The sequence below is a fragment of the Terrabacter sp. AAH1 genome, assembly GCF_054456855.1.
The window spans coordinates 1-46,769 of the sequence record NZ_JBTJJV010000022.1; the positions used below are offsets into that span (position 1 = coordinate 1).

Genomic DNA, 46,769 nt, shown 5'->3' on the forward strand with positions numbered 1-46,769 from the left:
AAGCCCTCCGCTGCCTCAAACGACGCCTCGCACGAACCGTCTTCAACCTCCTGACCGCCGACCACCACAACCGTCAAGCCCCTTGCCTCACGGCAGCGGCTTGACATAGGAGAAACGCATGGGCTGGTTCAGCGACCTCGTCGGCGCCGTCCGCACCCGCCTGGGCGGCCGTCCCGAGCCGACGCCTGCCGGCCAGGCCGTGACGATCGACGAGGTGCTCGACCGGATGCGCGCGGCCGGTGCGACGCTGCCCGAGGGCGACGGGGTGCGAGCGTTCCACGAGATGTACGTGCACGTCACCGAGCTCGTGCGTGACCGCGTGGCGGGCGACGACTTCGCCGACGGGCGGTTCATGACGAGGCTCGACGTCGTGTTCGCCGGCCTCTACCTCGAGGCGCTCACCGCGGGTGACCCCCCACACGCCTGGGCGCCGCTCGTGGAGTGCCGTGCCACGCCCGGCATCCTCTCGATCCAGTTCGCGATCGCCGGCATGAACGCGCACATCAACCACGACCTGCCGCTCGCGCTCGTGCGCACGTGCCGGCAGCTCGGCACCGACCTCGACGCCGCCGGGGTCGAGGCCGACTACCAGCGCATCAGCGGCATCCTCGAGTCGGTGCAGGAGCAGGTGCGCCGCTCCTTCCTCGACGGCATCCACCTCGAGCTCGACGCGGTCGCGGCGCCGGTGACCAACCTCGTCGGCTCGTGGAGCATCGCCCGCGCGCGCGACGCCGCCTGGACCAACGCCCGAGTGCTGTGGGAGCTGCAGGGCGTCGAGCCGCTGCGCACCGAGCTCCTCGACCGGCTCGACCGGAGCGTCGGGCTCGCCGGTCGCTGCCTGCTCACCCCGGTGGCCGCCCCCGCCTGACAGTGCGGGTCAGGCGGGGGTGGCGACCGGCCGGGCGACGGGCTCGATGGCGGCCTCGACGGCAGGCGCCGGCTCGGCGACGGGGGCCGGCGGGGTCGCGCCCGTGCGCAGGGCGGCGCGCAGCCGCCAGGCGCCGTAGACGGCGACGAGGCTGATCACGAGGTGCAGCCCGAGGAACCCGTTCGCGAGGCCGAGGCCGAGCAGGGCGCCGGCGACGAGCGGGCCGACGGCCGAGAAGGTGGTCTGGATCGCGGTGAAGGTGCCGAGCGTCGTGCCGACGAGGCCCTTGGGGGCGAGGCTCGCGGTGAGCGGGTTCAGCACCGGCGCGTACATCGTCTCGCCGACGGCGAAGATGCCGAACGTCGTGACGAAGAGGGCGGCCGCGACGTCGGGGGTCAGCTGGGCGACCGAGAGGACGACCCACGACAGCGTCCACACGCCGCCGACGACCATGAGCAGGCTGGCGGCGTTGCGCCGCGCGGTGAGCCGCACCACGACGACCTGGAGCGCGACGATGACGATGCAGTTGACGGCCGCGGCCAGCCCGATGGCCGACTCGTCGACGTGGAGGACCGTCAACGCGTACGCGGGCAGGCCCGACTCGAACTGGGCGTAGAAGCCGAGGGCCAGGGCGACGGTGACGACGGCGGTCCAGCGCAGGGCGGGCACCGCGAAGATGCGGCGCAGCGCCTCGACGGTGCCGAGCCGCTGCTCCGCCTCACCCGCGGCGAGGTCGGACGCGACCTCGGTGGGGGCGCCGATGCCGGCCAGGTGGATGGTCACGGCAGACAGGGCGAAGCCCACTCCGGCGGCGACGAAGGCGGCCGTCATGCCGTCCGGGCGCGCGAGGTCGACGAACTGGCCGGCGACGAAGGCACCGACGGCCATGCCGATCGCCTCGCCCGTGAACTTGTACGCGAAGACCTTGCGGCGGTCGTCGCTGCCGGCCCAGCGCAGCACGAGCACCGACGCGGCAGGGCCGGACGCCGTCAGGCCGAAGCCGAAGACGAACATGCCGGCGAGGAAGGTGGCGGGCGCGTCGGCCCAGACCAGGCTGCCGACGCCAGCCGCGGCGACGAGCTTGGCGACGACGGCGACGACGACCGGGTCGAACCGGTCGCTCAGCCGCCCGGCGAACGGCGCCGCGACGAGCGCACCGACGGAGAAGAGGGTGCTGGCGAGGGCGGCCGCGAGGGCGCCCCAGCCGCGGGTGTTGGCCGCGTACGCGTACTGGTAGGGCAGGACGGTTCCCCATCCGAGCATGCCGACTGACGACGCGAGGACGAGGAGCTTGGTGCGCACGGGATTCACACCCTTCGGGGGTCTGGGTTTCGGGGACGCGTTCGACAACGCAGTTTCGACCTCGAATATTTCGTATTCGAAGTTCGATGTCGAACATTAGCAGTGCGCGCAGGGATGGAACAATGCGGTTCCATGGCAGCGAAGCGACGGCGGTCCGCCCAGCAGGAGCACGCGGCCGACGTCGCCACCTACGTCGCCGCCGGCGGCGAGGAGTCGGTCCAGCGCGTCATCACGGCCGTCTACGCCGTCACGAAGAAGCTCGACCAGTGGTACGTGCGGCAGTTCGCCGACCTCGACCTCACCCAGGGCGAGTGGTCGGTGCTGGCCGCCCTCGCCCGCGCCGGCGACACGTGCCTCACCCCGAGCCAGCTCGCCGACCTGTCCAACGTCGCGCCGTCGTCGATGACGCACCGCCTCGACAAGATGTCGGGCCGAGGCCTCGTGCAGCGACGCCCCGACGAGACCAACCGCACCCGCACGCTCGTGTCGCTGACGACCGACGGCTGGGCCCTCTTCAGCGCCGCGGTCCGCGAGTCGAACGTCGTCGAGAGCGACACCCTGCGCGGCCTGTCGACCCCCGAGCGCCACGAGCTCGCGCGCCTGCTCGAGATCGTCATCGAGGGCCTCGACGACGTCGACGCGTGACCGTCGCCCGGCGTAGCGTCGCGGCATGAGCGAGCAGCAGAGCCCGTCGACGGCCCGGGTCGCCCTCGTCACCGGCACCTCCTCCGGCATGGGCCTGCACACGGCCGTCGAGCTGGCGAGGCGCGGCCTCACCGTCGTCGCCACGATGCGCGACCCCTCCCGGGCAACGGCCCTGACCGATGCCGCGCGCGAGGCGGGCGTCGAGCTCGACGTGCGCGCCCTCGACGTCACCGACCACGAGGCCGCCCGTGCCTGCGTCGAGGGGGTGGTCGCCGACCACGGGCGCATCGACGTGCTCGTCAACAACGCCGGCCGCGGCGCCGTCGCCACCGCCGAACAGCTCTCGATCGCCGACGTGCGCGACCAGCTCGAGGTCAACTACCTCGGCCCGGTCGCCCTGACCAAGCTCGCGCTGCCACACATGCGCGAGGCGGGTGCGGGCACCGTGCTCACGGTGACGAGCGTCGGCGGCGCGGTCGGCCAGCCCTTCGCCGACGCCTACTGCGGCGCGAAGTTCGCCGTCGAGGGCTTCATGCAGTCGCTGGCCGTCGTCATGCTGCCGCACGGCGTACACGTCTCGGTCGTCGAGCCGGCTGCCGTCGCGAGCGACTTCGTCGGCAACGTGGCCCGGGCCGACGAGGTGCCCGACGACCCGTATGCCGCCCAGCTCTCCGCCTACCTCGCCCGCACCGCCGGGGCCTTCGCGGGCGCCCAGAGCTCGCGCGACGCGGCGATCGCGATCGCCGACGCCGCCCTGTCGAGCGAGTACCGGTTCCGCTGGCAGACCTCGGCGGGGGCGACCGCGTTCGTCGGACTGTCCCTCGCCGACACCGACGGGAGCCGAGTGCTCGGCGCGACCCGCGGGTGGGTCGAGACCGCCCCGAACTAGAGTCGCCGCGTGAGCTACCGGAGGCCCGTCCCGACCATCGGCGACGCGACGTCCGCGGCCGAGCGCGCCCAGGCGCCTGACGCGTGGGCGATGCCCGACGACCTCGCATCGCTGGAGAGGGTGGTCGGCGCCCGCCGCGACATCCGGCGCTACCGCCCCGACCCGGTGCCCGACGATGTGCTGACGGCCGTGCTCACCGCCGGCCACCGCGGGCCCTCGGTGGGGCACAGCCAGCCGTGGCGCTTCGTCGTCGTCACCGAGGCGCAGACCCGCGACACCGCGGCCCTCATGGCCGACCGCTGCCGGCTGCGCCAGGCCGCCGGCATGGCCGAGGAGTCGGCCCGCGGCCTGCTCGACCTGCGCCTCGAGGGCATCCGTGAGGCCCCGGTCGGCGTCGTCGTGGCGTGCGACCGCCGCACCCCGGCGGCCGGGGTGCTCGGTCGCGCCACCTTCCCCGACGCCGACCTCTGGTCGTGCGCGGCTGCCATCGAGAACATGTGGCTGACGGCCCGCGCCCACGGCCTCGGCCTCGGCTGGGTCACCCTCTTCGAGCCGGACGAGCTGAAGGAGCTGCTCGGGCTGCCCGACGGCGTCGAGACCCTCGGCTGGCTCTGCCTCGGCTGGCCCGACGAGCGCCCGCCCGAGCCGGGTCTCGAGCGGGCCGGCTGGAGCAGGCGCCTGCCGCTCGAGCAGGTCGTCATGCGCGAGCGGTGGACCGAGCGCGACGCCCCGACCTCGCACCTGCGGGCCCCCGACCAGGCGCACGTCGTCGGCGCTCGCGACCGGTCGGACGACCTCCTCACCGTGCCCGGCTCGCTCGGCGTCCTCGACTCGGTGCTCGACCGCGTCACCGCGCTGCCTGCCGTGGACGGCGGGGGCACCCTCGTCGTCGCGGCCGCCGACCACGCCGTGACGGCATACGGCGTCACGGCCTTCGACCCGTCGGTCACCGCCGACGTCGCCCGCGCCACTCGCGAGGGCACGTCGATGGGCGCCGTCGCGGCTGCCGCGGCTGGGCTCGACGTCGAGCTCATCGACGCCGGGATCGGCTGCAGCAGAGGTGATCTCGTCAACGAAGATGCACTCGACGAGACCACGTATGCCGGTCTGCTCGCTCTGGGTCGCGAGCGCGGTCGCGCACTCGCGCCGGGCGGTCCCGTTGCCCTCGGCGAGGTCGGCGTCGGCAACACGACGGTCGCGGCCGCGGTCGCCGCCGCGCTCCTCGACCTCTCGGCCGACGCGGTCGTCGGGCGCGGCTCGTCGGCGGACTCGGCGATGGTCGATCGCAAGCGCGACGTCGTGACCCGGGCTCTCGAACGAGTGGGCGCCGCCGCGCGCGCCGACGAGCCTCTCGACCCGCTCGAGGCGGTGCGGCGACTCGGCGGTGGCGAGCTCGCCGTGCTCACCGGCGTCGTGCTCGGTGCCGCCGAGGCCGGGGGAGTCGTCGTGCTCGACGGGCTCGCGACCTCGGTGTGCGCGCTGGCGGCCGTGCGGGCCGAGCCCGCCGTCGCGGCGCACCTCGTGGCGGGCCAGCGCTCACGTGAGAAGGCCCACGCCGCCGTGCTCCACGAGCTCGGTCTCGAGCCCCTGCTCGACCTGCGCATCCGTGCGGGGGAGGGCGTCGGGGCGGCCCTCGCGACCGGCCTGGTCAAGGACGCGCTCGCCCTGCGCCGAGGGGTCGCCCGCACGTCCACGGTTTGAGTCGGGCGAGGGGGCCCACCTAGTTTGGACGGGTTGTCCAACCGTCCGACTGCCCTCACGAGGGGCTGGGAGCGAAGCATGTCCACACAGACCTCAGACCGTCCGCCGACCCCGGAACGGGGCGCCGACCCCGGCGACCGCGCCTTCTTCGGCCACCTGCGGGGCCTGTCGACCCTCTTCTTCGTCGAGCTGTGGGAGCGCTTCTCCTACTACGGGATGCGCGCCATCCTGCTGTACTTCCTCGTCGACACGGCGGCCAACGGTGGTCTCGGCATCGACGAGACCACCGGCGCGGCCGTGGTCTCGATCTACGGCGCCTCGGTCTACCTGCTCTCGATCATCGGCGGCTTCACCGCCGACCGCGTCTTCGGCGCCCGCCGATCGACCCTCTACGGCGCGGTCGTCATCATGGCCGGTCACGTGTGCCTCGCCCTGCCGACCGCCGCGACGGCGTGGCTCGGCATCGCGCTCGTCGCGCTCGGCACCGGTCTGCTCAAGCCCAACGTCTCGGCGATGGTCGGCACGCTCTACCGTGCCGACGACGCCCGCCGTGACGGCGGCTTCTCGATCTTCTACATGTCGATCAACATCGGCTCGTTCTTCTCGCCGCTCGTCGTCGGCTGGCTGCGTGAGCACTACGGCTACCACGCGGGCTTCTCGGCCGCGGCCGTCGGCATGGCCATCGCGATCGCCTGGTTCGTCGTCGGGCGCCGCGCCCTCGGCAGCACCGTCGACGACGTGCCCAACCCGCTGGCCCCGGAGGAGCGCAGCCGTGTCGGCGCGCTCGCCGTCGGCATCCTCGTCGCGTTCGTCGCCGTCGTGGCCCTCGCCGGCCTGTGGCGCGACACCGTGCTCGACCAGGTCATCGACGCGATCTCGATCGTCGCGGTCGCCACGCCCATCGCGTACTTCACGATGATGTTCCGCAGCCCCAAGGTGGAGCGCGAGGAGAAGTCGCACCTCGCCGCGTACCTGCCGCTGTGGGTCGGCGCGATGCTCTTCTTCATGATCTTCGAGCAGGCCGCGGGCAAGATGGCGATCTTCGCGGCCGACAACACGGTCAAGGAGACGGCCGGCGTCGCGGTGAATCCCGAGTGGTTCCAGTCGATCAACCCGCTGGCCATCGTGCTCCTCGCGCCGGTCTTCGGCTGGATCTGGACGCGGCGTGCCGGGCGCTTCCCGTCCACGCCGATGAAGTTCACCCTCGGTGTGACGATCATCGGCCTGTCGGCGCTCGCCATGGCCTGGGCCTTCGCCGGCTACCAGGGCAACACCGCCCCGGTCTACGTGCTCGGTGGCGTCTTCGTCATGCAGACGGTCGCCGAGCTGTGCCTCTCGCCCGTGGGCCTGTCGGCCACGACGCGCCTCGCGCCGCGGGCCTTCGCGAGCCAGGCGATGGCGCTCTGGTTCCTCGCGAGCTCCGCCGGGCAGGCGATCGCGGCCCAGCTCATCCAGGCCATGGGCGGCCTCAGCGACGCGACGTTCTACGTCGTCAACGGCGTCATCACGCTCGTCGTCGCGGGCGTGCTGCTCGCGCTCGTGCCGTGGATCCGCCGCAAGATGTCGACGGCCGAGGTCCACGTCTCCGAGCGGTCCGCATCGTCCGAGCCGTCCGAGCCTGCCACCGTCTCGGCGCACTGACGCGGCGCCGCTGGGTCGAGGTGTGCCGTCGCGAGGGGGCGCGACGGCATACCTCGATCGCCAGAGGGCGCAGCGGGAACGTGCCTCAGCGCAGCAGCAGCACGGCCGCGACGACACCTGCGAGGACGACGAGCACGCGGAAGAGCGTGGGCGGCAGGCGCCGTCCGACGCGGGCGCCGACGTAGCCGCCGACGACCGACCCCGACGCCAGCAGCGCGATCGCGCGCCAGTCGAGGTCGGCCACGGCGACGAAGATGACCCCGGCCACGACGTTGCCCGCGAAGATCGCCAGCGTCTTGAGACCGTTGACGACGCGCAGGTCGATGTCGAGGCCGAGCCCGAGCACGGCGACCATCATGACGCCCGAGCCGGCGCCGAAGTAGCCGCCGTAGACGCCGGTCAACAGGGCGAAGGCCGTCGTGACCGGTCCCATCCGGGTGCGCGGCCCCGCGTCGTCGCCGCCACGGGTCCTCAGCCAGCGCGCGATCCACGGCTGCACGCCGACGAGCAGGCAGGTGAAGAGGATGAGCCACGGCACGACCGCCTCGAAGACGCTCGAGGGCAGGGCGAGCAGCAGGACGGCCCCGCCCACGGCGCCGAGGGCGCACGTGACGACGACGGTCCACGTGACGCGGGGGTGCTCGCGCAGCTCCTCGCGGTAGCCGAAGGTGCCGCTCACACCGGCGGGCACGAGACCGACCGTGTTGGACGCGTTGGCCACGACCGGTGGCAGCCCGACCGCGAGCAGCACCGGGAAGCTGAGGAGCGAGGCCACGCCCACCGTCGAGGTGAGGAGGCCGGCGCCGAGACCCGCGCCGAGCACGGCGAGCATCTCGAGCGGCGTCACGACCCGTCTCGCAGCACGGCGACGTCGCTGACCATGACGACGTGCGCGTGCATGGCGGCAGCGGCCGCCTCGGGGTTGCCGGACCGGATGGCCCTGGCGATGGCGCGGTGGTGGGCGAGGGAGTCTGCGGGACGGCCGGGCTGGCTCAGCGACTCGATGCGGGTCTCACGGACGAGGTCGCGGATCTCGTCCATGAGCCGGGCGAGCAGCAGCGAGTGGGCCGCGGCCGTGACAGCGCCGTGGAAGCGCTCGTCGCCCTCGACGCCGCGACCACCGGCCTCGACGTCGCGCTCCATGTCGTCGAGCGCCTCGTCGATGCGGGCGAGGTCGTCGGCGGTGTGGCGGGTCGCGGCGAGCGCGGCGATCTTCGTCTCGAGGGCGTCGCGGGTCTCGATGATCTCGGGGAGTCGGTGCGCGTGCGCGCGGATCGCCTCGACGATGCGGCGCGGCGCAGGGGCGTCGGCGATGAGCGTCCCGTCGCCGTGGCGCACCGTGACGACCCCGATGACCTCGAGGGCGACGAGGGCCTGGCTGAGTGTCGCGCGGCTCACGCCGAGGCGCTGGGCGAGCTCTCGCTCGGGGGGCAGCCGGTCGCCGGCCGTGAGACCGTTCTCGTCGATCCAAGCGGTGATCTGCTCGGCCACCTGCTCGTAGAGCCGGGTGCGCGTGAGGCGGGACATGCCAGATGTCGACATGGGGCCACTCTATTGACAGTCGGCCCATTGACCTATTGGCTAGGCCACTGAGCCAGCCATGAGCCTCGTCACAAGGGCGTGGAACCAGGCGCGCTGGCCGCGACCGACGGAGGACACCAATGGGACCGGAATGGGTCTCGATCATCGCGCTCGTCGCACTCTTCGTGATCGGCACGCTGCTGCCGATCAACATGGGAGCCCTGGCCTACGTGGCCGCCTGGCTCGTCGGCGTCTACTCACTCCAGCTCAGCGAGAAGGAGATCCTCGCCGGCGTCAGTGGCGACCTCGTCCTGACGCTCATCGGCGTCACCTACCTCTTCGCGATCGCCAAGAACAACGGCACGGTCGACCTCATCGTCAGATCGGCGGTCAGGGCCGTCGGCGGTCGCGTCGCCCTCATCCCGTGGGTGATGTTCTTCGTCACGGCGCTGCTCACCGCCATCGGCGCCGCGAGCCCCGCCGCGTGCGCCATCATCGGCCCGATCGCCCTCGGCTTCGCCGGCCGCTACAAGATCAACCCGCTGCTGATGGGCATGTTCGTCGTGCACGGCGCGCAGGGCGGCGGCTTCTCGCCGATCAGCATCTACGGCACGATCACCAACTCGGTGATGAAGGACAACGGCCTGCCGTCGAGCGAGATGACCGTCTTCCTCGCGAGCTTCTTCGTCAACCTCGCGATGGCCTTCATCCTCTTCCTCGTGCTCGGCGGGCGACGCCTGATGAACCTGCGCGCCGACGACATCGACGGCCCGATCACCGACGAGGAGATCACCGACGACCTGCACCACGGCGGCGTCGGGGTCGCCACCCGCGGCACCGGCACCATCACCGCGACCCGCACGCAGGCCCTCGGCGTCAAGCGCGACCAGGTGCTGACGCTCGTCGCCTTCACGCTCGTCGCCGTCATCGCGCTGGCGTTCGACAAGAACATCGGCTTCGTGTCGATCACGGCCGCCGTCATCCTCGCCATGCTCGCGCCGAACCAGCACAAGGACGCCATCAAGCAGGTCGCGTGGCCGACCGTCCTCCTCGTCGCCGGTGTGAGCACGTATGCCGCCGTGCTGACCGAGGCGAAGGCGCCCGAGTTCGTGGGCAACTGGGCCGCAGGCCTGGGCGCCGTCGTCATCGGCGCGCTCGTGCTCTGCTACGTCGGCGGTGTCGTCTCCGCCTTCGCGAGCTCGACCGCCCTGCTGCCGGTCATCATCCCGATCGCCGTCCCACTCATCAGCAGCGGCGGCATCGGGGCGGCCACGTTCGTCGCGGCCCTCGCGGTCGCCTCGACCATCGTCGACGTCAGCCCGTTCTCCACGAACGGGGCCCTGATGCTCGCGAACCGCCCCGACACGATCAGCGAGCCGGTGTACTACAAGCAGATCCTCACCTACAGCGTCATCGTGGTCCTCGCGGGGCCGCTGCTCGTGTGGGCCGCCCTGATCCTCCCCGGATGGTGAACGAATGACCCCAGGCAAACCCGGCCCCGGCCCCCTCTCCGACGTCGTCGTCGTCGACCTCTCGCGGGCCCTCGCCGGTCCGCACGCGACGATGATGCTCGCCGACCAGGGCGCCCGGGTCATCAAGGTCGAGGCGCCCAGCCGCGGGGACGACACCCGCGGCTGGGGCCCGCCCTTCGTGGGCGAGGAGGGGCGGCGCGAGTCGACGTACTTCCTCTCGGCCAACCGCAACAAGGAGTCGATCACCCTCGACCTCAAGGACGAGGCCGACCGCGACGTGCTGCTCGCCCTCGTGGACCGCGCCGACGTGGTCGTCGAGAACTTCCGCACCGGTGTGCTCGAGCGGCTCGGGCTCGGCATCGAGTCGCTGCTGCAGCGCAACCCGCGCCTCGTCGTCCTGTCGATCACCGGCTTCGGCCACGACGGGCCCGAGGGCGGCCGGGCCGGCTACGACCAGATCGCCCAGGGCGAGGCCGGCCTCATGTCGCTCACCGGCTCCGGGCCCGACGACCCCCAGCGTGTCGGGGTGCCGATCGCCGACCTGCTGTCGGGGATGTACGGCGCGTACGGCGTGGTCGCGGCTCTGAACGAGCGGCACCGCACGGGCAAGGGCAGCGTCGTGCGCACCTCGCTGCTCGCGTCGGTCGTCGGCGTGCACGCCTTCCAGGGCACCCGCTGGACCGTCGCCGGTGAGGTGGGCCGGTCGGCCGGCAACCACCACCCGTCGATCGTCCCCTACGGCCTCTTCCACTGCCGCGACGGCTCGGTGCAGATCGCCGTCGGCAGCGAAGGGCTGTGGCAGCGGCTCTGTGCGGCCTTCGGGCTCGACCCGGCGGCCGAGGGACTGGCGACGAACCCCGAGCGCGTGGCCAACCGGGCGCGCGTCATCGAGGTGCTCGAGGGCGTCTTCGCGGACTGGGATGCCGAGCCGCTGCTGGCGAGGCTCGCCGAGGTCGGCGTGCCTGCCGGGAAGGTGCGCACCCTCGACGAGGTGTACGCGTGGGACCAGACGGCGAGCCAGGGCCTGCTCGTCGAGGTCGAGCACCCGACCCTCGGAGCTCTCACCCTGCCCGGGCCGCCGCTGCGCTTCTTCGACGGCGACGGCACCGAGGTGACGCGTCGCGACCACGCCGCGCCGCCCACCCTCGACGAGGACGGCGCGGCGATCCGCGCCTGGCTGAAGGAGGAGTGATGGCGCGCCGACCGTGGACCGCGCACGAGCTGCTCGACCTCGTGCTGGACGCCGGATCCTTCGAGTCGTGGGACGAGCCCATCGACATCAGCGGCCAGCCCGAGGCGTACCGGCTCCAGCTCGAGGCAGCGGCAGAGCGGGCCGGCACCGACGAGTCGGTGCTGACCGGGCGCGGCCTCGTGCGCGGCCGACCGGTCGCCGTCGTGGTCAACGAGTTCCGCTTCCTCGCCGGGTCGATCGGCCGCGCTGCCGCGCACCGCATCACCTCGGCGGTGCGTCGGGCGACGACCGAGGGGCTGCCGGTGCTCGCGTCGACCGCCTCCGGCGGCACCCGCATGCAGGAGGGCACGCCCGCCTTCGTCGAGATGGTCGAGATCTCGCGGGCGCTCATGGCGCACCGGGCCGCGCGCCTGCCCTACCTCGTGCACCTGCGCCACCCCACCACCGGCGGCGTGTACGCCTCGTGGGGGTCGCTGGGGCACGTGACCGTCGGGGAGCCCGGGGCCCTCATCGGCTTCCTCGGGCCCAAGGTCTACGAGGCGCTCAACGGTGAGACGTTCCCGCGCGACGTGCAGACGGCCGAGAACCTCACGGCCAAGGGCGTGCTCGACGCGGTGGTGGCCGCGGAGGACCTGCCGATGCTCGTCGACCGGGCGCTCGGCGTGCTCGTCGACGGCCCGACCGTGCCGCGTCTCGAGCTGCGCGAGGGCGAGCCGAGCCGGCACCTCACCGCCTGGGAGTCGATCGAGCTGACGCGCAGCCCGAGCCGCCCCGGCGTGCGCGAGCTGCTGCGCCACGGCGCCAGCAGCACGATCCGGCTCAACGGCACCGATGAAGGTGAGCGTGACGCGACGATGCTCGTCGCCCTGACGCGCCTCGACGGTCAGCCGTGCGTCCTCGTCGGCCAGGACCGGTCGCGACAGACGCCGTCCACCCCGATGGGGCCGGGCGCGCTGCGCGAGGCGCGCCGGGCGATGCGTCTCGCCGAGGAGCTGGGACTGCCGCTCGTCACGGTCATCGACACCCCGGGTGCCGAGCTGTCACCGCACGCCGAGGAGGGCGCCATCGCCGGCGAGATCGCCCGCTGCATCGCGACCCTCACGACGATGACCGTGCCCACGGTGTCCGTCGTGCTCGGGCAAGGCTGCGGCGGCGGGGCCCTCGCGCTGCTTCCGGCCCGCGAGGTCATCGCGGCCGAGCACGCCTGGCTGTCGCCGCTGCCGCCGGAGGGTGCGAGCGTCATCGTCCACGGCGACGTCTCGCACGCCGCCGAGATGGCCGAGCTGCAGCAGGTCGGCGTGCTCGACCTGGCCGAGCGCGGCATCGTCAGCCACATCGTGCCCGAGCCGGTCGGCGACACGGCAGCAGGCCTCGCGACCGCCGTTGCGGCCGAGACGGCGGCTGCCCTGCGGCGGCAGACCCACGGGAAGGCGCACGTGCTCGCCAGCTGAGCCCGGGGTCCGGTGCCCGTCGGGGTGGCGCTTGTGCGGACCTTGCGCCATTCCTGCTGCTTCACGGCACGGTCCTTGCGGACCGGTCCGGAGAATGTGGACAGGCCCCCGCTCCCGGGGCCGCCGACGCTGGCGCGACGACCGGGGCCGGCGCGACGGGTGAGCTCACGGTCCAGGCCACTGCCAGCGGTGCGGTCGGGGACGTGTCCGGGCTGCGCCCGGTCAGTGGTGAGGTGGCGGCGCTCGTGCCGGGCGAGCAGTCGTGGGTGAAGATCCCGTGGACCTCGGACGCGGCCGTCTGCGCGGTGTCGGTCACGGTCGCCGCCGATGGGGCCACCGTCGCCTACCCCTGGACCACCAAGGCCTTCTCGTCCTTCTACCGCGAGGACCGGCTCGCCGCCGCGGCGACGGACTACACGGCCGTACGCGTACAGCTGCCTTCGTCGGTCACCGCCAGGTCCGTGCCGGCTGAGGTCACGGCTCGGTTCACGACCGCGGCCGGTGCTGCGGGCACGTGCACCGGCGTCGCGAGGACGCGCACCTATCGCGTCCTGCTGCCGGTGCGCGCCTGACGGGACCTGTCATGGCCTGTCAGGGGCCTGTCACGGGAGGTCGTACGGTTCGGGCATCGACTGAGCGGCCGCGCCCCTGGTGCCGGGAGGGTCGGTGACGCCGTAGCTGACGTCGTCACGGTCGGATCCCGTCGCGCCAAACCCGAGCTCGACGCCCGCGGGCAGCACGTCGCCGCCGACTGCCCGCTGCACACGTGCCTCGTCGATGGTCCGGTCCAGTGCGCGCCAGACCCGCGCCTCGCCGCGGTCCGGATTCTAGGGACGCATCTACGGCTACCGTCGGGTGATGAGTCAGGAACCCGAGAGAAGTGAACCCGAGCAGGACCGCATCGAGACCCGTGCCGAGCTCCTGCCGGAGGAGCAGGCGGCCGGCAGCGAAGACCCCGAGGCGCAGGCCCGGGCGATCCTCGAGGAGTCCGACGAGCGCACTGAGGACCCCGAGGGCACGCGACGCGCGTCCACCCAGACCCCCGATGAGCCGGACCCCGACCGCTCAGCGTGACGTTCGGGTCAGGTCGCGGCCGGAGGCGCCAGCCCGAGCGACGCTGCGATCCGCTGGACAGCTGCTCGATCCCCCGTGGCGGCTGCCGTGCGGAGTGCGAGCGTGGGCGCGTGGACCAGCCGGCCGGCCTGCGCGTTCGCCGCATGTTCAGCGGCCTCTGCGGACAGGTCCGGTCTGCGACGCAGGAGTGTGTCGCGGCACTGCCGCCTGACCTGCTCGTGCAGTGCCTCGATGAGCGGACCCACGGCCCGCGCGGCGAGGTCGTCCACCACGCGACCAGCCGCGGTGGCGACCAGCGCCTCGGCGTGCAGCACGGCGGCACGCGTCGCGGGGTCTCGGCGGGCGTCGTCATGAAGGGCCTCGAGCTCCACGAGCTGGACCCGTCCGGCCCTCGCCACTGCCGGATCGACATTTCGGGGGACCGACAGGTCGACGACGGTCAAGACGTCGGGCCGGCCGAGCAGCGCAGCGTCCACGTGGGCGGCGGTGACCACGGGCTGTGCTGCCGAGGTGGTGCAGATCAGCAGGTCTGTCCGGCTGATCTCGGTCACCAGGTCGTCGAGCGAGCAGACGGCGCCCCGGCCCGCCAGCTTGGCGGCGTAGAGCTCGTTGCGGGCGGCGACCCGGGCCGACAGGCCGAGCTCGGTCAGTCGGGCGAGAGCCGCGGCGGCCATCTGTCCCGAGCCGACGACCAACGTGCGAGGTGAAGCCGCGCCGGCGAGACGCTCCAACCCGATGTCGACCGCCCGCCGCGCGAGCGAGCGGTTCAGCTTCCCGAGCTCGGTCTGGGCATGCGCGTGTTTCGCGCTGCGCAGCGCGGCGGGAAAGAGTCGTTCGAGCAGTGGTCCTGCCGTGCCCGCGATCTGGGCTGCACGGAAGGCGCGCTGCACCTGGACCTGGACGTCGGCTTCGCCCACAACCCGTGACTCGAGACCCGCGGTCACCCTGAAGAGATGCCCGATGGCCTCGGACCCGGAGCGCACCTCGACGGCAGATTCGGCGGCGGCGCGGTCCGGACCCACGCGACCGAACAGCAGGTCGATCAGACCTGCCGGACCCGTCCGTCCGGCTCCGGTGACGGCGTACAGCTCGGTCCGGCTGCAGGTCGAGAGGGCGACCGTCTCCTCGTAGCCGGCGGCACGGAGCTCGTCCAGGAACGCCGGCGCGTCGGTAGGTCGAAGTGCCGTGCCCTCGAGGAGTGCCTGCTCCGAACGAACGTGAGAGACGCCGGCCATCACCAGCTGTCCAAGCACGCGGCCCCACCTCCACCCTCGCCGTCCATGCCACCACCACCGGCACGGGAACCGTAGGGGGGCGGCCTCAAGAAAACCTTTGGCCCCGGGCCGGGGTCTTTCTCGTCACGTGGGGGTGAGGTCGACGAGGTGCAGGTGGAGGGTGTCGCCGGTGGGGGCGGGGTAGCGCCGTCCGAGGCGTGGGCGTGGGCGTGGTTCTCGGCTCGGTCGGGGTCTGGGTCTCGGTGGTGGTTGGGGTGGGCCGATGTGCAGGCCGTGTGGGGTGGTGAAGGTCAGGCCGTCGGGTCGGGTGGGGTCGCCGGTGATGGTGAGCTCGCCGCGGTGGTGGCCGTCGTGGTGGAAGGGGCACAGGGCGAGCAGGTTGGCCAGGTCGGTGGGTCCGCCGTCGCGCCAGTGGGTGAGGTGGTGGATCTCGAGGTGGCCGGTGGTGGCGGTGGGGCAGCCGGGGAAGCGGCAGCCGCGGTCGCGGTCGAGGACGAGGGTGCGGGTGCGGTGGGGGACGACGCGGTGGGCGCGGCCGACGTTGACGGGGTGGCCCGCGGTTTCCCAGACGGGGGTGAGGGTGCCGTCGCAGGTGAGGCCGTCGATGATGTGCCGGGGCAGGCGGGGTCTGCCGGTCAGCCAGCCGCCGTCGGTGTCGAGGTGGACCTGGACGCGGTACCGGGCCCGTCGGCCGGCTGCGCCGGAGCCACTCGCACCTGTGCGGGCGGTGTCGAGGGAGCGGGTGGCGAGCAGGGTCAGGGCGTCGGCCCAGGTGATCCGGGGTGGGCCGCCGTCGGTGGTGTGGTGGTCGGGGTCGAGGACGTCACCGTCGTGCTTCGTGGCGGTGCTGCTGGTGGTGTGGAAGAGGTGGTCCTTGGCTTCGGCGAGGGCGGCCTCGACGAGGGCGCCGAGGTGGGCGGGGGCGTCGTAGCGCAGCCGGAACCGGCCGTCGGTGTAGCCGATCGTGAGGGTTGCCGGCTCGACGAGCTCGGGCTCGGGCTCGGTGCCGAGTTCCCGCTCGCCGGGCGGGACTTCTCCGGGGAGGGGGTTGCCGGTCTCGTCGACGGTGTCGGGCTGGAGGGTGAAGTCGTAGCGGGGGATGGTGCGTTGCAGCTGGGTGACGGTGGCGTGCTGGGCGAACTCGGCGGCGGTGGTGTCGAAGGCGGTGGGGGTGTGGCGGGCGACGACGGCGGCCTGGTCGAGGCTGATCCGGCCCTCGCGTAGGGCGGTGGTGGTGGCGGGCAGCTCGTCGGCGCGGCGGGCCAGCAGCAGGATCGCGGCGGCTTGTCCGCGGGAGAGCCCGGCGCGCAGCATCAGCCAGTGCTCGGGTGAGCGCAGTCCGGCGGCCTGCCAGGAGCCGTCGGTCAGGACGGTGGTGACGAAGTCGACGAGGCGGGCGTGGGCGTCGTGCAGGTCGGCGGCCAGGGATGCGACGTGGTCCCAGTCCTGTTCGATCTGTTGCGTGCTCCCCATGCCTCTATCGTACAGGTGTTCGAACAGGCAGAGAAGAGTTGTCCACGGCAAATCCCATGCGTAGCAATGGAATTGGTGAAGTCTCAGTGAGGAGATACCCCTGGGGCCAGCCCCGCGCCCTCGATGGCAGCCACGAGCTGGGCCACCGAGGGGGAGGGGGAGGGACCCTCCGGAGTGGGGTACAGCCGGCAGGCGAGCGCGGGTCGAGCGTCCGGGGGACGGAACGGGTCGACGCCGCCGAGCAAAATCGTGGGCGAGCCCACGAAGCCGAGTCGCTCTGCGTCCTCGACCGTCTCCACCTGCTGCTCGGAGAGGTCCAGCGTCACGCCGAGCTCACGGGCTGCGGCCGCGAGGTTGTCGCGAGCGACCGTCCAGCCCGGGCAGCCGTCGAAGTACTGGATGGTGACCCGAGTGCTCATGCCACCATCCTCGCGCGGCTCTGGACCCCTGCGACACAGGCGTGCTCGAATGTCGGGGTGCGGTTCGACGTCGAGACCAAGGCCACGCCCGAGCAGGTGCTGCGCGCCTTCACGGACTTCAGCGAACGCCGGCCCCAGATCTGGAGCACGCTCGACCCCAAGGCGTACGAGGTGCGCGGGCTGGGGGACACCTGGGCCGTCGCGCGGGAGAGCAGCCCGGGCTCACCGTTCTGGGTCGTGAGTCGTTACGACTGGTCGGATCCCTCGGTAGTCCGGTGGACGGTGGAGGAGAGCAGCTACGGCGGGGGCGGTAGCGGGACGCTGACGATTGAGCCGCGCCCGACCGGTGGGAGCCGTGCGCACGCCTGGTGGGAGAGCACCGGGGCGCGTCCGCTGCAGAAGCCGATGCTGTTCGTGCTGCACCACGGTCCGCTGGGCCGGCTGGTGTTCGCGCGCCTCTGGGCCGCTGCCTTCGACCGCTACGCCGACGGCGAGCACGCAGCAGCTCGTGAGTGAGTGCCCTTGCGCCTCAGCGGAACCGGGCCGCGAACTCGCCCGGCGTCAGACCGGTCGCCAGCCTGAAGTCACGGGTGAAGTGGGCCTGGTCGGCGTAGCCGAGCTCCGCTGCGATGCCGGCGAGCTCGGCGTCGGAGTCACGCAGCCGGTCGGCCGCCTCCTGGAGCCGGCGACGCCGGATGAGCCACTTGGGCCCGAGCCCGATCCGCTTGTGCAGCAGGCGTTGCAGTGTGCGCTCGCTGATGTCGAACCTCGCGCACAGGTCGTCCACGCGAAGCAGCTCGGGCGAGGTCTCGACGTCCTCGATGATGGCGTTGACGAGGAGACCCTCCTCGTCGACCGGTAGCAGTCGGGCCAGCGTCGCCTCGACGAGCTCGCGAGCCTCTGCCTGCGCCGCGGGCGATGACGGGTCGGGCGTCATGGCGTCCCGGATGCCGGCGGTCAGGCCCGCGCCGTCGACAGTCGAGAGTGTCGAGAGATCGACGAAGCGGTCGGTCATCTCGCGCACCGGCGCTCCGGTCAGCAGGTGGCCGGCGGCCGGCTGGAGCATGAGCCCGACCGCCCAGCCGCGGCCCGAGAGAGCGGTGCGCGACAGCCCTGACACGACTCCGTAGAAGCGCGCGTACGTGTCGGAGACGACGATGAGGCAGACGGGGTACTGCAGCACGTGCTGCTCGGAGTCGTGTCCCTCGGGCACGTCCCAGACCGGGATCCAGAAGCGCCGGGCGAGGTCGGCGAGAGCGGGTGACACGGAGGCGCGCGAGATCGACCACGTGCGGTCGGTGGGGTCGACGAGGTGGGCGCGCTCGATGTCGTCCCGCGCCGACGAGCGCCCCCCGGGAGCGCCCGCTGAGGTCGTCACGTGTCGGAAAGTATCAAGACCCACCGACGACGGGCTGCCTACCGTCGTCGGCATGACCTCCAACGACATCTTCGCCACGTACGCGCGCCGAGCCGCGCCCTTCACCGCCGTCGTCGACCGGCTGCCTGCAGCAGCGTGGAACGCCCCGAGTCCCTGCGAGGGCTGGACTGCGCGGGACGTGCTCGACCACGTCATGTCGTCCCAGCGCGGCTTCCTCGCCGAGCGCGGCATCGCGCTCGCGTCGACGGGTGCGGATCCGACGGTGGCGAGCGACCCGGTTGCGGCGTGGCACCAGCACGACGAGCGGGTGCAGCAGCTCCTCGCGAGACCCGAGGTGCGCGACCACGCGTACGACGGCGTCTTCGGCACCACGACGGTCGGTCGGTCGCTCGTCGACTTCCACGGCTTCGACCTGCTCGTCCACCGGTGGGACGTCGCCGCCGCGGCGGGCCTCGACGAACGCTTCACGGACGGTGAGCTCGACGTCGTCGAGCAGTCGGCCGACGGCTTCGGCGACCACCTCTACGACGAGGGCGTATGCCGTCCGGGCGTGTCGCCGACGCAGGGCGCCGACCGTCAGGAGCGGGTTCTCGCACGCCTCGGCCGACGGGTGCCGGTGCCCGACGGCGTCAGGGGGTGAAGCCGGGCAACGCCCCGCGCAGCCAGGCCAGCATCCCGGGCAGCACCGGGGGAATCGTGTCGACGCGGTGACCCCCGGTGCGCAGCACGACCGACGTCACCGACATCGGGGCCCGCACGCTCTTGAGGAACGCCACGAGCTGGGGGTAGGCCGTCGGGTCGTCCTTGCTCGCCATGAGCCACAGCGACACCGGCGGCGGGGCGGTGCGGGCCAGGTGGGCGAGGTCGTAGCTGCCGACGCCCCTGGTCAGCGGGTCGTAGGCGGGCCCGAACTCGGGTCGGAAGTAGCCCATGAGCGACATCGCGGCGCCGTAGGTCTCGGGGTGGTGCATGGCCAGCATCGCGGCGCACCAGCCGCCGTACGAGAAGCCCATCGCGGCCCACGACGTGCGCTGGACGGCCACCCTGAAATGGGCGGCGGTCCAGAGCGGCACGTCCTGCGCCAGCCACGTCTCGGTCTGCAGGCCCGTGCGCCCGGGCGCGTTGACGCACTCGGTGTCGAGCGAGTTGGGGGTGTTGATCTGGGGCATCACGATGATCGGGGCTCGCACCGTGTGCCGGTCGACGAGATCCTGGAACGTCGTGTCGAGTGCGAAGCCGTGGAAGTTGGAGCGCGGCGTGCCGGGGTAGCCCGACAGCGACTCGATGACGGGGTAGGTCGTGGCCTTCGCGAGGTCGTAGCCCTTGGGCAGCAGGACGATCACCTGCCCGGTCAGACCAGAGCGCCCGCCGGTCATCGTGTAGGTCTGTACGCGCTGTCCCGGGCTCGGCAGCGGTGGGAGGACCGCCGAGCCGTGGAGCGCCGCGCGTAGGCGCACGGTGCCGCCCGCGTGGGGGTCGCCGGCCGTGACGACGTGGCCCACCTGGTCGGCGCCCGATCCGAAGAGGTCGGCCCACGACACGTAGAAGAGGTACTGGTCGTTGAGGAGGACGCCGGCGAGCAGCAGCACGAGCGCGTTGAGCACCACGGTCTGCCCGGCCCGCACCGCGACCCGCACGGCCCTGCGGCGCGGGTGCGGCCAGTCCGCCGCGACGACGACGAAGACGATGACGGCGAGGACGCCGAGCAGGACCGGCAGCCCCTGGTCCGTCAGGCCCAACTCCATGACATCAGGAGACCAAGCGACGATGACGGCAGGCTGGTCGTCGGCTGCGACCTTCCTGCACGCTCACCGGCTCCTGCCCGAGGGGCTGCTGGACATTCCCTGTGAGCGCGGGAGCGTGTGACGTCAGCGCGCCCAGAGGTACTCGACCTCGGGACGGCCCGCCCCGGCATACCTCGACCGGCGCACAGCCACCTTGGTCTCGCAGAGGTGCTCGGCATAGCGGCGCGCCGTCACCCGGCTGACGCCGAGCGCCTCGGCGAGCTCGGTCGCAGAGCGCCCGCCGTCGGCGTCGCGCAGCGCCTGCGAGACCCGTGCGAGCAGCTCCTCGCCCATCCCCTTCGGCAGGCGCGTCTCGGTGGCGACGCGCGCTCCGGCGAAGACCTCGTCGACCTCGGCCTGCGTGCCGAGCTCCGAGCCGCTCGACACCTGCTCCCGGTAGGCCCGGTAGGCGAGCAGCCGGTCGCGCAGCGTCGCGAAGACGAAGGGCTTGAGCAGGTACTGGACGATGCCCAGCGACACGGCCGCCCGCACGACGCCGAGGTCGCGCGCCGACGTCACCGCGATGACGTCGGCCCGGTGGCCGGCTGCCCGCATCGCCCGCACGACGTCGAGGCCGTGTCGGTCGGGCAGGTTCATGTCGAGCAGCACGACGTCGATCGGCTTGTCCTGCAGTGCTTTCAGCGCCGCCTGCGATGTGCCCACAGTGGCGACGACCTCGAAACCGGGGACCCGTCCGACGTAGGCCGTGTGTGCCTCGGCCGCGATCGGCTCGTCCTCGACGACGAGCACGCGCAGCAGCTCGTCGTCACCCATCGTGGCCACCTCTGCCGTGGCCGTTCCCGTCGGAACGCGCGAGGGGCAGGCGCACCGTGAACGTGGCTCCCGGCGGCCCCTGCACCTCGAGGGCGCCACCGAGGCGCTCGACGGTCTGGCTCACCAGGGCGAGCCCGATGCCCCGTCGCCCGGCGCTGCCCTGGTCCTTCGTCGACCAGCCGCGCCGGAAGGCGTCCTCGACCCCGCCCGGCGGCAGGCCCGGCCCGTCGTCAGAGACCTCGAGGACGGCGTACGCGTCCTCGACCCACGAGTCGAACGTGACGTTCCGCTCGGGTCGCGGCGATCCCGTGTCGCCGCCCACCGCGTCGAGCGCGTTGTCGATGAGGTTGCCGACGATCGTCACGACGTCGCGCGTGGGTGCCACGTCTCGCGGCCAGTGCGCCCCGGGCTCGATGCCGAAGGCGATGCCGCGCTCGTGCGCCTCGGCCGCCTTGCCGAGCAGCACTGCAGTCAAGGCAGGTTCGTCCACGGCGCCGACGACGCGGTCGGTGAGCAGCTGTGACACCTGCAGCTCTTCGGTGGCGAAGGCGATGGCCCGGTCGGTGTGGCCGAGCTCGATGAGGCTGACGATGGTGTGCAGCCGGTTGGCCGACTCGTGCGCCTGCGAGCGCAGCGCCTCGGTGAGGCCGCGCGCCGAGTCGAGCTCGCCGGTGAGGGCCTCGAGGTCGGTGCGGTCGCGCAGCGTCGCGACGTGCCCGAGCAGGCGCCCCTTCCAGCGGGCGGGGCCGCGGTTGAGCACGAGCACGCTGGCCTGGGTGACGTGCAGCTCGTCCTCGTGGGGGGCGTCGTCGGTCAGCGCGGCCGCGAGCGGGGCGGCGAGACCGAGCTCGGAGACGGGGCGACCGACGGCGTCGGCCGGAAGCGACAGCAGTCTCGTGGCCTCGTCGTTGGCCAGTCGGAGACGTCCGTCGAGGTCGGTGATGATGAGCCCCTCCGTGACGGCATGGAGCACGGCGTCGTAGTACTCGTACATCTCGCGCAGCTGTCGCTCGCCGAGGCCGTGGGTCTGGCGACGGATGCGTCGTGCGACGAGCGCGGTGCCGAGACCCGACAGTGCCGCGGCGACGACCCCGGCGAGCAGCAGGCCGGGCAGCTGGGCACGCACCCGCTCACCCACGGCCGACTTGCGGATGCCGACCGACACGAGTGCGACGACCCTGCCCCGGTCGGTGACCGGCACGACGACACGCGTCGACGGCCCGAGCGTGCCCGTGTAGTCCTCCTCGACGGCGCCGCCCGCCAGGGCGGCTTCGGTGTGACCGATGAACCTCCTGCCGATCTGCGCGGGGTCCGGGTGGGTCCACCGGATGGCGTCGCGGCTCATGACGACGACGAAGTCGGTCTGCGACTCCTGCTGCACGCGCAGCGCGTACGGCTGGAGCAGGGCGGTCGGGTCGGGCCCCTGCACCGCGGAGACGACGTCGGGGGTGGCCGCCATCGTGCGCGCGACCGCAAGGGCGCGAGCCAGGGCCTCCTGGTCGCCCGCCCGCTGCGCCTGCACGAACGCGCCCGCGAGCCCGGCTGCGACGACGAGCACGGCGACGATCACCTGCAGCGCGAAGGTCTGCCCGGCGACGCTCCAGCGACCGGGTGCACCCAGCACGCGGGTAAGGGATCTGGGAGGCGAGCTCAACGGCACACGTCCGGCCGCGAGAACTCAATGAACACAATCGTGACCCTAGTCACTGGCCACGGCAGCCTCGACACATTCACCGGTCCTGTGCCCCCGCACGGACCCAGCCAACGGAGGTCACCGTGAGTTCCACCGCCGACAGCGCCGTCGACGCCCAGCCGGGCTCGACCCCCAAGCGCGACCGCACCCATCTCCTCTACATCGCCGTCATCGTGGCGATGGTCGCCGGCATCGCCGTCGGGGCACTGTTCCCCGAGTTCGGCAAGAGCCTCAAGCCGCTCGGCACCGGCTTCGTCAACCTCATCAAGATGATGATCACGCCGATCATCTTCTGCACGATCGTCCTCGGCATCGGCTCGGTCCGCCGCGCAGCCCAGGTCGGCAAGGTCGGCGGCCTCGCGCTCGGCTACTTCATCACGATGTCCACGGTCGCGCTCGCCATCGGCCTGGTCGTCGGCAACATCGTCAAGCCCGGTGCGGGCCTCAACCTCACGGCCGAGATGGCCGCTTCCGGCAAGGAGCAGGTCGGCAAGGAGGCGGTCACCACGGTCGACTTCCTGCTCGGCCTCATCCCCGACACGCTCGTCTCGGCCCTGACGTCCGGCTCGGTGCTCCAGGCGCTGCTCATCGCCCTCCTCGTCGGCTTCGCGCTCCAGAAGATGGGCAAGGCCGGCGAGCCGATCCTCGGCGGCATCAAGCACCTCGAGCGGCTCGTCTTCCGTCTCATGGCCATGGTCATGTGGGCCGCCCCCATCGGCGCCTTCGGCGCCATGGCCGCCCTCGTCGGCGCCACCGGCCTCGGCTCGCTCAAGAGCCTCGGTCTGCTGATGTTCGCCTTCTACGTCACCTGCGCGCTCTTCGTCTTCGTCTTCCTCGGCGCCATCCTCAAGCTGACGACCGGCATGAACGTCTTCTCGCTGCTGCGCTACCTCGCCCGCGAGTTCCTCCTCATCCTGTCGACCTCGTCGTCGGAGTCGGCCCTGCCCCGCCTCATCGCGAAGATGGAGCACCTGGGTGTCTCCCGCCCGGTCGTCGGCATCACGGTGCCGACCGGCTACTCCTTCAACCTCGACGGGACCGCGATCTACCTGACGATGGCGAGCCTCTTCATCGCCGAGGCCATGGACAAGCCGTTCAGCATCGGCCAGCAGATCGGCCTGCTCGTGTTCATGATCATCGCCAGCAAGGGCGCCGCGGGCGTCAGCGGCGCGGGCCTCGCCACCCTCGCCGGCGGCCTGCAGTCGCACCGCCCCGACCTCGTGCCCGGCGTCGGCATCATCGTCGGCATCGACCGCCTCATGAGCGAGGCGCGCGCCCTGACGAACTTCGCCGGCAACGCCATCGCCACGGTCATCATCGGCACCTGGGTCGGCGAGATCGACCGCGACAGGGCCGCACGCGTGCTGGCCGGCGAGGACCGCTTCGACGAGGCGAGCATGCTCGACGCCGACCACCAGCCGGTGCCCGTCGACGCCGACGGCCCGCAGCGCGAGCCGCAGCTTGTCGGCAGCCGCTGAGAGCGACGAACTCGACGCGCACGACCTGAACGAACGGCACGACCCGGCACACCGACTCGGTATGCCGGGTCGTGCTGCTTCGTGCCTGTCGTGTCCCATCTCACGTGGCCCGGTTGGCACGCGCGGGAACCTATGTGCCACAGAGTTTTTCGGGAACGACTGTCGTGTTCCGGCCGTTGTTCAACGGCTTTCGTTTTGCCATGCGCGAAACCGACCGGCACAGTTGAGGGTTCTACGAGACATCTGTGACACGCAACGTGAGGAGAAGACGGCGCCCTTCGTCGGGGCGCCGTCATGATGCATGAGTGAACTGACCAAGACTTCCGACGAGGTGCTGCACCCGGCCCTCGAGCCGCCACCGGTGAACCACGAGGAGGCAGCGCCCTCCAAGGTCGACAAGACCGTCTTCGGTGTCGCCGCGGCCGTCGCCATCGGCTTCGTGCTCTGGGGCGCGCTCGGCACCGAGAGCCTCAGCACGAGCGCCTCGAACGGCCTCGACTTCGTCGTGCACAACACGGGCTGGCTGTTCTCGCTCGTCGCTTCCGGCTTCGTCGCCTTCGTCATCTGGCTCGCGGCCAGCAAGTACGGCAACATCCCGCTCGGCGGTGACGGCGAGGCTCCCGAGTTCCGCACGTCGTCGTGGGTCGCGATGATGTTCTCCGCCGGCATGGGCATCGGCCTGATGTTCTACGGCGTCACCGAGCCGCTCACGCACCTCGTGAAGCCGCCGCCCGGCACGGGCGCCGCGGGCAACCCCGAGGCCGTCCAGACCGCGATGGCCACGACGATGTTCCACTGGTCGCTGCACCCGTGGGCGATCTACGCCGTCGTCGGCCTCGCCGTGGCGTACGGAGTGTTCCGCAAGGGCCGCTCGCTGCTCATCAGCTCGGCCTTCGCGCCGCTCTTCGGCGAGAAGCGCGCCAACGGCAGGGCCGGCAAGGTCATCGACATCTTCGCGATCTTCGCGACGCTCTTCGGCTCGGCCACCTCGCTCGGCCTCGGCGCCCTGCAGATCGGCTCCGGTCTCGAGATCGTCGGCGGCATCGGCAAGGTCGGCAACGGCGTGCTCATCGGCATCATCGTCGTGCTGACGATCTGCTTCATCCTCTCGGCCGTCAGCGGCATCGAGAAGGGCATCCAGTGGCTCTCGAACATCAACATGGTGCTCGCCCTCGCCCTGGCGTTCTTCGTCTTCGTCGTCGGCCCGACGATCTTCATCCTCAACCTCGTCCCGACGACCATCGGCTCCTACCTCAAGGACCTCGCGATGATGTCGGCCCGCACCGACGCCGCGGGCGGTGACGGCATGAAGGACTGGCTCGCCGGCTGGACGATCTTCTACTGGGCCTGGTGGGTCAGCTGGACGCCGTTCGTGGGCATGTTCATCGCCCGCATCTCGCGCGGCCGCACCATCCGCCAGTTCGTCTCCGGCGTGCTGCTCGTGCCGTCCGTCGTCTCCCTGATCTGGTTCGCCATCTTCGGTGGCGCGGGCATCAAGCAGCAGCAGAACGGCCAGGACATCGCCGGGCAGTCCACGCCCGAGGGCTCGCTCTTCGCGATGCTCGGCCACCTTCCGTGGCCGACCGTCACCGCGATCGTCGTCATGGTGCTCGTCGCGATCTTCTTCGTGTCCGGTGCCGACGCCGCGTCGATCGTCATGGGCACGCTCTCGGAGAAGGGCACGCTCGAGCCGTCGAAGAAGACCGTCGTCTTCTGGGGCGCCGCGACCGGTGCGGTGGCCGCGATCATGCTGCTCATCGGCGGTGAGGACGCGCTCTCGGGCCTGCAGAACGTCACGATCGTCGCGGCCCTGCCCTTCCTGGTGATCATGGTCGGGCTCGCCGTGTCACTCGTGAAGGACCTGGCGCGCGACCCGCAGGTCGTCCGCCGGCAGTATGCCGTCGCGGCCGTCGAGCACGCCGTCGTCGCGGGCGTCAGCGAGCACGGCGACGACTTCTCGCTCACCGTCCAGGAGACGGCGCCCGGTGAGGGCGTGGGCGAGATGGTGCAGACCGAGCCGGTCGACGAGCCGGTCGAGGCCGTCGACCCCGCCGAGGTCGTCGAGCCCGTCAAGCCGGTCGACCGCGGCTCCGACGAGGTCACCGAGCACACCGAGAAGGTCGGCGCCTCGATGCGCCTCTGACCCTCTGCCTCCCACAGGTCGTGCGTCCCCCCGGTTCCCGGGCGGGGCGCACGCCTGCGTCAGGCGCCGGACCGGATGATCCGTCGTTCGATCGCGGCGGCGACGGCGCCGGCACGGGTGTCGACGCCGAGCTTGGTGTAGATGTGCGACAGGTGCGACTTCACGGTCGCCTCCGACACGAGCAGCTCCCGGGCCATCTCGCGGTTGCCGAGTCCCCGCGACAGCAGCTCGAGCACCTCGACCTCGCGCTCGGTCACGACCGGTCCCGGTGCGGCCGTGCGCCGCACCAGCCGGGCCGCCACGGAGGGCGCGAGCACGGTCTCGCCGCGGGCCGTGGCGCGGATGCCGGCGAAGAGCTGGTCGGGTGGCGCGTCCTTGAGCAGGTAGCCGACCGCACCGGCGTCGAGAGCCCGGAGGATGTCGGCCTCCGTGTCGTACGTCGTCAGCACGAGCACGTTGGGCGGGCCGGCCAGGCCGCGCAGCCGCGCCGTCACCTCGACGCCACCCGGGCCGTCGCCGAGGTTGAGGTCCATGAGGACGACGTCGGGCTTGGTGGCGTCGACGACCTCCTCGGCGCTCGCGAGGTCGCTCGCCTCGCCGACCACCTCGATGCCGTCCTGGCCGTCGACGAGCGCCCGCAGACCGGCGCGAACCACGGGGTGGTCGTCGACGAGGACCACCCGGACCGGGGAGCCGTCACCCACGCGGGGCCTCCTGTCCGTCAAGGGGAAAGCGCACCGACACCGTCGTGCCCTCACCGGGCGCGCTCTCGACGTCCGCGCTACCGCCGAGGTCGGCGGCCCGATGGCGTATGCCGTCGAGGCCCCTCCCGCGGTCGCCGCGCGGCGCCGGTCGGTCGAGAAGAGTGACGTCGAAGCCGTTGCCGTCGTCGCGCACGTCGAGGAGCAACTCGTCGGAGAGGTAGGTGAGGCTGACGACGGCGCGGCGGGCGGACGCGTGCTCGACGACGTTGGCCAGGGCGCCGCGCGCGGACCGCACGAGCGCGCTGGCGACCGCCGCCGGGACGCCGGCGGGTTCGCCGTGCACCCGCACCTGCACGTCCACGCCGTGCGCGCCGGTGGCAGCGACGCGTCGCAGCGCGGCCGGCAGGGCCTCACCCGTCCGGTCCTCCTCGAGGCCGGCGGGTGCGAGGTCACGCACGATCTGGCGCACCTCGTCGAGCCCCTCGCGAGCAGCGCTGCCGGCGGCGGCCACGTGCTCGCGGGCCGTCGCCGGTCGACGGTCCCAGTCCTGCTCCGCGGCGCCGAGCAGGAGCGTGATGCTCGACAGGCCCTGGCCGACCGAGTCGTGGATCTCCCTCGACAGGCGCGTCCGCTCGGCGAGGGCGCCCGAACGTCTCTGGGCCGCAGCGAGATCGGCTTGAGCCTCGGTCAGCTCGTCGATGAGGGCCTGGCGGGTGCGCGCCTCCCGCTCGAGCGCGCGGTACGACAGCACCGTCACGAGGGCGATGCCCACCGGGCCGACGAACACCGTCGGGTCGAGGTCGTCGGTGATGCGGCTCCACGCCACGCTCACCACCGCGGTCATCACGACGACGACCGTGACGGCATACGCGAACGGGAGCACCTGGAGCACGGCGAACGCCACGGGCACGGCCGTCCACGCGAACGAGGGGGCCACGAGCGTGAGTGCCACCCACAGCACGACCACGACGCCGACCCACACCGTCGGCCACGCCTCGCGGTCGGCGACGAGGCGACGCGTGGAATAGGCGACGCCGAGCACGACCGCGCCGCAGAGGATGAGCGCCGCCGTCACGTCGAGGTCGTGCCGCAGCAGGTAGCGCACCGAGCACGTCACGAGCAGCACGAGCAGCACGCCGTCGAGCCAGCGGTCGAGGCGTGCCACCGGGGCGAGGATGCCCTCCTGCACGAGGGCAGCGTAGGCACGGACGGGGCGCGGCGGCATCATCCGATCGGCTATCCAAGTGTGGCCGGTCGCCCGACGCGGACGCGTGCCACGCGAGGCGACAGTGGAGGGGAACCCAGCACCGACACCCCCGACCACCGGAGACCACCATGAAGCGCACCATCGCCGGACTCGCCGCCCTCGCCGTCGCCGCCACGCTCCCTCTCGTCGCCGGCCCGACCGCCTCCGCCTCCGGGCGGCCTTCGGTCTACGAGCTGCACGGCGACACCGGAGGCTCGAAGTTCGAGGGGATCGGCGCCGACGAGCGCCGTGGCGTCTTCTACGTCAGCGAGGTCACCGGCGGCGAGATCCACCGCGGCACGGCGAACGACCCGCAGACGCAGGAGTGGCTCGCCGGCGACGGCACCGACGGGCGCTTCACGGCCCGTGGCATCACGACGGACAGGCAGGGCCGCGTCTACATCGCCGGCGGCCCGAACGGCATCGGTACGGGCCGCCCCGACCTCTGGGTCTACTCGGCCGACGGCGAGCTGCTCGCCGCCCTGCGCGCCCCCGGCGACAACGTCTTCCTCAACGACGTCGCGATCGGCCCCGACGGCGCCGCGTACTTCACGAACTCCAACGCCCCGCAGGTCTTCCGCGTCGCGCTGGGCGGCGACGGCTGGTCGGCGACCCGCTGGGCCGACGCGACCGGCACCGTCACGCAGGCGGCCGGCTTCAACCTCGGCGGCATCGTCGCCAGCGCCGACCGCTCGGCTCTCGTCGTCGCCCAGGGCAACCGCGGCATCCTGTGGCGCTTCGACCTGGCCAGCGCTGCGGTGACCCGCATCGACAGCGGCGACATCGCGCTCACGGACGCCGACGGCCTGGTCCGCCAGGGCTCGCGCCTCACCGTGGTGCGCAACTTCGCGCGCTCCATCGCGACGCTGCAGCTCTCGTCCGACGGCCGCACGGCCCGCCCCGTGTCGCAGGTCGCCACCGACCCGGCGCGCGTGCTGACGACGGCGAAGGTGCTGCGCGGCCGGATCCTCTTCGTGGACAGCAAGTTCGACGAGACCGTGGCCACCCCGCCGTACCAGGTCGTCACCGACCCAGTGGCACGATGAGTCGCATGCGGCACACGCGGGGAGCGAGGGTCGCGACGGCGGCCCTCGCCCTCGCCGCGGTCGCCGCCTGCTCCCCGCCGCCGACACCGGAGATGAGCCCCGTGACCTCGACGCCCCCGCCGAGCACGTCCGCCGCGCCGACGGAGCCCTCGCGGCCGAAGCCGACGAAGCCGACGGCGGCCGAGCAGGCGCGCCTCGACGCCGACCTGCGCGACGCCGCGTGGGAGAACGACGTGACCCGCGCCAAGGCCCTGGTCGCCCGTGGTGCCGACGTCAACGCCAAGGACGAGACCCAGCAGTCGGCGTACCTCGTGGCGACCAGCGAGGGGCGGCTCGCCCTGCTGCGGCTCGCCCTCGCGAACGGCGCGAAGGTCGACGACAAGGACAGCTGGAACGGAACCGGCCTGATCCGCGCCGCGGAGAGGGGCCACGGGCTCGTCGTCGGCGAGCTGCTGCAGGCCGGCATCGACCGCGACCACGTCAACCGGATCGGCTACCAGGCGATCCACGAGGCCGTGTGGCTCGGGCGCGACACGACGAGCTACGTGGACACGCTGCGCGTCCTCGTCGCCGGCGGCGTCGAGCTCACCCGACCCTCGGGGAGCGAAGGCCTCACCCCGCTGCAGATGGCCCGCGAGCGCGGGTTCGACCGACTGACAGGAGTTCTCGTGAAGGCGACCGCCGCCAAGACCGTTGCCGACCCCGATGCCGCGCTGCTCGCGGCCGCCGAGCGTGGCGATGCCGACGCGGTGGCCTCGGCCCTGCGGGCCGGTGCCGACCTCGAGGCCAGGGACGCGAAGCGGCGCACCGCCCTGCTCCTCGCGGTGACGGGCGACCACGTCGACGCTGCAAGGGTGCTCGTCGCGATGGGTGCGGACCCCGACGCGCTCGACGACCGGCACGACACCCCGTGGCTCGTCACCGGCGTGACCGGCAGCGTCGCGATGCTCGAGGCGCTGCTCCCCGCCGGTCCGGACCTCACGATCCGTAACCGTTACGGCGGCGTGTCCGTCATCCCGGCGAGCGAGCGGGGTCACGTCGACTACGTGCGTCGCGTCGTGAAGACCGGCATCGACGTCAACCACGTCAACGACCTCGGCTGGACCGCGCTGCTCGAGGCGGTCATCCTCGGCGACGGCGGCCCGCGCCACCAGGAGATCGTCCGCATCCTGCTCGCGGCCGGGGCCGACCGCTCCGTCGGCGACAAGGAGGGCGTCACCGCTCTCGAGCACGCCAGGTCCAAGGGGTACACCGCCATCGCGCGGCTCCTCGGGCAGCCATGACGACGGTTGGGGCTGGCACGCTGGTCGGGTGATCCTCCCCGACGTGCGAGACCCGCGGCTGGTCACGATCCGCCGTGGTGGCAGTCTCACGGACGCCGACCACCGGCTGCTGGCGCTGTGGGCTGCCATGTGTGCCGAGCACGTGCTGCACCTCTTCGAGCGACAGGAGCCGTCGGACCGGCGTCCTCGCGAGGCGGTGGAGGCGGCGCGGGCGTGGGCTGCCGGTGAGCTGCGCATGATGGACGCCCGCGCGCTCGGTGGGCACGCGATGGGGGCTGCGCGTCCGCTGCGCGGAGCCCCGAGGTTCGCCGCGTATGCCGCCGGGCAGGCCGCCTGCGTGGGTCACGTCCCCGAGCACGACCTCGGCGCCGCCGCCTACGCGATCAAGGCCGTGCGCGCCGCGAGTCCGGACGATGCTGATGCCGGGCGGCGTGAACGCGACTGGCAGCGTGAGCAGCTCGACCCGCGCGTCCGGTCGCTCGTCCTCGAGGACCAGGCGCGGCGCAACGACATCTGCTGGTCGGTCTTCGACGACTGAGAGGTCGGCGGCGGGACGGGCGCGGCTATCGTCGGTGGCACCCGGACCGGAGGACCAGAGTGGATGCACGGCAGCTTCGCTACTTCCTCGCGATCGTCGACGCCGGAGGCATGACGCGGGCGGCCGAGCACCTCTACGTCTCTCAGCCGTCACTGTCCCAGGCGCTGACGACTCTCGAGGGAGAGCTGGGGGTGCCGCTGTTCCACCGGGTCGGGCGCCGGCTCGTCCTCAGCGAGGCCGGGCACGACCTCGTCGGGCCGGCCCGCACGGTGCTGCGCGACCTCGAGGCGGCCAGGGCGGTCGTCGACGCACACCGGGGCGTGCGCTCGGGCCGCCTCGACCTCGCGTCGATGCCGTCGCCGGGCATCGAGCCGTTCACCTCGCTCGTGTCGGCGTTCACCGAGGAGCATCCGGGCGTCACCGTGAGCGTGGCGGCGGCCTTCACCCCCGAGGAGGTGGTCGACCTCGTCGCCGACGGGTCGGCCGAGGTCGGCCTGGCCGGGTCCCGCGAGCCCCTGCAGGCGGGCGGCCTGGCTGTCCTCGACCTGCAGCAGCAACCGCTCGTCCTCGTGGTGTCATCGGCGACCTCCGTGTTCGACGGGCTGTCCGAAGTCCGACGTGACGACCTCGCGGGGGAGCCGTTCGTCGTCTCGCAGCGCGGCTCGCTCATGCGCTGGCTCGTCGACGACCTCGCGGCCTCTGGTGGGCCCGCGAGCATCGTCGTCGAGGTGGCGCACCGGACGTCGATCCTGCCCCTCGTGGTCGCCGGCGTCGGCCACGCCGTCCTGCCCGACGCGTGGCGACCGCTTGCCGAACGTGTCGGCCTCACCGTGCTGCCCATCGTGCCGCCGTCCGTCCTGCGGATCTGCCTCGTCCACCGGGAGTCCGGGCTGACGCCGGCCGCAGTCGCGTTCGTCGAGACCGCCCGGCGGCAGGTCGCTCCACGGCGCTGACCTCGACTGATAGGTGCTGCCTATCCAGCCGATCCGGATTCGGTCTTGGACCGAGGAGCAGGGTGTGCCCTTCCATGGCTGGAACGCAACCGAGCCGATGGAGGCCCACCATGACCACCCCGTCCACCTACCGTGTCGCCGTGATCCCCGCCGACGGTGTCGGCACGGAGGTGGTCGCCGCCGGGCGCCGCGTCCTCGACGCTGTCGCCGAGCAGTCCGGCACCTTCCGTCTCGACTGGACCGAGTTCCCCTGGGGATGCGACTACTACGCGGAGCACGGTCGGATGATGCCCGCGGACGGCCTGGAGGTCCTCCGACCCTTCGACGCCATCTACTTCGGCGCCGTCGGCTGGCAGAACGTCCCTGACCACGTGAGCCTGTGGGGCCTGCGCCTCAACATCACCCAGAACTTCGACCAGTGGGCCAACGTCCGCCCCGTCACCTTCCTGCCCGGCGTCACCTCCCCGCTGCGCAAGGCCGACGAGGTGGAGCTCGACTGGGTCGTCGTCCGCGAGAACAGCGAGGGCGAGTACGCAGGCCTCGGTGGTCGCAACCTGAGCGGCCGCGGCCCCGGCAACGAGGTGGCGCTGCAGACCGCACTGTTCACCGAGAAGGGCTGCGAGCGCATCATGCGCTTCGCCTTCGACCTCGCCCGTACGCGCACGGTCAAGAAGGTCTCGAGCGTGACCAAGTCGAATGCGCAGCAGTACGGCATGGTGCTCTGGGACGAGGTCTTCGAGCGCGTCGCGCTCGACTATCCCGACGTCGCCACGGAGAGCGTGCTCGTCGACGCCATGAGCGCGAAGTTCGTGCTGCACCCGGAGGACCTGTCGGTCGTCGTCGCCTCGAACCTCAACGCCGACATCCTGTCCGACCTCGGTTCGGCCCTCGCCGGGAGCCTCGGGCTCGCCTCGAGCGCCAACCTCAACCCCGAGGGTCGCTTCCCGAGCATGTTCGAGCCCGTGCACGGTTCGGCGCCCGACATCGCGGGCCTCGGGGTCGCCAACCCGATCGGCCAGATCGCCAGCGGCGCCCTCATGCTCGAGCACCTCGGCCTGACGGCCGAGGCCCGGCGCGTGAACGAGGCCATCGCCGAGGTCACCGGTTCGGGACTGCGGACGCGTGACATCGGCGGGTCCGCCACCACGGAGGCCGTCGCGACGGCCGTCATCGATGCGCTCCAGCGGTCGCTGGTCAGCGCCTGAGCCCCCGGCAGCTTCTACAACGAGGTAGGACGATGCACACCACGACACCGACATCCCCGGCGACATCTTCGAGACCCGCAAGGCGAGGGCTGCACCGACAGCTCTACTTCTGGGTCCTGCTCGCGATCGTCACCGGCATCCTGCTCGGCTGGCTCGCCCCCGACGTCGCGACGCAGATGGAGCCGATCGGCACGACGTTCGTCGCCGCCATGAAGATGCTCATCGGGCCGATCGTGTTCCTCACGATCATCTCCGGCATCGCCTCGGTGGCCGACCTGAAGACGGTCGGCAAGACGGGGCTCAAGGCGCTGACCTACTTCCAGGGCGGCACGATCGTCGCGATGGCCTTCGGCCTCGTCGCGATCAACCTCTTCCCGCTCGGCCGGGGCGTCAACGCCGACCCGAGCACGATCGAGGTGTCCGACAAGGCGGGAGCCCTCATCGAGACCGGCCAGAGTCAGCAGTGGTGGGAGTTCCTGACCCACATCGTCCCGGACAGCTTCGTGGGCCCGTTCGTCGAGGGCAACATCCTCCAGGTCATCTTCATGGCCGTGCTGTTCGGCATCGCGCTCAACGCGGTCGGCCCCGTGGGGGCGCCGGTGCTCGACGGGGTCCAGCGTCTTGTCAGCGTCGTCTTCCGGGTGCTCGGGATCGTCATGAAGGCGGCACCCGTCGGGGCCTTCGGCGCGATGTCCTTCGCGGTCGGCAAGTACGGCGTCTCGTCGCTGTCGAGCCTCGGCGGCCTCATCCTGCTCTTCTACGTGACGTCGTTCCTGTTCGTCGCCGTCGTGCTCGGCGGGGTGATGGCCGCCCTGCGGCTCAACATCTTCAGCATGCTCCGTTACCTCAAGGAGGAGCTGTTGCTCATCCTCGGCACCTCGACGGCCGAGCCGGCGCTGCCCGGTCTGATGCGCAAGCTCCAGTACGCCGGGGTGCGACGGGAGACGGTCGGCCTCGTCGTGCCGACCGGCTACAGCTTCAACCTCGACGGGGCTGCCATCTACCTGTCTCTGGCCTCCCTCTACATCGCCCAGGCCACGAACACCGACCTCACGGTCGGCCAGCAGCTCGGCCTCATCGCGGTCATGCTGCTCACCTCGAAGGGTGCCGCGGGTGTGGCGGGCGGAGGCTTCATCGCGCTCACCGCGACGCTCAGCACGGTCGGCCACATCCCCGCGGCCGGCATCATGCTCATCTTCGGCATCGACAAGTTCATGTCCGAGTGCCGGGCTCTGGTCAACTTCTGCGGCAACGCCGTTGCCACCCTGTTCATTGCCCGGTGGGACGGCACCCTCGACACTGACCGGGCCCGAGAGGTGTTTGCGGGTGGGGTGTCGCTCGAGGAGAGGCCAGCGCCGGCTCAGGAGCGTCCGCAACACGCCCGGCCACAGGCGAAGGACGCTCCGGTCCCGATGCCGTCGGCGTCGTCCGCGCCGGCGGCACGATGAGCCGGGCTCGGGGGACGGACGCCTCGGCTTCCGTCCTCCTCGCGCCCGACAAGTTCAAGGGGTCGCTCACCAGCCGTGGGGTGGCCGACGAGCTGGCCGCTGGGGTCGCTGACGTCGCCGGTCACTGGGTCGAGGTGAGCTGCCTCCCGCTCGCCGACGGTGGCGACGGCAGCGTCGACGCCGCGCTGGACGCCGGCTTCCTCGCCCGTCCCGTCAGGGTTCCGGGCCCCACCGGACGGCCCGTGGACGCGGTCGTGGCGCACCGCTTCGACACCGTGCTCGTCGAGGTCGCCGGCACGTGCGGTTTGCAGCAGCTGCCCGGCGGCGCGTTCGCCCCGCTCGACGCGTCCAGCCGCGGGGTAGGGGCAGCCCTGCGTCAGGCCCTGGACCTCCGACCGAAGCGCGTGGTGCTGGCCCTGGGCGGCAGCGCGAGCACGGACGGTGGACTAGGGATGCTCCTCGAGCTCGGGGCCGTCGTCGAGGACCTCACGGACGGAGCGGACGAGCCGCCGGCCCGCACGCTCTTGGCCGGGCGCCCGCTCGACCTCCGACCGCTCCAGGGCCTGCCGGTCCTCGACGGCGTCGACCTCGTCCTCGCGACGGACGTGACGAGCCCACTGCTGGGTCCACATGGCGCTCCGGCGGTGTTCGGGCCGCAGAAGGGCGCCTCGCCGGCCGTGGTGGCTCAGCTGGAGACGGCTCTCGAGCACCTCGTCGCGGAGGCCGGGCGAGCAGGTCACCGGGCAGCCGAGCTGGCCATGGAGTCGGGTGCCGGCGCGGCGGGTGGTCTGGGCTTCGCCGGTCTGCTGCTCGGCGGCCGGGTGGTCAACGGCGCAGACTTCTTCCTCGACCTGCTCGGCTTCGACGAGGCGGCTCGAGGGCGGGACCTCGTCGTCACCGGCGAGGGGCGCCTGGACGAGCAGTCGCTCGCCGGCAAGCTGCCGATCGCGGTTGCCCGCCGGATCTCCGGTCGCTCCCGCGTCGAAGCCGTCGTCGGCCGCTGCGACCTCGACGTCGCGCGAGTCCGCGCCCGCGGCATCGAGGCGGTCCACGAGGTGCGCTCCCTCACGCAGCTCGACACGGCAGCGAACCCGGAGCTGACGCGAAAGCTGCTGCGCCGCGTCGGCCGGTCGATCGGGTCGGAACTGCTCGACCGGACTGTCGCTCAGCGAAACTCGCGCACGAGCTCGGGGCTGACCTCGGCCAGCACGGCATACGCCCGGTCGACCGGCACATCGACGACGTCGTAGTGCTGGGCGCCTGCAGCAGTCGTCGCGACGAGGGTCGCGAGGCCGGCGCGGCGCTGAAAGGGCGACTGCTGGATCGTCCAGCCGATGATGCCGGGGCGGTCGAGCACGACCCGCCGCCGGTCGAGCGAACCCTGTCGCGTCACGAGGTGGTCGGGGGTCACGAGGTGGCCGAGGGCTCGCGACCGGTCGAGCCCGAGGCCCAGGGCCGCGACGAGCAGCAGCGGGACGATCACAAGCACGGTGGCGCTCCAGTCCCAGACGGCCCACGCGACGACGAGAGCGGCGGCCAGGGCGGCGGCGGGCAGGAGCGCGCGGGTCAGCCGCCGGCGGTGGGCGGCGGGTCCGTGACCGACGAGGGGGCCCGAGACGGCGTCCTCGTCGGGTCGGATGAGGGCCGCGAGCGGTGTCACGACGGACGCCGGAGCGGGCGGGCAGAGCCAGTCGGCGCCACCTCCGCCGCCACCCTGCTCGTGCGCCAGACCGGTCGTGACGACCTTGAGGCGTCGCGCGCCGGCGAGGCGCAGGCCGAGGGGCTCGTCGAGGCGGATGCCGCGGATGCGTGAGGCGTCGATGCTCGTCTCACGGGTGGTGAGCAGGCCGCGGCGGGTGTGCAGCGTGCCGAGCCGGTTGCGGGTGAGGCGGAACCCCCAGAACGTCAGCACGTAGCCGGCGACGGCGAGGAACGACACGATCGCCAGGACGACCACCACGTCGACCCACCACGCCAGCCCCGCGACCCAGCGGGCCCCGTCGCGCACGGCGGTGCGTTCCTCGGAGTAGCGCGACAGCACCTGGGAGACGAAGGCGACGACCGCGGCCGCCCCTGCCAGACCGGTGACCGTGAGCGGGGCGAACCGCACCCAGGCGGGGTCGAGCCGCACGAGCAGCTCGTCGGTCGGCTCGGGCGCGGCGGCGCCGCTGGGGGCCGGGAGGGCGGCCACGGACGGGTCGACCGCCTCGACCCGGTGGAGCAGCTCGGCGCGCAGTGCCCGGGCGGCGTCGATGCCGAGGGAGTCGAGCACGAGGTGCTCGCGGGTGCTCCCGGCGGTCGAGATCTCCACCCTGGCGAGGCCGAGCACCCGGTGGTGCACCTTCGCGGTGAGGTCGACCGCGCGCACCTTGTCGAGCCGTGCCGTCGTCGTCTGCTTGTTGAGCAGACCACGCCGTAGCTCGATCTGCCCGTCGCCGATGCGGTAGCGCGTCGTGGCCCAGCGCAGCACTCCGAAGGCGAGGATCACCGGCAGCGCGAGGAGCTCCCACCGGTCGTCGCCGTCGGAACCGAGCCGGGCGACGAAGACCGCGAGCAGCGCGGGCAGGAAGCGGACGAGCGTCTCGAGAGGGTGGATGAGCAGCATGCGGGCGTCGAGCCGGCGCCACGGCGCAGACGCACCCTCGGGCGGCTCGGTCACGTCGCGTCGTCCGTCTCCGCGGCGGTCGCCGCAGTGAGCGACTGCACGAGCGCCGTCGCGACGGGCAGGTCCAGGCCGTGGATGCGCACCGGACCCGCCGCGGAGGCCGTGGTGACGGTGACCGACGCGAGGCCGAGCAGCTGGGCGACGGGACCGCGCTCGAGGTCGACGGTCTGCACGCGGCTGAGCGGGGCGATGCGCCGCTCCTGCCAGAGCCAGCCCGTCTGCGTGTAGACCGCCCGCGGCGTGGACTCCCACCGGTGCACGCGGTAGCGCCAGCGCGGCATGACCGCGGCGTAGCCGGCCGCGACGGCGAGCCACACGCCACCCACGGCCCAGTGGGCGGTACGCATGGGGGAAGAGTCGACGAACCACCACACGACCTGCCCTGCGAGCAGGACCACGTCGACGAGGAGCGCCTCGACGGTCCACATCAGGATCGCGCGGCGCGACACCCGCTCGGCCGGCTCACGCAGCACGGCAGGCGCGCCCCCATCGCGGTCGGTTGCCTCCACGGGCCCACGGTGTCACACCTGCGAGGCCAGGCGGCGACCGGTCGCCGATCTCACCGACCGCGAGCGTGCCTCCGTCGCAGCCGTCCTCGCGCGCCTCGACGCCCGTCGTTCGAGGTGACACCGCCACCCCGCACCGTTCTAGACTGCGCTGCCGCCCACCGGGCGGACGCGAGGCTGCGGCAGTTCGCGACAGGGTTTGTCAGCAAGGGCGAGCGTGGAAGCGGTGACGGCGTGACTGGTCTGGTGCTGGTCGAGGGACTGCCCGGTTCGGGCAAGAGCACGACGGCCGCGGACACCGCCGGCTGGCTCGGCGCGAGAGGCGTTGCGGCCGAGCACTGGACCGAGGGCCGGCTCGACCATCCCGTCGACTTCGAGCAGGTCGCGGTGCTCAGCACCGAGCAGGTGCTCGCCATCGCCGCCGAGTCGCCCGAGACCGCGTCGGCGCTCCTCTCGGCAGCCGAGCGGCACGGCGACGAGTGGCTCGTGCGCCACGCCCTGCACCCGTCGCTGCCGGCGAGCGTCGTCGACCGGCTCAGGGGACACGACGCGTACGACGGCGCGGTCGCCCACGACGTGCACTCGCGCGTGCTCACCGAGAGCTGGCGCCGGTTCGGGCGCACGGCCCCCGGTTCCCACCCGGTGCAGGTCTGGGAGTGCGTGCTGCTGCAGAACCCCGGCTGCGCCCTCGTGGCGCGCGCCGACCAGCCCGCGTCCGTCCTCGCCGCGCACGTCGCAGGTCTCGTCGACGCGGTGCGCTCCCACGACCCGGTGCTCGTCTACCTCGACGCGGGCGACCCGCTCCGCGTCCTCGAGACCGCCGCCGCGGAGCGCCCCCGCGAGTGGGTCGAGGCGGTCGTCGAGTACCACACCGGGCAGGGCCTGGGCCGTCGCATGGGCCTGCGCGGCTTCGAGGGCTACGTCGACTTCATGCGCCACCGCAGGGCGATGGAGCTCGACATCGTCGCATCGCTCGACCTGCCCACGCTCGTCGTGCCCGTCGACGCCGACCACCGTGACGCCGGGCCGGCGAGGCTCGAACAGGTGCGTGCCTTCCTCGCCGAGCACCTGCAGCTCGACGACCGGCCGGAGCCGAGCCGGGTCGCCTGACGTGCCCCTCCACTCGGTCGAGGCGGTGCTCGACACGGCCACCGACGATCGGGTGCGCCACGAGTGGGACCTGCTCGCCGCGGCCGGGCTGCCGAGCCAGGCGAGCCACCGCGGCGAGTCGAACGCCCCGCACGTCACGCTCTGCGCTGCCGGAGACGTGCCCGATGTCGCCGAGACGCGGCTCGCGCAGGCGCTGGGCTCGTACGAGCCCGTCCCGGTACGCCTCGGTGCCCTCGTCGTGCTCGGCTCGCGTCACCTCGTGCTGGCCCGGCTCGTGCTGCCGAGCCCGGCGCTGCTCGGCCTCCACGCGCGCGTGGCCGAGGCGTTCGACGTTGCCGGCGACGTGCCCGAGCACGTGGAGATCGGCCGGTGGCTCCCGCACGTCACCCTCGGGCGTGGTCTCGGTCCCGGGCAGGTCGGCGAGGCGATCGCGGCGCTGGGCCGCTTGCCGCTGCTCGACGGCTCGCTCGCGTCGGTGCGGCGCTGGGACCCCACGGCCGGGCGCACCTGGCGGGTGGACGGCATACCTACGATGGGCGCATGAGCCTCGGACCCCACGGCCGCCTCGAGCTGGGCCTCGACACGTTCGGCGACATCGCACTGGGGACCGACGGGGCCCCGCTCCACGCGGCCACGGTCCTTCGCGAGGTGCTCGCCGAGGGCGAGCTCGCCGACCGCCTCGGTCTCGACTTCTTCGGCGTGGGCGAGCACCACCGCGACGACTACGCCGTCAGCGCCCCCGACGTGCTGCTGGCCGGGCTCGCCGCCCGCACCGAGCGCATCCGCCTCGGCACGTCGGTCACGGTGCTGAGCAGCGACGACCCCATCCGGGTCTTCCAGCGGTTCTCGACGGTCGACGCGATCAGCAACGGGCGCGCCGAGATCACCGTCGGCAGAGGGTCGTTCATCGAGTCGTTCCCGCTCTTCGGACTCGACCTCTCGGAGTACGAGACGCTCTTCGAGGAGAAGCTCGACCTGCTCGCCGCCGTCGTGGCGGAGAAGCCGGTGCACTGGGAGGGCTCGATCCGGCCGCCGGTGGACGTCGAGCAGGTCATGCCCGCAACGGAGTCCGGCCACCTGCCGGTCTGGGTGGGGGTCGGCGGCACGCCGCAGTCGGTCGTGCGGGCGGCGCACTACGGCTTCCCGGTCGTCATCGCGATCATCGGCGGCGCCTCCCGGCAGTTCGCGCCCCTCGCCGACCTCTACCGCCAGGCGCTCGCGCAGATGGGCAAGCCGGAGCTCCCGGTCGGCGTGCACTCGCCCGGCTACGTCGCCGCCACCGACGAGCAGGCCATCGACGAGTTCATGCCCCACTTCGTGCCCTACATGAACAAGATCGGCCGTGAGCGCCGCTGGGCGCCGATGACGAACGAGCAGGCGCTGGCCCAGCTCGGTCCCGACGGCGCCGTCTACTGCGGGTCGCCCGAGACCGTCGCCGCCAAGATCGCCGACACCGTGAAGGTGCTCGGGGTCTCGCGCTTCCAGCTCAAGTACTCCATGGGCACCCTCCCGCACGACCGGCGGACGGAGTGCATCCGCCTCTACGCCGAGGAGGTCGCGCCGCGCGTACGCGCGATGCTCGACGAGGCCTGACGTGAGGGTGCTCCTCCTCGGCATGGGGTCGCGCGGTGACGTGCAGCCCCTCGTCGCGCTGGGGGAGCGCCTGCGGCAGCGGACGTATGCCGTCTCGCTCGCCGCGCCGGCCGACCTCGGTCACGTCGTGGCCGGGAGCGGGGTCGGCTTCGAGCCGCTGTCGTTCGACCTCGAGGGCCCGCTGCGTGACGGCCTCGGGCGCGACGGGCTGCGCGGCTCGGGCACGACGCAGGTGCGCGAGGCGCGGCTCATGCGACAGGTCATGGCCGAGACCGCGGAGGCTCTCGCCGACGACGTGACCCGGCTCGTGGACGGCGCGGATGCCGTCGTGTCGGGTCCCCTGACGTTCGACCTCGTCGAGGCGCTGCTGTCGTCCGGGGCGGCAAAGCCGCACGTCTACGCGGTGTTCGCGCCGGTGTGGCCGAGCGCCGCCGGGACGGCGACCGCGCTGGCCCTGCTGCCGCGACGCGTCTCGCGGCTCAACCTCTGGTGGAGCAGCCTGGCCGGGCGGGTGGCACTGGACCTTTTCCGGCCGGCCGGCGACCTCGCGCGTGCGCGAAAAGGCCTGCCGCGCAGAACATTTCGGTCGTACACGGCTGCCGCCACGCGCACCCCGACGATCCTCGGCGCCAGCCCGCTCGTGGTCCCTCGGGCGACGGACTGGCCGCCTGCCCTGCGGCAGACCGGCTTCTGGTTCCGATCGCCGACGCCGGGTCCCCTCGACGCCCACCTCGAGGGCTTCCTCGCGGACGGCCCGGCCCCCGTCTACGTGGGCTTCGGGTCGATGCCGACACCCGACCCCGAGGCCGTGCTGCGCGGCGTCGCCGAGGTGCTGGGGACGCTCGGGGTCCGCGGGATCGTGAGCGAGGGGCTCGCCGGACTCTCACTCGACCGGCTGGGAGACACGCTGCCACCCGGTGTCATCGGCGTCGGCGCGACACCCCACGACCTGCTGCTGCCACGGTGCTCCGTCGTCGTGCACCACGGCGGGGCGGGCACGACGGCAGCGGCCCTGCGCGCCGGTGTGCCGCAGGTGGTCGTGCCGCACGCGGCGGACCAGCCGTACTGGGGCCGGCGGCTGGCGGCGCTCGGGGTGGCAGCGCCACCGATCGCCCGGAAGGACCTCACGCCGTCACGCCTCCGCGCGGCGCTCGAGGTCGCGCTGGCCCCGGAGGCCCGGCGGGCGGCATACGCCCTCGGGGAGCAGGTCCGGTCCGAGGACGGCGCCGGGCACGCTGCCGAACTCGTCGACTCGCTCCTCAGGCGCGAGCGCCGGCCGTAGCATCACGGCATGGGCGCATCCCGCGTGCTCGCCCCTTCCCGGACCCGTCTCGGCGCGCCCGTGATCCGCATCGTCGAGCGCCTGGCCGAGATCGGTGGGCGCCCGGAGCGGTCGCACGACGACGCGCTGCGCCAGGGGATGCTCGTCCTCGCGTCGGTGCTCATCACGCTGCTCTCGTTCATCTGGGTGGTCACGTATGCCGTCCACGGCCACCTGCTGTCGGCCGCCATCCCCGCGACCTACCAGGTCCTCACCGCGCTCGGGCTCGTCGTCCTCGCGCGCACCGGGAGCTTCGCCGTCTTCCGCACGACGCAGCTCGTCGCGTACCTCGTGCTGCCCGCCCTGCTCCAGGCGTCGCTGGGCGGCTTCGTGGCCTCGAGCGGGATGGTGCTGTGGGCGATCTTCGTGCCGCTCGCGGCGCTCGCCCTGCTCGGCGTCCGCCACTCGCTCGGCTGGCTGCTCGCGTTCTTCGTCGAGGTCGTCGTCCTCGCGCTGCTCGACCCACGCCTGTCGCAGCACCCGGCAGGGTTGCCGGCCGGCTTCGTCATCGCGTTCTTCGTGCTCAACGTCATGGGTGTGACCATCAGCGCCTACGTGATGCTCGGCTACTTCGTGGAGCAGCGGGAGCGGGCACGCGTCGCCCTCGAGGCCGAGCAGGAGCGGTCCGAGCGCCTGCTGCTCAACGTCCTGCCCGGCGCGATCGCCGAACGCCTTAAGCGCGACCCGGGCATCATCGCCGAGCACTACGACGAGGTGACGGTGCTCTTCGCCGACCTCGTCGGCTTCACCGCGCAGACGCAGGTCATGCCCCCCGACGAGCTCGTCGCCATGCTGGACCGCATCTTCTCCGCGTTCGACCGGGAGGTGGACGCGCAGTCGGTCGAGAAGATCAAGACGATCGGCGACGCGTACATGGTGGCGGGTGGACTGCCGGAGCGGCGGCCCGGCCACGTCGAGGCCGTGGCCCGGGTGGCGCTCGCGATGCGCGCCGAGATCGCCGCCATCGCCCGCGAGCCCGGCTGCGAGTGGCTCGCGGTGCGCATCGGCATCGACACCGGGACGGCCGTCGCCGGGGTCATCGGACGACGCAAGTTCATCTACGACCTGTGGGGCGACACGGTGAACACGGCCAGCCGCATGGAGTCGCACGGCCTCCCGGGCGAGATCCACGTGACCGAGCGGGTCGCGGCCGCCCTCGGCGACGCGTTCGTGCTACGACCACGCGGCACGATCGCCGTGAAGAGCAAGGGCCCCATGCGCACGTTCCTGCTCGACGGTGAGAGAGCGTGAGGCGCGCCCACGACGCGGAACCTCAGATCGTGGCGGCGAGCTCTGTCGCCTGCCGGATGGCTCGCTTCGCGTCGAGCTCTGCTGCGACGTCGGCGCCGCCGATGACGTGGACCTTGACGCCGCGCTCGGCCAGGGCCGGGCCGAGGGTGTCGACCGACTCCTGGCCGGTGCAGAGCACGATCGTGTCGACGTCGAGCACCTGCGGGTCGGACCGCTGCTCGCCGTGCGTGATGTGCAGGCCGGCATCGTCGATGCGCTCGTAGTTGACGCCCACGTGGTGGTGGACTCCCTTGGCCTTCAGGGCCGCTCGATGGACCCAGCCGGTCGTCTTGCCGAGCCCCTTGCCGATCGGGGTGGCCTTGCGCTGGAGCAGGTGCACCTCCCGCGGCGAGGGGGTGGGTGCCGCGGCGACGAGGCCGCCGCGCGACGCGTCGGGGGACCCGACACCCCACTCGGCCATCCACGCGTCGACGGTCATCGGCGACTCGACGTGCGTCAGGAACTCCGAGACGTCGACACCGATGCCGCCCGCGCCCATGACGGCCACACGCCGACCGACGGGCGCCTCGCCGCGGACCGCGGCGGCATACGTGACGACCTTCGGGTGGTCGACGCCCGGCACGTCCGGGATGCGCGGCTCGACCCCCGTGGCGACGACCACCTCGTCGAAGTCGGTGAGGTCATCGGCGCCGGCCCTGCGGCCGAGGTGCACCTTGACGTCGCCCAGGTCGAGGCGCCTGCGGTAGTAGCGGATCGTCTCGGCGAACTCCTCCTTGCCCGGGATGCGCATCGCGATGGCGAACTGGCCACCGAGGTCGTCGGACGCCTCGAACAGCTCGACCCGGTGGCCGCGCTCGCTGAGGGCGACCGCCGCGGCGAGACCGGCCGGGCCGCCACCGACGACGGCGACGTGCTTGCTGCGCCGGCTCGGGGCGAGCACGAGGGTCGTCTCGCGGACGGCCCGCGGGTTGACGAGGCAGGTCGCCGTCTTCTTCGCGAAGGTGTGGTCGAGGCAGGCCTGGTTGCAGGCGATGCAGGTGTTGATCTCGTCGGCCCGGTCGGTCGCGGCCTTGGCCACCCAGTCGGGGTCGGCCAGGAACGGGCGCGCCATCGAGACGAGGTCCGCCGTGCCGTCGGCGATGACCTGCTCGGCGAGGTCGGGCATCGAGATGCGGTTGCTCGTCACGACCGGCACGGAGACCTCGGGACGCAGCTTGGCCGTGACGCGCGTGAAGGCGCCGCGCGGCACCGAGGTGACGATGGTGGGCACGCGGGCCTCGTGCCAGCCGATGCCGGTGTTGATGATCGTGGCGCCGGCCGCCTCGACCTCCTTGGCGAGTGCGACGATCTCGTCCCACGTCTGACCGTCGGGCACGAGGTCGAGCATCGAGAGGCGGTAGACGATGACGAAGTCGGGACCGGCGGCCTCGTGCACGGCACGCACGACCTCGACGGGCAGGCGGCGGCGGTTCTCGGCGGAGCCGCCCCACTCGTCGGTGCGGTGGTTGGTGCGCGGCGCGAGGAACTGGTTGAGCAGGTAGCCCTCGGACGCCATGATCTCGACGCCGTCGTAGCCGGCCAGCTTCGCGAGACGGGCACAACGCGCGTACGCGCCGATGGTGCTGCGGATGCCGCGGGCGCTGAGCGCGCGGGCGGTGAAGCGCGAGATGGGGGCCTTCGTGGCCGAGGCCGACACCGCGAGGGGGTGGTACGCGTAGCGCCCCGCGTGGAGGATCTGCAGGGCGATCTTGCCGCCCTCGCGGTGCACCGCGTTGGTGATGACCTCGTGCCGACGGGCCTGGCGCTCGGTGACGAGCACCGAGCCGCTGGGGTAGAGAGCTCCGGCGAGGTTGGGGGCGAAGCCGCCCGTGACGATGAGGCCGACGCCGCCGCGGGCGCGCTCCGCGTAGTAGGCGGCGAGGCGGTCGAAGTCCTTCGCGCGGTCCTCGAGCCCCGTGTGCATCGACCCCATGACGACGCGGTTGCGCAGCGTCGTGAACCCCAGGTCGAGCGGCTCGAGCAGGTGCGGGTAGGCGGTGGAGGTCGCGGGAAGTGCCGTCACGCGGTCGAGCGTAGCCGCTCGGTTACCCGCGGGTAGGGCGAGCGCGGCGTGGGTCACAATGTCGGGGTGAGCCAGATCGAGCACGTGGACGTCCTCGTCGTCGGCGCCGGCCTGTCCGGCATCGGGGCGGCCTACCGCCTGCAGACCGAGGCCCCGACCCGCACGTACGCGATCCTCGAGGCGCGCGCCTCCCTCGGCGGCACGTGGGACCTGTTCCGCTACCCGGGAGTGCGGTCCGACTCCGACATGATGACGCTCGGCTTCCCGTTCGAGCCGTGGACCGACCCCGACGCCATCGCCGACGGCCCGAAGATCCTGGCGTACCTCGAGTCGACGGCTCGCAAGCACGGCATCGACCGGCACATCCGGTTCGGGCACCAGGTGGTGGCTGCCTCGTGGTCGTCCGTGGAGGCTCGCTGGACGGTCACGGTGGAGCGCGCGGGTGGTGGCTCGGAGCAGCTCACGTGCCGTTTCCTCCAGCTGTGCAGCGGCTACTACGACTACGAGCGGCCCCACGATCCCGAGCTTCCGGGCATCGGCTCGTTCGCCGGTGACGTCGTGCACCCGCAGTTCTGGCCCGAGGGGCTGCCCGTCGCGGGCCGCAAGGTCGTCGTCATCGGCTCCGGCGCGACGGCCGTGACGCTGGTGCCGTCGCTCGCCGACCTCGGGGCCGACGTCACCATGCTCCAGCGCACCCCGACGTGGGTGACGGCGCTGCCACGACGCGATCGCGTGCGTGACGTGGTGCAGAAGGTGCTGCCGTCGCGCGCCGGCGGAGTCGTCGCCCGCTACAAGAACGTCCTCGCGACGATGGCCTTCTACGAGCTGAGCCGGCGCCGGCCGGCCGTTGCGAAGTCCCTGCTGTCCAAGGGCGCCGCCCGCGCGCTCGGGTCGACGACGCTGGTGAGCGACCACTTCACCCCCACCTACGACCCCTGGGACCAGCGCCTCTGCGTCGTCCCGGACGGCGACCTCTTCGAGGCGGTGCGCTCGGGACGCGCCCACGTCGTCACCGACACGATCGAGACGTTCACGCCCGACGGCATACGGCTGCGGTCGGGGCGCGAGCTGGCCGCCGACGTCGTCGTCACGGCTACCGGCCTGCGCATCAAGGTCGCCGGCGGGATCGAGTTCACCGTCGACGGGGAACGCCGGCCCACAGGCGAGCTCACCGTCTACCGCGGGGCGATGTTCGCCGACGTGCCGAACCTCGCCGTCACCATCGGCTACGTCAACGCCTCGTGGACGCTGCGCGCCGACCTTGCGAGCCGCTACGTCTGCCGCCTGCTCAACCACATGGAGCGCAACGACTGGCGCGTCGCCGTACCCCGGGCGCCGGAGGGGATGGAGGGGCGGCCGTTGCTGCCGCTGCGCTCGGGTTACGTCGAGCGGGCCGCGGGCGAGCTGCCGCAGCAGGGAGACGCCGCGCCGTGGCTGATGCGGCAGAACTACCTGCTCGACCGGCGCGACATGCTCAGGGGCGACGTCACCGAGGCAATGGCCTTCTCGCGATGAGACGGCTTGCGTGGCAAAGCAATCCGTTCTCCACAGATACGCATTTCCCTTTCCCGATTTGTCGAACACGTGTTCTGCATATCTGCTTAGGTGAAGTCCGGTATGCCGGTTTCTGGCTTGAGCAGTTCTTTGAGCGGGTGCGGGTCGGTGTCGACGGCTTGCTCGAGCAGGCGATAGAAGAGCAGGCCGC

General features: G+C 72.4%; 43 protein-coding genes. 27 read left to right on the top strand and 16 right to left on the bottom strand.

Annotated features, from left to right (window positions below; genetic code table 11):
• Window positions 1-118: 118 nt before the first annotated feature.
• A complete protein-coding gene (locus ACXR8F_RS20750; protein WP_458803412.1) occupies window positions 119-868 on the top strand; it encodes a DUF5995 family protein in 750 nt (249 codons plus the stop codon).
• 9 nt (window positions 869-877) lie between these two features.
• Here the strand turns inward: ACXR8F_RS20750 and ACXR8F_RS20755 are convergent, their stop codons facing one another.
• Window positions 878-2,170 (bottom strand): MFS transporter, encoded by a 1,293-nt coding sequence (locus tag ACXR8F_RS20755; RefSeq protein ID WP_458803414.1) that lies wholly within the window; start codon window positions 2,168-2,170, stop codon window positions 878-880.
• Window positions 2,171-2,302: 132 nt separating this feature from the next.
• Between ACXR8F_RS20755 and ACXR8F_RS20760 the strand changes: the two genes are divergently transcribed.
• The 4 genes from ACXR8F_RS20760 (at window position 2,303) to ACXR8F_RS20775 (ending at window position 7,046) form a co-directional block, all read left to right on the top strand.
• Window positions 2,303-2,815, top strand: a complete 513-nt coding sequence (locus tag ACXR8F_RS20760; protein ID WP_045188623.1) for a MarR family winged helix-turn-helix transcriptional regulator — start codon at window positions 2,303-2,305, stop codon at window positions 2,813-2,815.
• A 25-nt stretch (window positions 2,816-2,840) separates the two neighbouring features.
• Window positions 2,841-3,704: an SDR family oxidoreductase gene (locus ACXR8F_RS20765; RefSeq protein WP_458803416.1), complete on the top strand. Its 864-nt coding sequence runs from the start codon at window positions 2,841-2,843 to the stop codon at window positions 3,702-3,704.
• A 9-nt stretch (window positions 3,705-3,713) separates the two neighbouring features.
• Window positions 3,714-5,405, top strand: a complete 1,692-nt coding sequence (gene bluB, locus ACXR8F_RS20770) for a 5,6-dimethylbenzimidazole synthase (RefSeq protein ID WP_458803418.1) — start codon at window positions 3,714-3,716, stop codon at window positions 5,403-5,405.
• 78 nt (window positions 5,406-5,483) lie between these two features.
• Window positions 5,484-7,046 carry a peptide MFS transporter gene (locus tag ACXR8F_RS20775; RefSeq protein WP_458803420.1) on the top strand — a complete coding sequence of 521 codons (1,563 nt, stop codon included), beginning with the start codon at window positions 5,484-5,486 and terminating at the stop codon, window positions 7,044-7,046.
• Window positions 7,047-7,131: 85 nt separating this feature from the next.
• On the opposite strand, the gene ACXR8F_RS20780 is transcribed toward ACXR8F_RS20775, so the two are convergent.
• Both ACXR8F_RS20780 and ACXR8F_RS20785 read right to left on the bottom strand, forming a co-directional pair.
• Window positions 7,132-7,893 (bottom strand): sulfite exporter TauE/SafE family protein, encoded by a 762-nt coding sequence (locus ACXR8F_RS20780; protein ID WP_458803422.1) that lies wholly within the window; start codon window positions 7,891-7,893, stop codon window positions 7,132-7,134.
• Window positions 7,890-8,588 carry a FadR/GntR family transcriptional regulator gene (locus ACXR8F_RS20785; RefSeq protein WP_458803424.1) on the bottom strand — a complete coding sequence of 233 codons (699 nt, stop codon included), beginning with the start codon at window positions 8,586-8,588 and terminating at the stop codon, window positions 7,890-7,892. Before ACXR8F_RS20785 ends, ACXR8F_RS20780 begins: the two co-directional genes overlap by 4 nt.
• Before the next feature lie 119 nt (window positions 8,589-8,707).
• Between ACXR8F_RS20785 and ACXR8F_RS20790 the strand changes: the two genes are divergently transcribed.
• The 4 genes from ACXR8F_RS20790 (at window position 8,708) to ACXR8F_RS20805 (ending at window position 13,254) form a co-directional block, all read left to right on the top strand.
• The gene (locus tag ACXR8F_RS20790) at window positions 8,708-10,039 is read left to right on the top strand and encodes an SLC13 family permease (RefSeq protein WP_045188635.1); all 1,332 of its coding nucleotides are present in this window, start codon (window positions 8,708-8,710) and stop codon (window positions 10,037-10,039) included.
• A 4-nt stretch (window positions 10,040-10,043) separates the two neighbouring features.
• Window positions 10,044-11,231, top strand: coding sequence for a CaiB/BaiF CoA transferase family protein (locus tag ACXR8F_RS20795; protein ID WP_458803426.1), 1,188 nt, complete (start codon window positions 10,044-10,046; stop codon window positions 11,229-11,231).
• Complete coding sequence (locus ACXR8F_RS20800) at window positions 11,231-12,682, top strand: carboxyl transferase domain-containing protein (protein ID WP_045188639.1); 1,452 nt, start codon at window positions 11,231-11,233, stop codon at window positions 12,680-12,682. The genes ACXR8F_RS20795 and ACXR8F_RS20800 overlap by 1 nt, the downstream gene beginning before the upstream one ends.
• 203 nt (window positions 12,683-12,885) lie before the next feature.
• Window positions 12,886-13,254, top strand: a complete 369-nt coding sequence (locus tag ACXR8F_RS20805; protein ID WP_458803429.1) for a hypothetical protein — start codon at window positions 12,886-12,888, stop codon at window positions 13,252-13,254.
• A 30-nt stretch (window positions 13,255-13,284) separates the two neighbouring features.
• On the opposite strand, the gene ACXR8F_RS20810 is transcribed toward ACXR8F_RS20805, so the two are convergent.
• Window positions 13,285-13,446, bottom strand: coding sequence for a hypothetical protein (locus tag ACXR8F_RS20810; protein WP_458803431.1), 162 nt, complete (start codon window positions 13,444-13,446; stop codon window positions 13,285-13,287).
• Window positions 13,447-13,540: 94 nt separating this feature from the next.
• Between ACXR8F_RS20810 and ACXR8F_RS20815 the strand changes: the two genes are divergently transcribed.
• Entirely contained in the window at window positions 13,541-13,756 is a 216-nt protein-coding gene (locus ACXR8F_RS20815; RefSeq protein WP_045188698.1) for a hypothetical protein, read from the top strand.
• An 8-nt stretch (window positions 13,757-13,764) separates the two neighbouring features.
• Here the strand turns inward: ACXR8F_RS20815 and ACXR8F_RS20820 are convergent, their stop codons facing one another.
• The 3 genes from ACXR8F_RS20820 to ACXR8F_RS20830 all read right to left on the bottom strand — a co-directional run bounded on the left by ACXR8F_RS20820 (window position 13,765) and on the right by ACXR8F_RS20830 (window position 16,883).
• Window positions 13,765-15,009 carry a glutamyl-tRNA reductase gene (locus ACXR8F_RS20820; protein ID WP_458803433.1) on the bottom strand — a complete coding sequence of 415 codons (1,245 nt, stop codon included), beginning with the start codon at window positions 15,007-15,009 and terminating at the stop codon, window positions 13,765-13,767.
• Window positions 15,010-15,114: 105 nt separating this feature from the next.
• Complete coding sequence (locus ACXR8F_RS20825) at window positions 15,115-16,464, bottom strand: HNH endonuclease signature motif containing protein (protein ID WP_458803436.1); 1,350 nt, start codon at window positions 16,462-16,464, stop codon at window positions 15,115-15,117.
• A gap of 83 nt (window positions 16,465-16,547) precedes the next feature.
• Window positions 16,548-16,883 carry a hypothetical protein gene (locus ACXR8F_RS20830; protein ID WP_045188650.1) on the bottom strand — a complete coding sequence of 112 codons (336 nt, stop codon included), beginning with the start codon at window positions 16,881-16,883 and terminating at the stop codon, window positions 16,548-16,550.
• A gap of 57 nt (window positions 16,884-16,940) precedes the next feature.
• Here ACXR8F_RS20830 and ACXR8F_RS20835 point away from each other — a divergent pair, with 57 nt between their 5' ends.
• Window positions 16,941-17,399: an SRPBCC family protein gene (locus ACXR8F_RS20835; protein ID WP_052677103.1), complete on the top strand. Its 459-nt coding sequence runs from the start codon at window positions 16,941-16,943 to the stop codon at window positions 17,397-17,399.
• Window positions 17,400-17,412: 13 nt separating this feature from the next.
• Here ACXR8F_RS20835 and ACXR8F_RS20840 read toward each other — a convergent pair whose 3' ends face one another.
• Window positions 17,413-18,261 (bottom strand): helix-turn-helix domain-containing protein, encoded by an 849-nt coding sequence (locus tag ACXR8F_RS20840; protein WP_458803439.1) that lies wholly within the window; start codon window positions 18,259-18,261, stop codon window positions 17,413-17,415.
• Window positions 18,262-18,313: 52 nt separating this feature from the next.
• On the opposite strand from ACXR8F_RS20840, the gene ACXR8F_RS20845 reads away from it, so the two are divergent.
• Window positions 18,314-18,901: a TIGR03086 family metal-binding protein gene (locus ACXR8F_RS20845; RefSeq protein ID WP_458803441.1), complete on the top strand. Its 588-nt coding sequence runs from the start codon at window positions 18,314-18,316 to the stop codon at window positions 18,899-18,901.
• Here the strand turns inward: ACXR8F_RS20845 and ACXR8F_RS20850 are convergent.
• The 3 genes from ACXR8F_RS20850 to ACXR8F_RS20860 form a co-directional block, all read right to left on the bottom strand.
• Window positions 18,891-20,006 carry an alpha/beta hydrolase gene (locus ACXR8F_RS20850; protein WP_458803443.1) on the bottom strand — a complete coding sequence of 372 codons (1,116 nt, stop codon included), beginning with the start codon at window positions 20,004-20,006 and terminating at the stop codon, window positions 18,891-18,893. The two genes, ACXR8F_RS20845 and ACXR8F_RS20850, sit on opposite strands and share 11 nt — an antisense overlap.
• Before the next feature lie 123 nt (window positions 20,007-20,129).
• On the bottom strand, window positions 20,130-20,819 hold the full coding sequence (locus ACXR8F_RS20855) for a response regulator (RefSeq protein ID WP_458803445.1): 690 nt from the start codon (window positions 20,817-20,819) through the stop codon (window positions 20,130-20,132).
• Complete coding sequence (locus ACXR8F_RS20860) at window positions 20,812-22,443, bottom strand: sensor histidine kinase (RefSeq protein WP_458803447.1); 1,632 nt, start codon at window positions 22,441-22,443, stop codon at window positions 20,812-20,814. Before ACXR8F_RS20860 ends, ACXR8F_RS20855 begins: the two co-directional genes overlap by 8 nt.
• Before the next feature lie 152 nt (window positions 22,444-22,595).
• Here ACXR8F_RS20860 and ACXR8F_RS20865 point away from each other — a divergent pair, with 152 nt between their 5' ends.
• Window positions 22,596-23,990 (top strand): cation:dicarboxylate symporter family transporter, encoded by a 1,395-nt coding sequence (locus ACXR8F_RS20865; RefSeq protein WP_458803449.1) that lies wholly within the window; start codon window positions 22,596-22,598, stop codon window positions 23,988-23,990.
• A 301-nt stretch (window positions 23,991-24,291) separates the two neighbouring features.
• The gene (locus tag ACXR8F_RS20870) at window positions 24,292-26,133 is read left to right on the top strand and encodes a BCCT family transporter (protein ID WP_458803451.1); all 1,842 of its coding nucleotides are present in this window, start codon (window positions 24,292-24,294) and stop codon (window positions 26,131-26,133) included.
• Between the two features lie 59 nt (window positions 26,134-26,192).
• On the opposite strand, the gene ACXR8F_RS20875 is transcribed toward ACXR8F_RS20870, so the two are convergent.
• Together ACXR8F_RS20875 and ACXR8F_RS20880 are read right to left on the bottom strand one after the other, a co-directional pair.
• Window positions 26,193-26,837, bottom strand: coding sequence for a response regulator (locus ACXR8F_RS20875; RefSeq protein ID WP_458803453.1), 645 nt, complete (start codon window positions 26,835-26,837; stop codon window positions 26,193-26,195).
• Complete coding sequence (locus tag ACXR8F_RS20880) at window positions 26,830-28,026, bottom strand: sensor histidine kinase (RefSeq protein WP_458803455.1); 1,197 nt, start codon at window positions 28,024-28,026, stop codon at window positions 26,830-26,832. Before ACXR8F_RS20880 ends, ACXR8F_RS20875 begins: the two co-directional genes overlap by 8 nt.
• A 146-nt stretch (window positions 28,027-28,172) precedes the next feature.
• Here ACXR8F_RS20880 and ACXR8F_RS20885 point away from each other — a divergent pair, with 146 nt between their 5' ends.
• The 7 genes from ACXR8F_RS20885 (at window position 28,173) to ACXR8F_RS20915 (ending at window position 35,806) form a co-directional block, all read left to right on the top strand.
• Entirely contained in the window at window positions 28,173-29,129 is a 957-nt protein-coding gene (locus ACXR8F_RS20885) for an SMP-30/gluconolactonase/LRE family protein (RefSeq protein ID WP_458803457.1), read from the top strand.
• Between the two features lie 5 nt (window positions 29,130-29,134).
• Window positions 29,135-30,412: an ankyrin repeat domain-containing protein gene (locus ACXR8F_RS20890; RefSeq protein ID WP_458803459.1), complete on the top strand. Its 1,278-nt coding sequence runs from the start codon at window positions 29,135-29,137 to the stop codon at window positions 30,410-30,412.
• A gap of 28 nt (window positions 30,413-30,440) precedes the next feature.
• Entirely contained in the window at window positions 30,441-30,950 is a 510-nt protein-coding gene (locus ACXR8F_RS20895; RefSeq protein ID WP_458803461.1) for a putative immunity protein, read from the top strand.
• A gap of 59 nt (window positions 30,951-31,009) precedes the next feature.
• Window positions 31,010-31,903 carry a LysR family transcriptional regulator gene (locus ACXR8F_RS20900; protein WP_458803463.1) on the top strand — a complete coding sequence of 298 codons (894 nt, stop codon included), beginning with the start codon at window positions 31,010-31,012 and terminating at the stop codon, window positions 31,901-31,903.
• A gap of 110 nt (window positions 31,904-32,013) precedes the next feature.
• Entirely contained in the window at window positions 32,014-33,108 is a 1,095-nt protein-coding gene (locus tag ACXR8F_RS20905) for a tartrate dehydrogenase (RefSeq protein WP_458803465.1), read from the top strand.
• Between the two features lie 32 nt (window positions 33,109-33,140).
• Window positions 33,141-34,556 carry a C4-dicarboxylate transporter DctA gene (gene dctA, locus ACXR8F_RS20910; RefSeq protein WP_458803467.1) on the top strand — a complete coding sequence of 472 codons (1,416 nt, stop codon included), beginning with the start codon at window positions 33,141-33,143 and terminating at the stop codon, window positions 34,554-34,556.
• On the top strand, window positions 34,553-35,806 hold the full coding sequence (locus ACXR8F_RS20915) for a glycerate kinase (RefSeq protein ID WP_458803469.1): 1,254 nt from the start codon (window positions 34,553-34,555) through the stop codon (window positions 35,804-35,806). The genes dctA and ACXR8F_RS20915 overlap by 4 nt, the downstream gene beginning before the upstream one ends.
• Here ACXR8F_RS20915 and ACXR8F_RS20920 read toward each other — a convergent pair.
• Together ACXR8F_RS20920 and ACXR8F_RS20925 are read right to left on the bottom strand one after the other, a co-directional pair.
• Entirely contained in the window at window positions 35,722-37,215 is a 1,494-nt protein-coding gene (locus ACXR8F_RS20920; RefSeq protein ID WP_458803471.1) for a PH domain-containing protein, read from the bottom strand. The two genes, ACXR8F_RS20915 and ACXR8F_RS20920, sit on opposite strands and share 85 nt — an antisense overlap.
• Complete coding sequence (locus ACXR8F_RS20925; protein ID WP_458803473.1) at window positions 37,212-37,730, bottom strand: PH domain-containing protein; 519 nt, start codon at window positions 37,728-37,730, stop codon at window positions 37,212-37,214. The genes ACXR8F_RS20920 and ACXR8F_RS20925 overlap by 4 nt, the downstream gene beginning before the upstream one ends.
• Window positions 37,731-37,961: 231 nt before the next feature.
• Here ACXR8F_RS20925 and ACXR8F_RS20930 point away from each other — a divergent pair, with 231 nt between their 5' ends.
• From ACXR8F_RS20930 to ACXR8F_RS20950, 5 genes are read left to right on the top strand one after another with little or no spacing between them, the layout of a single operon-like run.
• Window positions 37,962-38,837, top strand: a complete 876-nt coding sequence (locus tag ACXR8F_RS20930; protein WP_458803475.1) for a P-loop NTPase family protein — start codon at window positions 37,962-37,964, stop codon at window positions 38,835-38,837.
• 1 nt (window position 38,838) lies between these two features.
• Entirely contained in the window at window positions 38,839-39,381 is a 543-nt protein-coding gene (locus ACXR8F_RS20935) for a 2'-5' RNA ligase family protein (protein ID WP_458803477.1), read from the top strand.
• A complete protein-coding gene (locus tag ACXR8F_RS20940) occupies window positions 39,378-40,430 on the top strand; it encodes an LLM class flavin-dependent oxidoreductase (RefSeq protein ID WP_458803479.1) in 1,053 nt (350 codons plus the stop codon). Before ACXR8F_RS20935 ends, ACXR8F_RS20940 begins: the two co-directional genes overlap by 4 nt.
• 1 nt (window position 40,431) lies before the next feature.
• Entirely contained in the window at window positions 40,432-41,712 is a 1,281-nt protein-coding gene (locus ACXR8F_RS20945) for a glycosyltransferase (protein WP_458803481.1), read from the top strand.
• 9 nt (window positions 41,713-41,721) lie between these two features.
• Window positions 41,722-43,002 (top strand): adenylate/guanylate cyclase domain-containing protein, encoded by a 1,281-nt coding sequence (locus ACXR8F_RS20950; RefSeq protein WP_458803483.1) that lies wholly within the window; start codon window positions 41,722-41,724, stop codon window positions 43,000-43,002.
• 22 nt (window positions 43,003-43,024) lie between these two features.
• Here ACXR8F_RS20950 and ACXR8F_RS20955 read toward each other — a convergent pair whose 3' ends face one another.
• Complete coding sequence (locus tag ACXR8F_RS20955; protein WP_458803485.1) at window positions 43,025-45,064, bottom strand: FAD-dependent oxidoreductase; 2,040 nt, start codon at window positions 45,062-45,064, stop codon at window positions 43,025-43,027.
• A gap of 66 nt (window positions 45,065-45,130) precedes the next feature.
• On the opposite strand from ACXR8F_RS20955, the gene ACXR8F_RS20960 reads away from it, so the two are divergent.
• Window positions 45,131-46,579 carry a flavin-containing monooxygenase gene (locus tag ACXR8F_RS20960; protein ID WP_458803487.1) on the top strand — a complete coding sequence of 483 codons (1,449 nt, stop codon included), beginning with the start codon at window positions 45,131-45,133 and terminating at the stop codon, window positions 46,577-46,579.
• Window positions 46,580-46,769 lie beyond the last annotated feature (190 nt).

Coding starts and splice junctions, on each gene's coding strand:
- ACXR8F_RS20750 (WP_458803412.1), top strand. CDS start 119: ATGGGCTGGTTCAGCGACCTCGTCGGCGCCGTCCGCACCCGCCTGGGC.
- ACXR8F_RS20760 (WP_045188623.1), top strand. CDS start 2,303: ATGGCAGCGAAGCGACGGCGGTCCGCCCAGCAGGAGCACGCGGCCGAC.
- ACXR8F_RS20765 (WP_458803416.1), top strand. CDS start 2,841: ATGAGCGAGCAGCAGAGCCCGTCGACGGCCCGGGTCGCCCTCGTCACC.
- ACXR8F_RS20775 (WP_458803420.1), top strand. CDS start 5,484: ATGTCCACACAGACCTCAGACCGTCCGCCGACCCCGGAACGGGGCGCC.
- ACXR8F_RS20785 (WP_458803424.1), bottom strand. CDS start 8,588: ATGTCGACATCTGGCATGTCCCGCCTCACGCGCACCCGGCTCTACGAG.
- ACXR8F_RS20790 (WP_045188635.1), top strand. CDS start 8,708: ATGGGACCGGAATGGGTCTCGATCATCGCGCTCGTCGCACTCTTCGTG.
- ACXR8F_RS20795 (WP_458803426.1), top strand. CDS start 10,044: ATGACCCCAGGCAAACCCGGCCCCGGCCCCCTCTCCGACGTCGTCGTC.
- ACXR8F_RS20800 (WP_045188639.1), top strand. CDS start 11,231: ATGGCGCGCCGACCGTGGACCGCGCACGAGCTGCTCGACCTCGTGCTG.
- ACXR8F_RS20815 (WP_045188698.1), top strand. CDS start 13,541: ATGAGTCAGGAACCCGAGAGAAGTGAACCCGAGCAGGACCGCATCGAG.
- ACXR8F_RS20825 (WP_458803436.1), bottom strand. CDS start 16,464: ATGGGGAGCACGCAACAGATCGAACAGGACTGGGACCACGTCGCATCC.
- ACXR8F_RS20830 (WP_045188650.1), bottom strand. CDS start 16,883: ATGAGCACTCGGGTCACCATCCAGTACTTCGACGGCTGCCCGGGCTGG.
- ACXR8F_RS20845 (WP_458803441.1), top strand. CDS start 18,314: ATGACCTCCAACGACATCTTCGCCACGTACGCGCGCCGAGCCGCGCCC.
- ACXR8F_RS20850 (WP_458803443.1), bottom strand. CDS start 20,006: ATGGAGTTGGGCCTGACGGACCAGGGGCTGCCGGTCCTGCTCGGCGTC.
- ACXR8F_RS20855 (WP_458803445.1), bottom strand. CDS start 20,819: ATGGGTGACGACGAGCTGCTGCGCGTGCTCGTCGTCGAGGACGAGCCG.
- ACXR8F_RS20870 (WP_458803451.1), top strand. CDS start 24,292: ATGAGTGAACTGACCAAGACTTCCGACGAGGTGCTGCACCCGGCCCTC.
- ACXR8F_RS20885 (WP_458803457.1), top strand. CDS start 28,173: ATGAAGCGCACCATCGCCGGACTCGCCGCCCTCGCCGTCGCCGCCACG.
- ACXR8F_RS20890 (WP_458803459.1), top strand. CDS start 29,135: ATGCGGCACACGCGGGGAGCGAGGGTCGCGACGGCGGCCCTCGCCCTC.
- ACXR8F_RS20905 (WP_458803465.1), top strand. CDS start 32,014: ATGACCACCCCGTCCACCTACCGTGTCGCCGTGATCCCCGCCGACGGT.
- dctA (WP_458803467.1), top strand. CDS start 33,141: ATGCACACCACGACACCGACATCCCCGGCGACATCTTCGAGACCCGCA.
- ACXR8F_RS20915 (WP_458803469.1), top strand. CDS start 34,553: ATGAGCCGGGCTCGGGGGACGGACGCCTCGGCTTCCGTCCTCCTCGCG.
- ACXR8F_RS20940 (WP_458803479.1), top strand. CDS start 39,378: ATGAGCCTCGGACCCCACGGCCGCCTCGAGCTGGGCCTCGACACGTTC.
- ACXR8F_RS20950 (WP_458803483.1), top strand. CDS start 41,722: ATGGGCGCATCCCGCGTGCTCGCCCCTTCCCGGACCCGTCTCGGCGCG.